The sequence below is a fragment of the Synechococcus sp. N26 genome, from assembly GCF_900473975.1.
In the GTDB taxonomy this organism is placed as follows: domain Bacteria; phylum Cyanobacteriota; class Cyanobacteriia; order PCC-6307; family Cyanobiaceae; genus Parasynechococcus.
On record NZ_UCNM01000010.1, the window covers coordinates 319,247 to 374,204 of the forward strand.

General features: G+C 62.1%; 60 protein-coding genes and 1 tRNA gene (2 of these 61 cut by a window edge). 34 read left to right on the forward strand and 27 right to left on the reverse strand.

Annotated features, from left to right (window positions below; genetic code table 11):
- Positions 1–69, forward strand: the 3' end of a protein-coding gene (coaD, locus tag DXY33_RS09415; protein WP_115132645.1) for a pantetheine-phosphate adenylyltransferase. The gene continues 423 nt to the left of window position 1, outside the view; the window shows 69 of its 492 coding nt (coding positions 424–492); the start codon falls outside the window, past its left edge; it ends in the stop codon at positions 67–69.
- A gap of 1 nt (position 70) precedes the next feature.
- Positions 71–1,090, forward strand: coding sequence for a hypothetical protein (locus tag DXY33_RS09420; RefSeq protein WP_115132646.1), 1,020 nt, complete (start codon positions 71–73; stop codon positions 1,088–1,090).
- Here the strand turns inward: DXY33_RS09420 and dacB are convergent.
- The 5 genes from dacB to dapF form a co-directional block, all read right to left on the reverse strand.
- Positions 1,035–2,342 (reverse strand): D-alanyl-D-alanine carboxypeptidase/D-alanyl-D-alanine-endopeptidase, encoded by a 1,308-nt coding sequence (gene dacB, locus DXY33_RS09425; protein ID WP_115132647.1) that lies wholly within the window; start codon positions 2,340–2,342, stop codon positions 1,035–1,037. The genes DXY33_RS09420 and dacB overlap by 56 nt on opposite strands.
- Positions 2,339–2,845, reverse strand: a complete 507-nt coding sequence (locus DXY33_RS09430; protein ID WP_115132648.1) for a DUF4330 domain-containing protein — start codon at positions 2,843–2,845, stop codon at positions 2,339–2,341. The genes dacB and DXY33_RS09430 overlap by 4 nt, the downstream gene beginning before the upstream one ends.
- A 62-nt stretch (positions 2,846–2,907) precedes the next feature.
- Positions 2,908–3,624 carry a DUF1995 family protein gene (locus DXY33_RS09435; RefSeq protein ID WP_115132649.1) on the reverse strand — a complete coding sequence of 239 codons (717 nt, stop codon included), beginning with the start codon at positions 3,622–3,624 and terminating at the stop codon, positions 2,908–2,910.
- Between the two features lie 12 nt (positions 3,625–3,636).
- Positions 3,637–4,809: a cysteine desulfurase family protein gene (locus DXY33_RS09440; protein ID WP_115132650.1), complete on the reverse strand. Its 1,173-nt coding sequence runs from the start codon at positions 4,807–4,809 to the stop codon at positions 3,637–3,639.
- Entirely contained in the window at positions 4,796–5,902 is a 1,107-nt protein-coding gene (dapF, locus tag DXY33_RS09445) for a diaminopimelate epimerase (protein WP_115132651.1), read from the reverse strand. The genes DXY33_RS09440 and dapF overlap by 14 nt, the downstream gene beginning before the upstream one ends.
- Before the next feature lie 27 nt (positions 5,903–5,929).
- Here dapF and DXY33_RS09450 point away from each other — a divergent pair, with 27 nt between their 5' ends.
- Both DXY33_RS09450 and leuS read left to right on the forward strand, forming a co-directional pair.
- A complete protein-coding gene (locus DXY33_RS09450) occupies positions 5,930–6,109 on the forward strand; it encodes a hypothetical protein (RefSeq protein ID WP_371634762.1) in 180 nt (59 codons plus the stop codon).
- 87 nt (positions 6,110–6,196) lie between these two features.
- A complete protein-coding gene (gene leuS, locus DXY33_RS09455) occupies positions 6,197–8,806 on the forward strand; it encodes a leucine--tRNA ligase (protein ID WP_115132824.1) in 2,610 nt (869 codons plus the stop codon).
- Between the two features lie 11 nt (positions 8,807–8,817).
- Here leuS and DXY33_RS09460 read toward each other — a convergent pair whose 3' ends face one another.
- Positions 8,818–10,416 carry a glucose-6-phosphate isomerase gene (locus DXY33_RS09460; RefSeq protein ID WP_115132652.1) on the reverse strand — a complete coding sequence of 533 codons (1,599 nt, stop codon included), beginning with the start codon at positions 10,414–10,416 and terminating at the stop codon, positions 8,818–8,820.
- A gap of 115 nt (positions 10,417–10,531) precedes the next feature.
- Here DXY33_RS09460 and DXY33_RS09465 point away from each other — a divergent pair, with 115 nt between their 5' ends.
- Positions 10,532–11,302, forward strand: coding sequence for a helicase DnaB (locus DXY33_RS09465; protein ID WP_115132653.1), 771 nt, complete (start codon positions 10,532–10,534; stop codon positions 11,300–11,302).
- 475 nt (positions 11,303–11,777) lie between these two features.
- Here the strand turns inward: DXY33_RS09465 and DXY33_RS09475 are convergent, their stop codons facing one another.
- The 4 genes from DXY33_RS09475 to DXY33_RS09490 are packed head-to-tail and all read right to left on the reverse strand — an operon-like array spanning position 11,778 to position 14,973.
- Positions 11,778–12,017, reverse strand: coding sequence for a TIGR03643 family protein (locus DXY33_RS09475; RefSeq protein WP_115132654.1), 240 nt, complete (start codon positions 12,015–12,017; stop codon positions 11,778–11,780).
- A gap of 37 nt (positions 12,018–12,054) precedes the next feature.
- Entirely contained in the window at positions 12,055–12,942 is an 888-nt protein-coding gene (locus DXY33_RS09480; protein ID WP_115132655.1) for an N-acetylmuramoyl-L-alanine amidase, read from the reverse strand.
- The gene (locus DXY33_RS09485; protein WP_115132656.1) at positions 12,924–14,621 is read right to left on the reverse strand and encodes a M61 family metallopeptidase; all 1,698 of its coding nucleotides are present in this window, start codon (positions 14,619–14,621) and stop codon (positions 12,924–12,926) included. The genes DXY33_RS09480 and DXY33_RS09485 overlap by 19 nt, the downstream gene beginning before the upstream one ends.
- 1 nt (position 14,622) lies before the next feature.
- Positions 14,623–14,973, reverse strand: a complete 351-nt coding sequence (locus DXY33_RS09490; protein WP_115132657.1) for a DUF1257 domain-containing protein — start codon at positions 14,971–14,973, stop codon at positions 14,623–14,625.
- Between the two features lie 72 nt (positions 14,974–15,045).
- On the opposite strand from DXY33_RS09490, the gene purN reads away from it, so the two are divergent.
- Positions 15,046–15,606, forward strand: a complete 561-nt coding sequence (purN, locus tag DXY33_RS09495; RefSeq protein ID WP_244275991.1) for a phosphoribosylglycinamide formyltransferase — start codon at positions 15,046–15,048, stop codon at positions 15,604–15,606.
- Here the strand turns inward: purN and argC are convergent.
- On the reverse strand, positions 15,597–16,670 hold the full coding sequence (gene argC / locus DXY33_RS09500; protein WP_115132659.1) for an N-acetyl-gamma-glutamyl-phosphate reductase: 1,074 nt from the start codon (positions 16,668–16,670) through the stop codon (positions 15,597–15,599). The genes purN and argC overlap by 10 nt on opposite strands.
- 137 nt (positions 16,671–16,807) lie before the next feature.
- On the opposite strand from argC, the gene ribBA reads away from it, so the two are divergent.
- Positions 16,808–18,403 (forward strand): bifunctional 3,4-dihydroxy-2-butanone-4-phosphate synthase/GTP cyclohydrolase II, encoded by a 1,596-nt coding sequence (gene ribBA / locus DXY33_RS09505; protein WP_115132660.1) that lies wholly within the window; start codon positions 16,808–16,810, stop codon positions 18,401–18,403.
- Here the strand turns inward: ribBA and DXY33_RS09510 are convergent, their stop codons facing one another.
- A complete protein-coding gene (locus DXY33_RS09510; RefSeq protein ID WP_114989232.1) occupies positions 18,404–18,847 on the reverse strand; it encodes a peptidylprolyl isomerase in 444 nt (147 codons plus the stop codon).
- Here DXY33_RS09510 and mtnP point away from each other — a divergent pair.
- On the forward strand, positions 18,846–19,796 hold the full coding sequence (mtnP, locus tag DXY33_RS09515) for an S-methyl-5'-thioadenosine phosphorylase (protein ID WP_371634764.1): 951 nt from the start codon (positions 18,846–18,848) through the stop codon (positions 19,794–19,796). The genes DXY33_RS09510 and mtnP overlap by 2 nt on opposite strands.
- Here mtnP and murQ read toward each other — a convergent pair.
- The 4 genes from murQ to dnaK are packed head-to-tail and all read right to left on the reverse strand — an operon-like array spanning position 19,778 to position 24,171.
- Entirely contained in the window at positions 19,778–20,728 is a 951-nt protein-coding gene (gene murQ, locus DXY33_RS09520) for an N-acetylmuramic acid 6-phosphate etherase (RefSeq protein ID WP_115132662.1), read from the reverse strand. The genes mtnP and murQ overlap by 19 nt on opposite strands.
- 3 nt (positions 20,729–20,731) lie before the next feature.
- The gene (locus tag DXY33_RS09525) at positions 20,732–21,205 is read right to left on the reverse strand and encodes a DUF3110 domain-containing protein (protein WP_115132663.1); all 474 of its coding nucleotides are present in this window, start codon (positions 21,203–21,205) and stop codon (positions 20,732–20,734) included.
- Positions 21,206–21,248: 43 nt separating this feature from the next.
- The gene (locus tag DXY33_RS09530) at positions 21,249–22,196 is read right to left on the reverse strand and encodes a DnaJ domain-containing protein (protein ID WP_115132664.1); all 948 of its coding nucleotides are present in this window, start codon (positions 22,194–22,196) and stop codon (positions 21,249–21,251) included.
- Positions 22,180–24,171 carry a molecular chaperone DnaK gene (gene dnaK / locus DXY33_RS09535; RefSeq protein ID WP_115132665.1) on the reverse strand — a complete coding sequence of 664 codons (1,992 nt, stop codon included), beginning with the start codon at positions 24,169–24,171 and terminating at the stop codon, positions 22,180–22,182. Before dnaK ends, DXY33_RS09530 begins: the two co-directional genes overlap by 17 nt.
- A 124-nt stretch (positions 24,172–24,295) precedes the next feature.
- Between dnaK and pstC the strand changes: the two genes are divergently transcribed.
- Genes pstC through pstB form a run of 3 tightly spaced genes read left to right on the forward strand, consistent with a single transcriptional unit; the run spans position 24,296 to position 27,004 of the window.
- Positions 24,296–25,243 (forward strand): phosphate ABC transporter permease subunit PstC, encoded by a 948-nt coding sequence (pstC, locus tag DXY33_RS09540; protein WP_115132666.1) that lies wholly within the window; start codon positions 24,296–24,298, stop codon positions 25,241–25,243.
- A 1-nt stretch (position 25,244) separates the two neighbouring features.
- Positions 25,245–26,162 (forward strand): phosphate ABC transporter permease PstA, encoded by a 918-nt coding sequence (gene pstA, locus DXY33_RS09545; RefSeq protein ID WP_115132667.1) that lies wholly within the window; start codon positions 25,245–25,247, stop codon positions 26,160–26,162.
- Between the two features lie 20 nt (positions 26,163–26,182).
- Positions 26,183–27,004, forward strand: coding sequence for a phosphate ABC transporter ATP-binding protein PstB (gene pstB, locus DXY33_RS09550; RefSeq protein WP_115132668.1), 822 nt, complete (start codon positions 26,183–26,185; stop codon positions 27,002–27,004).
- Positions 27,005–27,090: 86 nt separating this feature from the next.
- Here pstB and DXY33_RS09555 read toward each other — a convergent pair.
- Positions 27,091–27,177: transfer RNA gene (locus DXY33_RS09555), tRNA-Ser, on the reverse strand.
- 53 nt (positions 27,178–27,230) lie between these two features.
- On the opposite strand from DXY33_RS09555, the gene DXY33_RS09560 reads away from it, so the two are divergent.
- The 12 genes from DXY33_RS09560 (at position 27,231) to DXY33_RS09615 (ending at position 38,352) form a co-directional block, all read left to right on the forward strand.
- Positions 27,231–27,599, forward strand: coding sequence for a 2Fe-2S iron-sulfur cluster-binding protein (locus DXY33_RS09560; RefSeq protein WP_115132669.1), 369 nt, complete (start codon positions 27,231–27,233; stop codon positions 27,597–27,599).
- A gap of 2 nt (positions 27,600–27,601) precedes the next feature.
- Positions 27,602–28,489 carry an inositol monophosphatase family protein gene (locus DXY33_RS09565; protein ID WP_115132670.1) on the forward strand — a complete coding sequence of 296 codons (888 nt, stop codon included), beginning with the start codon at positions 27,602–27,604 and terminating at the stop codon, positions 28,487–28,489.
- 22 nt (positions 28,490–28,511) lie between these two features.
- Positions 28,512–29,690 carry an ATP phosphoribosyltransferase regulatory subunit gene (locus DXY33_RS09570; RefSeq protein WP_115132671.1) on the forward strand — a complete coding sequence of 393 codons (1,179 nt, stop codon included), beginning with the start codon at positions 28,512–28,514 and terminating at the stop codon, positions 29,688–29,690.
- A 25-nt stretch (positions 29,691–29,715) separates the two neighbouring features.
- Positions 29,716–29,940, forward strand: a complete 225-nt coding sequence (locus DXY33_RS09575; RefSeq protein ID WP_006851587.1) for a ferredoxin family protein — start codon at positions 29,716–29,718, stop codon at positions 29,938–29,940.
- 104 nt (positions 29,941–30,044) lie between these two features.
- Positions 30,045–31,949: a molecular chaperone HtpG gene (gene htpG / locus DXY33_RS09580; RefSeq protein ID WP_115132672.1), complete on the forward strand. Its 1,905-nt coding sequence runs from the start codon at positions 30,045–30,047 to the stop codon at positions 31,947–31,949.
- Positions 31,950–32,028: 79 nt separating this feature from the next.
- Positions 32,029–32,265 carry a 50S ribosomal protein L28 gene (rpmB, locus tag DXY33_RS09585; RefSeq protein WP_006850205.1) on the forward strand — a complete coding sequence of 79 codons (237 nt, stop codon included), beginning with the start codon at positions 32,029–32,031 and terminating at the stop codon, positions 32,263–32,265.
- A gap of 12 nt (positions 32,266–32,277) precedes the next feature.
- On the forward strand, positions 32,278–32,838 hold the full coding sequence (locus tag DXY33_RS09590; RefSeq protein ID WP_114989244.1) for a peroxiredoxin: 561 nt from the start codon (positions 32,278–32,280) through the stop codon (positions 32,836–32,838).
- Between the two features lie 52 nt (positions 32,839–32,890).
- The gene (gene ggpS, locus DXY33_RS09595) at positions 32,891–34,381 is read left to right on the forward strand and encodes a glucosylglycerol-phosphate synthase (protein WP_115132673.1); all 1,491 of its coding nucleotides are present in this window, start codon (positions 32,891–32,893) and stop codon (positions 34,379–34,381) included.
- Positions 34,378–35,643, forward strand: coding sequence for an ABC transporter substrate-binding protein (locus DXY33_RS09600; RefSeq protein WP_115132674.1), 1,266 nt, complete (start codon positions 34,378–34,380; stop codon positions 35,641–35,643). Before ggpS ends, DXY33_RS09600 begins: the two co-directional genes overlap by 4 nt.
- A complete protein-coding gene (locus DXY33_RS09605) occupies positions 35,640–36,506 on the forward strand; it encodes a carbohydrate ABC transporter permease (protein WP_115132675.1) in 867 nt (288 codons plus the stop codon). Before DXY33_RS09600 ends, DXY33_RS09605 begins: the two co-directional genes overlap by 4 nt.
- A 41-nt stretch (positions 36,507–36,547) precedes the next feature.
- Complete coding sequence (locus DXY33_RS09610) at positions 36,548–37,363, forward strand: carbohydrate ABC transporter permease (protein WP_115132676.1); 816 nt, start codon at positions 36,548–36,550, stop codon at positions 37,361–37,363.
- Entirely contained in the window at positions 37,360–38,352 is a 993-nt protein-coding gene (locus DXY33_RS09615) for an ABC transporter ATP-binding protein (protein ID WP_115132677.1), read from the forward strand. The genes DXY33_RS09610 and DXY33_RS09615 overlap by 4 nt, the downstream gene beginning before the upstream one ends.
- On the opposite strand, the gene csaB is transcribed toward DXY33_RS09615, so the two are convergent.
- A complete protein-coding gene (gene csaB, locus DXY33_RS09620; RefSeq protein ID WP_115132825.1) occupies positions 38,309–39,391 on the reverse strand; it encodes a polysaccharide pyruvyl transferase CsaB in 1,083 nt (360 codons plus the stop codon). The two genes, DXY33_RS09615 and csaB, sit on opposite strands and share 44 nt — an antisense overlap.
- A gap of 54 nt (positions 39,392–39,445) precedes the next feature.
- Between csaB and DXY33_RS09625 the strand changes: the two genes are divergently transcribed.
- The 3 genes from DXY33_RS09625 (at position 39,446) to psaK (ending at position 40,349) form a co-directional block, all read left to right on the forward strand.
- Positions 39,446–39,739: a DUF2499 domain-containing protein gene (locus DXY33_RS09625; protein WP_115082328.1), complete on the forward strand. Its 294-nt coding sequence runs from the start codon at positions 39,446–39,448 to the stop codon at positions 39,737–39,739.
- Positions 39,736–40,023, forward strand: coding sequence for a DUF3593 domain-containing protein (locus DXY33_RS09630; RefSeq protein ID WP_115082329.1), 288 nt, complete (start codon positions 39,736–39,738; stop codon positions 40,021–40,023). The genes DXY33_RS09625 and DXY33_RS09630 overlap by 4 nt, the downstream gene beginning before the upstream one ends.
- A gap of 68 nt (positions 40,024–40,091) precedes the next feature.
- On the forward strand, positions 40,092–40,349 hold the full coding sequence (psaK, locus tag DXY33_RS09635) for a photosystem I reaction center subunit PsaK (protein ID WP_041434789.1): 258 nt from the start codon (positions 40,092–40,094) through the stop codon (positions 40,347–40,349).
- Positions 40,350–40,400: 51 nt separating this feature from the next.
- Here the strand turns inward: psaK and DXY33_RS09640 are convergent, their stop codons facing one another.
- Both DXY33_RS09640 and dxs read right to left on the reverse strand, forming a co-directional pair.
- A complete protein-coding gene (locus DXY33_RS09640) occupies positions 40,401–41,588 on the reverse strand; it encodes an NAD(P)/FAD-dependent oxidoreductase (RefSeq protein WP_115132826.1) in 1,188 nt (395 codons plus the stop codon).
- Between the two features lie 13 nt (positions 41,589–41,601).
- Positions 41,602–43,533 carry a 1-deoxy-D-xylulose-5-phosphate synthase gene (dxs, locus tag DXY33_RS09645; RefSeq protein ID WP_115132678.1) on the reverse strand — a complete coding sequence of 644 codons (1,932 nt, stop codon included), beginning with the start codon at positions 43,531–43,533 and terminating at the stop codon, positions 41,602–41,604.
- A gap of 80 nt (positions 43,534–43,613) precedes the next feature.
- Between dxs and ilvA the strand changes: the two genes are divergently transcribed.
- From ilvA to DXY33_RS09660, 3 genes are read left to right on the forward strand one after another with little or no spacing between them, the layout of a single operon-like run.
- Entirely contained in the window at positions 43,614–45,143 is a 1,530-nt protein-coding gene (gene ilvA, locus DXY33_RS09650; RefSeq protein ID WP_115132679.1) for a threonine ammonia-lyase, biosynthetic, read from the forward strand.
- Between the two features lie 39 nt (positions 45,144–45,182).
- On the forward strand, positions 45,183–45,680 hold the full coding sequence (gene scpB / locus DXY33_RS09655) for an SMC-Scp complex subunit ScpB (RefSeq protein WP_115132680.1): 498 nt from the start codon (positions 45,183–45,185) through the stop codon (positions 45,678–45,680).
- Between the two features lie 24 nt (positions 45,681–45,704).
- Positions 45,705–46,001, forward strand: a complete 297-nt coding sequence (locus DXY33_RS09660; protein WP_115132681.1) for a YggT family protein — start codon at positions 45,705–45,707, stop codon at positions 45,999–46,001.
- A gap of 14 nt (positions 46,002–46,015) precedes the next feature.
- On the opposite strand, the gene DXY33_RS09665 is transcribed toward DXY33_RS09660, so the two are convergent.
- Together DXY33_RS09665 and DXY33_RS09670 are read right to left on the reverse strand one after the other, a co-directional pair.
- Positions 46,016–46,489: a hypothetical protein gene (locus DXY33_RS09665; RefSeq protein WP_115132827.1), complete on the reverse strand. Its 474-nt coding sequence runs from the start codon at positions 46,487–46,489 to the stop codon at positions 46,016–46,018.
- Positions 46,490–46,496: 7 nt separating this feature from the next.
- Positions 46,497–46,826: a nucleoside triphosphate pyrophosphohydrolase family protein gene (locus tag DXY33_RS09670; protein ID WP_115132682.1), complete on the reverse strand. Its 330-nt coding sequence runs from the start codon at positions 46,824–46,826 to the stop codon at positions 46,497–46,499.
- 56 nt (positions 46,827–46,882) lie between these two features.
- Here DXY33_RS09670 and pyk point away from each other — a divergent pair, with 56 nt between their 5' ends.
- Genes pyk through ftsH form a run of 3 tightly spaced genes read left to right on the forward strand, consistent with a single transcriptional unit; the run spans position 46,883 to position 51,555 of the window.
- Positions 46,883–48,334 carry a pyruvate kinase gene (gene pyk / locus DXY33_RS09675; protein ID WP_115132683.1) on the forward strand — a complete coding sequence of 484 codons (1,452 nt, stop codon included), beginning with the start codon at positions 46,883–46,885 and terminating at the stop codon, positions 48,332–48,334.
- A 14-nt stretch (positions 48,335–48,348) separates the two neighbouring features.
- On the forward strand, positions 48,349–49,578 hold the full coding sequence (locus DXY33_RS09680; RefSeq protein WP_115132684.1) for an ABC transporter permease: 1,230 nt from the start codon (positions 48,349–48,351) through the stop codon (positions 49,576–49,578).
- Positions 49,579–49,635: 57 nt separating this feature from the next.
- The gene (gene ftsH / locus DXY33_RS09685) at positions 49,636–51,555 is read left to right on the forward strand and encodes an ATP-dependent zinc metalloprotease FtsH (RefSeq protein ID WP_115132685.1); all 1,920 of its coding nucleotides are present in this window, start codon (positions 49,636–49,638) and stop codon (positions 51,553–51,555) included.
- 50 nt (positions 51,556–51,605) lie between these two features.
- On the opposite strand, the gene DXY33_RS09690 is transcribed toward ftsH, so the two are convergent.
- Both DXY33_RS09690 and clpP read right to left on the reverse strand, forming a co-directional pair.
- Positions 51,606–51,761, reverse strand: coding sequence for a DUF2256 domain-containing protein (locus tag DXY33_RS09690; protein WP_114989259.1), 156 nt, complete (start codon positions 51,759–51,761; stop codon positions 51,606–51,608).
- Positions 51,758–52,351: an ATP-dependent Clp endopeptidase proteolytic subunit ClpP gene (gene clpP, locus DXY33_RS09695; protein ID WP_114989260.1), complete on the reverse strand. Its 594-nt coding sequence runs from the start codon at positions 52,349–52,351 to the stop codon at positions 51,758–51,760. The genes DXY33_RS09690 and clpP overlap by 4 nt, the downstream gene beginning before the upstream one ends.
- Before the next feature lie 81 nt (positions 52,352–52,432).
- Here clpP and psb29 point away from each other — a divergent pair, with 81 nt between their 5' ends.
- Positions 52,433–53,080 (forward strand): photosystem II biogenesis protein Psp29, encoded by a 648-nt coding sequence (psb29, locus tag DXY33_RS09700; RefSeq protein ID WP_115132686.1) that lies wholly within the window; start codon positions 52,433–52,435, stop codon positions 53,078–53,080.
- Here psb29 and DXY33_RS09705 read toward each other — a convergent pair.
- From DXY33_RS09705 to petN, 3 genes are all read right to left on the reverse strand, one after another.
- A complete protein-coding gene (locus DXY33_RS09705; protein WP_170951011.1) occupies positions 53,062–53,796 on the reverse strand; it encodes a hypothetical protein in 735 nt (244 codons plus the stop codon). The genes psb29 and DXY33_RS09705 overlap by 19 nt on opposite strands.
- A 132-nt stretch (positions 53,797–53,928) precedes the next feature.
- Entirely contained in the window at positions 53,929–54,315 is a 387-nt protein-coding gene (locus DXY33_RS09710) for a hypothetical protein (protein ID WP_115132688.1), read from the reverse strand.
- Between the two features lie 214 nt (positions 54,316–54,529).
- Positions 54,530–54,631, reverse strand: a complete 102-nt coding sequence (petN, locus tag DXY33_RS09715) for a cytochrome b6-f complex subunit PetN (RefSeq protein WP_011364412.1) — start codon at positions 54,629–54,631, stop codon at positions 54,530–54,532.
- Positions 54,632–54,703: 72 nt separating this feature from the next.
- On the opposite strand from petN, the gene clpS reads away from it, so the two are divergent.
- A protein-coding gene (gene clpS, locus DXY33_RS09720; protein ID WP_115132689.1) for an ATP-dependent Clp protease adapter ClpS crosses the window boundary here: on the forward strand, positions 54,704–54,958 show its 5' portion. Its footprint extends 42 nt past the window's final position; only the first 255 of its 297 coding nucleotides appear in the window; its start codon is at positions 54,704–54,706; its stop codon lies beyond the right edge, outside the window.

Genomic DNA, 54,958 nt, shown 5'->3' on the forward strand with positions numbered 1-54,958 from the left:
CACATGGTTCCACCAGAGGTGGCGAAGGACCTCAACAGGCTCTTTAATTCAACTTTCCATGCCAGCTGATATGAACGACGTCCAGTTCTCCGTTCTCGATCAACTCGATCAGCTGGAGGAAGTTGTGCTGGAGGGCAGTCGACTGCCCTTCACCGGCGGACGTCTGGTCAACGAAACGGATGCAGTCGAGCTGCTGGATGCCGTCCGCGATGAATTGCCGAAGGAGCTGGAGCGGGCCGCCAAACTGCTGGATCGCCGGGACGAGTTCATCAACACTGCCCGCAGGAACGCCGAGGAGATCGTTGAACAGGCCCAGCGTCAGCGCGAGCAGCTGGTGAACAACGCCGCGATCCGCCAGGAAGCGGAACGGCAGGTGAATGAGATGCGTGAGCAAGCCCGCCAGCAGTGTGAGCAGTTGCTCCAGAAAACGCGCGAGCAGGGGGCGAAGTTGGAGCAGGAGATGCAAAGCAAGCTGGCCCAGCTGGAACAGCAGTTCGCCTCACGCCGGCAGCAGCTGGAGCAGGAGGGACTGGAGCGTCGCCAGCAACTGGATCAAGAAGCAATTGAGCTGAAGCGTCAACACGCTGAGCGACTCGACGCCAGCCGCCAACAGGCCCAGCAGCAAATCCAACAGATCGAGGCCAACGCAGCGGAACTCAAGCGCCATCACGCTGAGCAGCATGAAGCCAACCGACAGCAGGCGCTGCAGGATCTGGAGACGATTCGCCGTGAAGCCCTGCGCCTGCAGAAGGAAGGCCGCGATGAGGCCGAGCGAATTCACAACGACGCGCTGCAGTTCCGCCAGCAGACCCAACAGCAGTGCGAGTCGCTGATCCAACGCAGCCGCCAGGAAGCAGCCGGCGTTCAGGACGGGGCCAACCGTTACGCCGAGCAGACCCTGGGAGAGCTGGAGGTTCGCCTCAAGGAAATGGCCCAGGTGGTGATGGCCGGCCGTCAGGAGCTCTCCAAGATTCAGACGATCCGCTCCGCGGCCCCTGGCCCCAACGCTGGTGACGACAGCAAAACCGTTCCGTTCAGTCGGGCTCAGCGGGCAGCGTCACGGCTGCGGTCCATGCAGGGCAACGGCTGATCCGCTGGCTGGCCAGCAGGATCTGGCTCATCACGGAGTTGGGTGCATAGGACCCGTTGGAAATCATGCTCACGTAACGCGGTCCATCGGTGGTTTCAAGAATGCCGGAGATCGAACGAACTCCGCTGAGGGTGCCGGTCTTTCCCCAGAAGCGACCCACAAGCGGTGTGCCCCAGAAGTAGTTGCGCAGCGTTCCCCTCTGGCCTGCAATCGCCATCGAGGCCTGGTAGTAAGCCGCCAGGGGGTGTTGCGCCATGCGCCACAGCAGCACAGACAGGGAACGGCTGGTGAGACGGTTGCCCCGTGAGAGTCCGCTGCCATCCCGCAGCCGAAGTCCCGTCATCGGGATTCCCTGGGCTTGCAACCAGCGGGTGGTGGCGATGGACGCACGGTTCACATCCCAGACGTCCGCCGCCTCACGCATCAGCACCTCAGCGGTGAAATTGTGGCTCTCCGTGTTGGCCAGGCTGAGCAGGGCGTGCATCGGCGCGGAATCCTCGCTGTGCAGGACGAAACTCGCCCGCCAGTTCCGCGCAAGGGCCGCCTCTCGGGTCCGCTGATCAACCATCTGCAGGCGGATCTGTCCCCCTTGCTGTTGCACGGTGGAGTTGAGGATCCGCTGCAGCCGTGCCGCTGGATCCATCACCGCCATGTGCAGGGCGTTGCTGGTCAGAGCAAGGCGGGTGATCGGTGCGCCGTAGGCGTAGGAGCGATCCGCAGGATCCCAATCGGCAGGCCACCAGAGTTGACGGGGCTCCTCCCGAACCATCAGCTGAACCGGCGCAGAGGCGGAGCTGGAGGTGCTGCTGGAGCCGCCCTGGCCGAGGGCCACCATGGCGAACTTCTGGATCTCGGCAATGCTGAGGTCGGGATCGCCCTCTCCCACGATCTCCAGTGATCCATCGGGATGACGCAAAAGCTGCGTCTTCAGACGGAAGTCGGGGCCGAGGCGATCCAGGGCAAAGGCCGTGCTGACCAGTTTCTGATTCGATGCAGGAATCCGGGGGATCCCCCCGTTGAGATCAGCCAGCAGCTGACCCCGTTGATCTACAACGCTGACGCTCCAAAGCCGCTCTTCCGTGCCCACCGCTGATTCCAGGGCAGTCTGAAGGGCCGGGCATAGTGCCCCTCCGCTGAGCATGGCCTGGCCCTGACGCTGCACCACCGGAGGTGGTGCCAAAAGTGGTGGCGCTGCCCTGACGGGCAACTGAGGCGCCAGCACCAGCAGGGAGACCAGGGCGGAGCGAATCACAGAGGCATCACTCCGCTCACGACACCGTTCAAGCGGTAGAGGCGTCCCTCCAGCTCAACGGGCACACCCACCTTGAGCTTGGTGCCACCGATGACAACACCAGAGGGTTTGATCTCGGCCTGGGCCTCCATCACAAACCGGGCATGGCGGGGTAGAGCCGTGGCGGGGGCATTGGCGAGCACCACCGAACCATCGGGCTGCACCGCCGTCAGGGAATTGGTGACGTCATCCACCGACACCAGGCTCACCCTTCCGGCGGGTTGATTGCGAATCACGATGTTGAGGGCTGCTTCCTCCCGCACTGAATTCAGCAGCTGCTCGGGATCAGCGCTGTACAGCCCCACCACATCAACGCTCACCTGCACAGGCTTCACGGCACCGGTGGCCTTGGCGACCGCATTCGAGAGCTTGGGGGACCAGACAACCCCCGCCAGAGCGGCCAAGGCGACGACTCCAGCCACGGCATCGATGGGTGAAAGGGATCGAAGCCTGTCGAGCACCATCGAAGGGGAGCCTGGGCTTGAACCTTAAGGAGGGTGTGAGTCTGGATCAAGCCAGAGGCGGCTCAATTGCGCAGACCATCAAGGAAGCGGTCGACCCCGGACAGCTGTTGCTTGATGCTATCGGGATCTTCACCGGCCAGAAGCGCTGCTGTGGTGTCGGGATCCGGACGTTCGGGAAGCACCTCCAGTTGCCGGTAACCATCGGGATCCTGGCGATAGAGACGCCAGTCATCGGGGAAGCAGCGCATCAACGCTCCTCCCTCCAGGGGCTGGAGCCAGTAGGCCTGCTGCCAGCTGGCCACGAAACCCTTTCGGCGCTCCCGCGCCACGCTGCCGATGCCGACGGCGGCGTCTTCGAGACGTCCATTCAGCATCAGAACCACTCCTGCGTGGTTCTCACACAAGGCCTGGAACTCCTCGTAATCCGCAGGGGAGGGGTTCACCGCAAGCAGAAGGCGGGTGTCGGGAACATCGCTCTCCGCCCGTTTGAGCTGATTGAAATCAAGGATCACCTCCTTGAGATCCTCCGCATCGCGCCGGGCCAGGGCGGCAGCACCGGCATCGGGCCAAACCATCAACAGGTCCTGACCGGCGGCAATCAGTGCTCGGGCCAGCCGCACCGCCACCGGAAGCAGGCGAAGACCTTCAAAACGGAGGCTTGCAGCCCAGCGTTGACCGTCGCCGGATCCAACGGCCGCCAGGGCGGCTTGCAGCATGGCGTCCTCGGCGGCGAGCAGATCCGCGGGGAGAGCGAGACAGGAAGCGTCGGATTGAGTCATCGCCAAAGCATGTCAGGAAAATGCCTCGAGCACGGATGCAAAACGGCTGGGAACGGCGTTGAGATCCTGATCCGACAACCAGGGGCCAAGGGTCAGCCGCAGGCCCGACTGACGTTCAGGCCCGGGAATGCCCATGGCCGTGAGCACAGCACTGTCGGCACTGCTGCCACTGCTGCAGGCACTGCCGCTGCTGCAGGCCACCCCCGCCGCCGCCAGCCGTCGCACCAGATCGCGTCCGGGCAGCGGCTGTCCACCAACGGTTTTGGCCAACAGCGCGATGTGATGGGGCAGACGCTGATCGGGAGAAGGGCCGCAGAGCTGAAGCTGGGGTAGCTCCAGCAGGCGTTCGAGCAGTTGATCCCGTTGGCGACGGATCTGGGTTGAGCTGCCCGGTGGAACGTGCTGGCTGACAGGGTCAAAGCTGGGGAGGGCCATCAGGGCTTCGGCCATGCCACCCACCAACGCAACAGGTTCGGTACCGGAGCGCAGGCCGTGCTCCTGGCCACCGCCGCCCTGGAGCGGTGAAAGGTCCACACCCGGGGCCCGAATCAACAGCCCCACGCCCCGGGGGCCGCGGAACTTGTGGGCGGAGAGGGTCAGCAGATCAACCCCGAGCCGCTCGAAGGCGAAGCAACCCTGGGGCACAAGCTGGGTAACATCGCTGTGGATGACGATGCCGCGCTCGCGGCAGGCCCGAGCGATCGTGCTGATCGGTTGTAGTGCACCCACCTCGCCCTGGGCTGCAATCAGGGAAACCAATCGGGTTGGAGCGGACAACAACCGATCGAGCTGATCGAGCCGCAGTACGCCCTGCCCATCAACGGGCCATTCGGCAATGCTCCAGCCCAGGGCGTCCAGTTGGTGCGCCGCAGCGACCACCGCCGGATGTTCCACCGCAGAGATCACCAACCGGCCCGGGACAAGACCGGCGGCACTGCCGAGCAAGGCAAGGTGCACGGATTCCGTCGCCCCTGAGGTGACGATCAACTGGTCAGGATTGACAGCGAAACGCTCGGCGATGCGCCAGCGCGCTCGCTCCAGAGCTTCCGCTGCAACCAACCCAGCCCCATGGAGGCTGCTGGGGTTGGCCCAGGCCGTCTGCTGGAGCTGCTGCATTACCGCGATCACCGCCGGCAGGGGCGGTGTCGTGGCAGCAGCATCAAGGTAGAGCTCAGGGGGTTCCACGCTCAAACCGTGCCTTGGTGCGCTGCTCCAGGGACTCACTGGCGAGATTGAGCATCGAGTCGAGGGACGTACTGCTGAGGAACGCCTGCACCTTCTGCTGCGCCTCATCGCGGAGGCAGCGGTCGGGGCGCTGACACTGCTCAGCGCAATCCTTGGAGCAATCGAAGTCGGTTGCGACCGTCGGCGCAGGTGAAGCGGCAGGGGCTTCGTTGGTCGACACCAGCGGGGAGCCTGCCGGCACCAGATCGGGCGTCAGCACGCCGTCAAACACCGCTTCGGCGGGTCCCGTCATCAGCACGGAACCGGTGCGATCACGCCACTCAATCATCAGCGGACCGCCGGGCAGCACCACCTCGGCGCAGTCATCGGCGAGGCCCAGCAGCACCGCCGCCACCAGGGTGGCGCAGGCACCGGTGCCGCAGGCCAATGTCGGGCCTGCACCCCGTTCCCAGACCCGGATCTCCAGCCGCTCACGGCTGTGCACCTGGAGGAAATGAACGTTGGTCTTGGCCGGGAAGGCCGGATGGACCTCCAGGGCAGCACCCCAGGCATCAAAGGGAATGCTGGCCAGGTCGTCGACGGGCACCACCACATGGGGATTGCCCATGCCAACGGCCGCCACCTTCAGTTGTTCTCCCTCCAGCAGCAGCACCCCCTGCGGCAGGCCGTCTTCGGGCATCAGGGTTGTGGGGATGCCCTCGGAGGTGAGGAAAGGAGGACCCATGTCCACCCGCAACTGGCCATTGGCCATCAGTTCGGGGCGAATCATTCCCGCCAGGGTTTCGATTTCCCATCGACGGCCTGGGGCATCACCGTCGGTGTCAGCCAGGTAGCGGGCCAGGCAGCGAATGCCGTTGCCACACATTTCGGCCTCACTGCCATCGGCATTGAGAATCCGCATCCGCAGTTCTCCCTCCGCCTGAGGAGGCAGCGCCAGAATCAGGCCATCGCCACCAACGCCGAAGCGCCGATCACAGATGCGCCGCACCCAGGCGGGATCGGGATTGCTGATGGCATCAGGCAGTTGTCCCTGCCGGCCTTCAACGATCAGGAAGTCGTTGCCAAGTCCCTGATATTTGCTGAACTGCAGCATGCGTGGCCGGTATTGCCCCCGAATCCTATGGAGACATCTCCACTCGATCCAAGCCTTCAGGGGGGTCGGTTGCTGCAGAGCTGGATTCGTGAACAGCTCCCCCTCAGCATTGCTGTGGTGGGACAGGAGCCTATCGAGGGGCGTCTGATCTGGCAGGACCCTGAATTTCTGGCCATCGAACGGGAGGTGCGAGCCGGCCCGTGTTGATCAACCGTCGGCAGATCAGCGTGATCCGCTCCCTCGGCTGAACACCAGGCATGTGGCACGATCGCAACCTTGCCGAGCGCTGGTTCCGTGAACGCTGCCAACCCTGCCGTCGACGCCAGTGCCCAGACCGGTCGTTATGACCCCACTGCGCTGGAGCAGCGCTGGCAGGAGAGTTGGAAGGAGGATGGGGTGGACACCACAGAAGAAGGTGGTGAGAAGCCTGGATTCTTTGCCCTGTCGATGTTCCCGTACCCCTCGGGAAGCCTGCACATGGGCCATGTGCGCAACTACGTGATCACCGATGTGATCGCCCGGGTGCAACGCATGCGGGGCCATGCCGTGCTGCATCCGATGGGCTGGGATGCCTTCGGACTTCCCGCTGAAAACGCGGCAATCGAACGCAATGTGGACCCCGGCGAGTGGACCGACCGCAACATCGATCAGATGCGGGCGCAGCTGGATCGCCTTGGCCTTTCGATCGATTGGAGCCGCGAACAGGCGACCTGCCACAGCGACTACTACCGCTGGACCCAGTGGCTGTTCCTTGAACTGCTCGAAGGGGGTCTGGCCTATCGCAAAAACGCCACCGTCAACTGGGATCCCGTCGACCAGACCGTGCTGGCCAATGAGCAGGTGGATGGTGATGGCCGCTCCTGGCGCTCCGGAGCTCTGGTGGAACAACGCCAGCTGAACCAGTGGTTCTTGCGCATCACTGATTACGCAGAGCCGCTGCTCAACGACCTGGACGCCCTCAAGGGCTGGCCGGAACGGGTGCGCACCATGCAGGCCAACTGGATCGGTCGCTCGGAAGGGGCGGAGATCAGCTTCAGCGTTGAGGGAGCACAGGATCAGACGATCACGGTGTTCACAACTCGGCCCGACACCCTCGCGGGGGCGAGCTACGTGGTGCTGGCACCGGAAAACGAGCTTGTGGACAGCCTCACCAGCGCTGATCAGAAGGACACGGTGGAGACCTTCCGTAAGGAGGTTGCTCGTCTGAGCACGATCGAACGCACCAGTGATGACAGGCCCAAACGGGGGGTGCCCATCGGCAGTCATGTGATCAACCCCCTGACGGGGGCGGTGCTGCCGGTGTGGATCGCCGACTACGTGCTGGCCGAGTACGGCACGGGCGCCGTGATGGGCGTACCGGCCCACGACCAACGCGACATCGCGTTTGCCCAATCGAACGGTCTACCGATCCAGCAGGTGATCGACGCCGAGGGAGCTGCTGAAGCCATCGCGGCCGGTCAGGCCTGGACGGATGCAGGAACACTGGTCAACTCCGGCAGCTTCGATTGCACGGCCTCCAGCGAAGCCAAAGGCGCCATCACCGGCCACGGCGCCGATAAGGGCTGGGCACGGAGCAAGGTCACCTATCGCCTTCGCGACTGGCTGATCTCACGCCAGCGCTACTGGGGCTGCCCCATTCCCGTCATCCACTGCGATGACTGCGGTGTTGTTCCGGTGCCCCGCGAGGACCTTCCGGTGGAGCTGCCCCGGGGCATTGATCTCTCTGGAAAGGGCGGTTCGCCCCTGAGCCAGCAGAGCGACTGGGTGAATGTGGCCTGCCCCTGCTGCGGCAAGCCGGCCAAGCGGGAAACAGACACCATGGACACCTTCATGTGTTCCTCCTGGTATTTCCTGCGCTTCGCCGATCCCCACAACACCGAGAAACCTTTCAGCAAGGAGGCGGTGAACCGTTGGTTGCCGGTGAAGCAATACGTGGGCGGCATCGAACACGCGATCCTGCACCTGCTCTACGCCCGTTTCTTCACCAAGGCGCTGAAGGATCGCGGCCTAGTCGAAATAAACGAACCGTTTGAACGGCTCCTCACCCAGGGCATGGTGCAGGGAATCACCTACCGCAATGCGACAACCGGCAAGTACATCGCTCCAGCGGACGTGGCAGATCCCGAAAATCCCCGGGACCCCAACACCGGCGACAAGCTTGAGGTGTTGTTCGAGAAGATGTCGAAGTCGAAGTACAACGGCGTTGACCCCGCGGAGGTGATCGACCGCTACGGCGCAGACACAGCCCGCATGTTCATCCTGTTCAAGGCTCCGCCGGAGAAGGATTTGGAGTGGGATGACGCCGACGTGGAGGGCCAGTTCCGCTTCCTGCAACGGCTTTGGCGCCTTGTTGAGGCGGGTGCTGCCCGCATCGACTCACTCGAGCCGATGCAACGGCCAGCCGATCTGAGCGATGCAGACAGCAACGTACGTCGGGCGCTGCACCTGGCCATCGAAGCCGTCAGCGAGGACCTCAGCGACGAGATCCAACTGAACACGGCCATCTCCGAGCTGATGAAGCTCTCCAATGCGATCAGCTCCACGGGCATCGAGGCCTTGAGTGCACCTGTGTTGCAGGAAGCTCTTTCCGGACTGGTTCGCCTGCTGGCTCCGTTCGCGCCTCATTTGGCGGAGGAGTTCTGGAGCCGTCTGGGGGGAGGCGGCAGCGTGCACCGTCAAAGCTGGCCGGTTCTGGATCCAACGGCACTGGTGCAGGACAGCGTTGAAGTGGTGATCCAGGTGAAGGGCAAGGTGCGGGGCAAGCTGCAGGTTCCGGCCTCCGCAGACAAGGAAGAGCTGGAACGGCTCGCCCTGGCCAGTGATGTGGCCGAAAAATGGTTGGAGGGCACAGCCCCCCGTCGGGTGATTGTGGTCCCCGGAAAACTGGTGAACCTGGTGCCCTGAACCCAGGCGGATCAGCCTTTGCTGAAACGCATCGAAGCGGGCTGGCTCCAGTCGCCCTGGGCACTGAAGCCGCGCAGGTTGCCGGTGAGGTGACGCAGAATCCAAAAGATGGATTCATCGGTGCCATCCCCGAGGGCCAGGCGAATTTCATCAGCGGAGCGGGCCACACCGTCGGCCAAGATCGCTTCTACACGACCTTGAAGGTCGAGAATCGCAGCCGCCGCCTTCTTGCCGGCTTCCACGCCGGGCTGGTGGTAGGCGTTGATGTTCACCAGTTCGCCGTAGAGACCGACGGCACGCTCGAACAGAGCGATCAAGGCGCCAAGACGGCGGGCATCAAAGCGGCGCATGCTGATCGTCATGCTCTGGCGGCCACCCTCGGTAAGGGCTGAGCGGGTGCCCTGCAGGAAACCATCGAGGAAGTCGCCGGGGCATTCCCCGCCAAGCGTGGGGATGTCGCTCACGTCTTCGAGCACCTCGATGAAGGTGGCGAAGAAATTGTCGACACCGTCGCGCAGTTGTTGCACGTAGGCGTGCTGGTCGGTGGAGCCTTTGTTGCCGTAAACAGCGATGCCCTGATGCACCACGTCACCGTTGCGATCCAGGCGCTTGCCCAGGGATTCCATCACTAGCTGCTGGAGGTAACGGCTGAACACCTCCAGACGATCGCGGTAGGGCAGAACAACCATGTCGCGCTGACCGCGACCACCACCGGCCACGAACCAGGAAGCGGCCATCAGGGCGGCTGGATTGCGGCGCAGATCCGCGGCGCGAGTGGCGGCATCCATCTGAGAGGCGCCGGTGAGGAAATCGCGGATGTCACAGCCAATCAAGGCACCGGGCAGCAGGCCGACGGCACTGGTGATGCTAGTGCGCCCCCCCACCCAATCGAACATGTCGAAGCGCTTGAGCCAAGCTTCCTTCTGGGCCTGCTGATCCAGCTTGCTGTCGAGCATTGTCACGGCAACGGCCTGGCCGGCCCACTGGCCCCCAGCGGCCTCGAGGCGGTGGCGAGCCTGCTCCATGCCGAGGTGGGGTTCGGGCGTTCCCCCCGACTTGCTCACCGTCACCACCAGGGTGCGGTCGAGACGACCCTCCAACCCCGCCAGGACGTTGCTCATCCCATTGGGATCGACGTTGTCGAAGAAATGAAACGGAAGCCCCTCGCCCGGGTTCTGCAGCGCCTTGATCATCAAGGCGGGGCCCAGGCCACTGCCGCCGATGCCGATCCAGAGCACATCGGTGAAGGCTTCGCCGTTGGGGGCCTTGATCGTGCCGTTGATCACATCGCGCCCAAAGCCTGCGATCAGATCGATTTCCCTGGAGATGTGCTGTTGAAGCTCTGATGAGGGAGCGAGTTCAGGGGTGCGCAGCCAGTAATGCCCCACCTGGCGCTGCTCATCGGGATTGGCGATGGCGCCGGCTTCTAACTCCTGCATCGCTGCGAACGCCTTGTCCATTCGCGGCTGCAGCTGCTGCAGATCGGTCGCGTTCACATGCATCCGGCTGATGTCGAGCCAGACGCCGAGATCATCGTGATACCAGCTGAGATCGCAGAACCTCTGCCACTGAATATGAGCGTCGGAAGCGTTGAAATCCGGAAAGCTCATGCCGGGCGGACGGTGCATTCCTGCCGAACGTATCCAGAATCTGACGGGATGCCCGCATAAAAGGACACCACAGCTAGTTTCATGTCATCTTCCGCAGACCCCATTTCCATCCCTCATGGCTAAGCCATTGCGATGGACAACAGCTCTCTTTGCGACGGCAGCGAGCCTGTGCCTGGTAGGTCAGTGGTCACACCCGGTTGCTGAGGTTGGGGATCAGGCGCCTGTTGTGGTGCAGGACAGACTCGAGCCCACAGATTTCTCGCCCGAAGAACTGAAGCTGCTGCAACGGCGCTTCGGGGTGCACGGCCCCCAGGTGCAGCTGGCCCAGCTGTTCACCAGCGGGATGGATCAGCTCCAAACATTGCGCGCATCCACCCTGGATCGTCTTCGCGAGCTGAAGCCGGTGATCCTTCGCCAAGCAGCGGCGCATCAGGTGAATCCAATGCTGATCACCGCCGTTCTTTTCGACGAAATTCAGCACTCCAAGCCGGGGGAGAGCCTCCCTTTCATCGCCCATTCCGGTCTTGTGAAGACCCACGGACCGGCCCAGATCAGCGTCTCGGAACTGATCCATCAGAACCGGCTGCCGGCGAACCCAACACAGGAGGAGATCACCTGGGCCCGCAATCAATTGCTGAACCCCGAGATGAACATCACCCTGCTGGCGGCCAAGTTTCAACGGCTGAAGCTGGCCCTTGGTCTGCCGGAGAGCTTGATGCTGCAGGCGAGTCGCTCCTACCTGGATGCCAAGGCGATCGCCACCCTCACCTATCTCCACAACGGAAAATTGGATTACCCAGCACGGGTGTTGGGCTACATGCAGGACCCTGAACTGCACGGGTTGATTTACGGCGGTCGCCAACCGAATCCAGAGATCACGGTTTAGGGATCTACGACGAGCACTTGGCTGCATGAGCAGCCCAACCCAAACCCTCGTCTCCTTATCCCTCAGTTTAGGGAGTTCGTCAGCTCTGCCTCTCCCCCATATGGGGGATGTGGACGCCCCACTTTCTGCTGAAGCATCGATCCAGCAGGGCAGACCGATGAAACAGCTCCTTCCATAGCTGGCATTTGGCCTGCTTGTCCCATCAACCGCACTCGCTCAGGTGGACGCCGAAGTGGCGGCACAGTGCAGAGACGCCAGGGATTTCTATGGCTGCGTCAGGTCCTTCACCACTCCGGTCCGGCGTTCCGATGACATTGACCCTTATGCCGGCGTGATGGGGCAGGTGGCTGCAGGCCTGATCTCAGGCCAGGGCTACCGCAACGCACCCCCAAAATTTCCCCCGGGGCATTATTACGGCTGGTCTTGTTGAAGGGATCCTGCGGGGCGTCCTGCGCTGAACCCAATCGGGCTCCATTCACTTGTGGCAGCTCGCCCGGAATCGATCGGAGCGGCTGGTGGCGGCGTGTTTGGTTTTGCGACCGCTGACCCGCTTGCGCCAAAGCTTGAACGATGACGCTTTCATCTCTTGCCGCATCACTGCGATCACCTGCGGCTCGGAGAGTCCGAATTGAAACTCGATCGCCTCGAAGGGCGTTCGGTCTTCCCAGGCCATTTCGATAATGCGATCAAGATCCTCGCTGGGGAGCGTTTTCACCGACGCAGTACACAGGAATGCGAACGCTAACGACGCATCAGCTGACGCAGAGGTCGCCGAGGGCCGCCAGCCGCGTCTGAAGTTTCGACCAGTCAAAACTGCGGGGATCATCCCGTTCTCGGCCCAGATCCACATGGCGATGGGTGGTGATCGCCGCTGGCGGCAGATTAAAGGAGCGGATCCAACCCGACAACACCAGGGCCAGAGCGTCGTATTGCTGGGAGGTGTAACCAACGTGGGAACGGTTGGCATTCGCGCCTGATGGTGGTGTCTCCAAGCTCAGATGCAGAGCAAAGTTGTTGATGGAGCCCTTGAGCTTCTTGTTGGTGATCGCCCACTCCCCCAGAAACGCTGAAAAACCTGCGCCATAGGCCCGGCTCAAGGGATCCACCAGATCCAGAACGCGTCCGTCCTGGCCCACCAGGGTGTGATAACTCACCTGATCCTCATCGCGGGGGTGGGGCGTCATGAAGGTGTTCAGAGCGGAGCTCAAGGAGTAGACGGTTTCGTGAAGCACCACCACCCTCGGCGTAGCGTCGATCACACGGCCGTAGGCGTCCTTGTCGTAGCGATCGCCAAAATTGGTGGGATCGATCTTCACGAAGGTCCGCCAGGAAGCCGAACGGGCATCGAGCTTGTTCAAACGCGACCGCAACGCCCTGTCCACACCCGAACACTGCCGGGCCAGGGGCGATCGCCAGGAGCGAGACTGCGGCGGTAACGGCGCTGAAGCGGAGGGGTTGTCTTCCCGTTGGCGACCACGCTCCATCCCCACAGGAGAGAGCTTCCCTTGCTCCATCAACGACCAGCTGGTTAGCCCCAAAGCCAACGTTCCTGCTGCAGCAAGGCTGATGGCGAGCGGCCGGTGCTGCTCAACGCGGTTCCACACACCGGTGAAGAAACGGCTTAGACGATCTCGAACCATCGATCCCGCAACTGCCGTTGTTCCGTTGTGCACCCAGGATCCCAATCCAACGTCCAATGGTCCACACCCGCAGCAGGGAAGAGCTGGGTCTCCTTGAGCAAGCTGCGTCGTGAATAGGTGACGCGCACACACTCCTGCTTCTCAAGAAGAACTGCGATGTCACTGCTGCGACGCACCCGGTAGCCATTGATCGCCAACAGCTCATCACCCACCACAAGCCCGGCCCGCTGCCCGGGGCTGTCGCGCCTCACCCGCTGAATCGAAGCGGCGCCCTCAGCATCCTTGAGGGTGAGTCCATGATCGGAATGCTTGAGCGGCACAGGGTCCATGCGCAGCCCCAGAGCTTCTACGCAATCAAGCAAGGGCAGGGCTTCGGGCTGGTCCAGCCATTGATCCAGATCCGAGGCAAGATCGCCATCCCGTCGAGCCACTGCCGCCTTGATGTGATCACGGCTGTAGCCACGGGCCTGACGGCCAGGGCCATGCCACAACTCACGCAGGATCGCGGCCATGGAGTGGCCGCGCTGCCGCAGGCGCACATCGAGGCAGAAGGCCACCGCTGCACCGAGGCGGTAGTAGCTGATCTGGCTGTCCCGTGAGGCTGGCGTGGCTTTGTAGAGCTTGATCCACGCCTCACGGGCACTGGCCGCCAACGACTGGATCGAGCAACCGGGTGACATCAGCACGCTGGACAGCTCCTCCCCCAGATCCTTCAGCAGAGTCGGTCGATCCGAACAGCCCGCCAAAAGGGGGAGGCTGAGGTCGAAGTAGCTGGTGATTCCCTCGGCAAACCAGAGGCCTTCGGTGATCACCGCCTGCCCGTAGTCGTAGGGGCGAAGCTCAACGGGCCGCAGCCGCCGCACATTCCACTGGTGCAGGTATTCATGGCCGATCAGCTGCAACAGCTGCCGGTACCCCTTGGGCTTGGCCAGAGCCGACCAGCTGAACTGCAGCACAGCACTGTGGTCGTGTTCGAGGCCGCCGTAACCCTGATCAACCAGTTGCAACACAAGCTGGTAGCGGTCCCCCGACGGGGGAGGGGTTCCCAGCAAGCGACAGGTGGCACTGCACACCTTTTCGATGTCGCTGATGAAGTTCGGCGGCCAACCCATCGGTGGCGTTCCGATCAGCAACAGCTCATGGGTCTTGCCCTCCACCATGAAGGGTTCTGCCTGAAACGGCCCCGCATGCAGCGGGCTGTCCACGAGGGCATCGAAATCGGCAGCAACCCAGCCCTCAGCGCTGGGCTCCAGCGGCAGATGCACACTCCAGTGCTCCGGAGCCGTGACGGCAACGTGGTGTGGTGACCAGCGGCAGCCGTCGATGTCCATCGCCACAGCAGCGAGGCAGAGCGATGCGAAATCAGGATCCAGCAACCCGGTGCGGACGGTGAGATCCCGGGCTTCAAGCTGATAGTTGAGCGTGAGCGGGCTCAAATCCGGCAGATCACTGAGCCACTGGTGCGGCGCCATGCGACGCACCGGAAGCTCCTCACCATTGGCCAACAGCTGCAGGCTGTGCAGGTGCTGGGCGTGATCACGAACCGTGTACGACCCCGGTGTCCACACCGGCAGTTGGAACGTCTGGCGTAGTGTCTGCGGTGTCCACTCGATGGACACCGCGATGGTCTGTGTTTCGGGATGGCTCAGATCGAGCCGGATCTGAACCGGTTCGAACACGTCAGTTGGTCTGCAGGATCAGCTCAGCAGAACCCATGCCACCAAGGCGCACCTCGTCCATGGCGTGGAGCAGGGCGTAGCGGCGCGTCACCCGTTGCAAGAGCTGTTCAAGCCCGGGCTGGCGGCTGATGCGTTGGATGTCGCCATGCATCACGATTGTTCCGTTCTCCCGCTTGGTCCAGCCCAGGGGCATGGCTGAGCCCTGAAACGCGAGCACATCCACGGCATGGGAGTCGTCCGCGAATCCCTGCAATTTTGTCGATCGTTCCACCGTGAAGCCCTCATCACAAAGGGCCTGAACCAGACGCTCGAGGTCGGTGAAGACAGTCGGCAGGATGGAGAGATGTGACATGGACCGAACCCCGCTTTGACAGACCCTAGCCACAACAATCGAGCTGACCAGGCCCCGCTGCAGCTGGGGGTGATGGCATCCGGAAGCGGCAGCAACTTCGAGGCCCTGGCCCAGGCCATTCAGACGGGGAATCTCAACGCGCGGATCCAGCGGCTGGTGGTGAACAATCCGGGCTGTGGTGCCCAGCAGCGGGCGGAGCGTCTCGGCATTCCGGTGTCGGTGCTTGACCATCGCCTGATCAAGAATCGGCGCGAGCTGGACGGCGAACTGGTGCGCCTGTTCCGCGCCGACCAGGTGGAACTGGTGGTGATGGCGGGGTGGATGCGGATCGTTACCGAAGTGCTGGTCAGCGGCTATTCCGATCGCCTGATCAACATCCACCCCTCACTGCTGCCCAGCTTCCGTGGCCTGGATGCCATCGGGAAGGCCCTGGAGGCCGGGGTGAAGGTCACCGGCTGCACGGTGCACATCGTCACCGAAGAACTGGATGCCGGTCCGATCCTGGCCCAGGCCGCTGTTCCTGTTCTCGATGGGGATGACCACGCCAGGCTCGCCAAACGGATTCAGGAGCAGGAACACCTGCTCCTGCCCAGGGCACTGGCTGAGCTCAAGCCAACCTGGCGTCAGGGATAGAAGGACTGCAAGGGCAGCCCCGTCTCCGGAGCGAGGCCCGCCATCAGGTTGAGGCACTGCACGCCCTGCCCGGCCTGACCCTTGATCAGGTTGTCGATGGCACTCATCAACACCAGCTGGCCGGTGCGGGTGTCCACCTGAACCGACAGCAGGGCGCGGTTGGTGTGGCGCGCCCACTTGGTGGCGGGATAGGTGCCCACCGGCAGAACCTGAACGCAGGGGTGGTGGCGGTAGATCGCCTCCAGCACCGTGGTGCAATCCTCGGCGGTGAGACCGGGGTCGCGCAGGCGGGCATACACCGTGGACAGCAGACCACGCACCATCGGCACCAAATGCGGCGTGAACTGAAGCCGCACCTCCTGGCCAGCCACCTCCATCGCCATCTGCTCGATCTCAGAGGTGTGGCGATGGCCGATCACGCCGTAGGGCGCGATGGATTCCGAGGCCTCCGCCAGCAGCATCGCCTCCTTCGGCACGCGCCCTCCGCCGGAGGTGCCCGTCTTGGCATCAATGATGATGCCGCTGGTCTCGATCAGGCCCTGCTTGAGGAACGGCAGCAGGGGCAGCAGGCTGGCGGTGGGGAAGCAACCCGGAGCGGCAACAAGCTTCGCGTCAGCGATGGCAGGGCCGTTCCATTCCGGCAGGCCGTAAACGGCACTGCTGCAGAGCTCCGCGTCCTGACGGTTGAGGGAGCCGGCCTCCTTGGCGTACACATGCAGCCACTGCTCTAGGGAGCGGTAGCGGAAGTCGGCAGAGAGGTCCACCACCCGCACACCCCGCTCCAGCAGTTGAGGTGCCAACTGACAGGCCAGGCCGTTGGGGAGGCTCAGAACAGCGAAATCGGAACAGGCCGCAATCCGATCCGGATCCGCTGATTCCACCGTTGGGTCATCCGGCAGGGGCAGGAAGGAGCAGACGGAGCTCCAGCGTTGGCCAGCACTGCGTTCACCGCCAAGAAAACTCACAGACAGGCCGGGGTGGCCCTGGAGCAGACGAATGGTCTGCAGGCCCCCGTAGCCGGAGGCGCCGATCACAGCAACCCGTCCGCCCTTCACCGTTGCCATCGCTTCAACCGCCGACGTTGTCCTGCCTGCCATTGAACCAACCAGCCAACGGTCGATCGTACAGAGATCAATAATGAAGTCATCTCCCGGCGACCAGGCTCCTGAACCCCAGTTCCCTTGACCCCGCGAATGAACCGATCGCGTTTGATGCCATCAGCGACGCCCTGGCGGCGATCCGCAATGGGGAATGCGTTGTCGTGGTGGACGACGAACAACGGGAGAACGAAGGCGATCTGATCTGCGCGGCCCAGTTCGCCACCCCGGAAGCGATCAACTTCATGGCCACCGAGGCACGGGGCCTGATCTGTCTGGCCATGGAGGGACAGCGGCTGGACGAACTGGATCTGCCGCTGATGGTGGACCGCAACACCGATGCCAACGAGACGGCCTTCACCGTGAGCATCGATGCCGGCATCGAGCATGGGGTGACCACCGGCATCTCCGCCGAAGACCGGGCCGCCACGATTCAGGTGGCGCTCAACCCAGCCACACGGCCAGCGGAACTGCGCCGCCCTGGGCACATCTTTCCCCTTCGCGCCCGTCCCGGCGGCGTGCTCAAACGGGCCGGTCACACCGAAGCCGCTGTGGATCTGTCTCAGCTGGCGGGCCTCAGCCCCTCCGGAGTGATCTGTGAAATCCAGAACAGCGATGGCTCCATGGCCCGCTTGCCGGAGCTGCGCAGTTACGCCGATCGCTGGGGGCTGAAGCTGATCAGCATTGCTGACCTGATCCGCTACCGGCTGGAGAACGAGCGCTTCGTTCGCCGCATGGCCCAGGCCCAGATGCCCAGCCGCTTCGGCAGCTTTCAGGCGGTGGGCTACCGCAACGAACTGGATGGCTCTGAACACGTTGCCCTGATCAAGGGTGAGCCCAATGCCCTGAGCGAACCCGTGCTGGTGCGCATGCATTCCGAATGCCTCACCGGCGATGCCTTCGGCTCACTGCGCTGCGACTGCCGGCCCCAGCTGGAGGCGGCCCTGCGCCAGATCGAAGCGGAAGGCGAGGGAGTGGTTGTTTATCTGCGCCAGGAAGGGCGGGGCATCGGCCTGATCAACAAATTGAAGGCCTACAGCCTCCAGGAAGCCGGGCTCGACACCGTTGAAGCCAACGAGCGGCTTGGCTTCCCGGCGGATCTGCGCAACTACGGCGTCGGCGCACAGATCCTCTCCGACCTCGGCATCCATCGGCTGCGGTTGCTCACCAACAACCCCCGCAAAATCGCCGGCCTCGGCGGCTATGGCCTGCAGGTGGAGGAGCGGGTGCCGCTGGTGATGGACCCCGGTGCCCACAACGCCGACTACCTGGCGGCCAAGCGGGAGAAGCTCGGGCATTTGTTCGAATCTGAGAGTCCATGTGTGGTGCTGGCCCTAGCGGTGAACGTGGGCCCCGAAAGCTGGCCCACAATTCGCCAGGAAGTGGAAGCCATCGCTCAGCGCCATGGCTTCAGCCTTGAGGCCCTGCATGAACCCCGCTTGTTAGCGCTGTGGGATCGACCGCAATTCGTCTGGAAACTGATTCCCGACGGCGCCGATTCAACCCCCCTGCTCAAGAGCCTGGCGGCCCTGGCGGCCACCGAGCGCGTGGGTCTGATGCGGGTTCCCACGGAGCGGATGGCATTGCACCCGCCACAGACCCTGGAACGGGTGGAGCATCAACTCAACGAGTTGATCAACCTGGGCAGTGACGGACTGCTCGAAAACGGCCCGTCACTGCTGCATTGGACCCGGAGCTGATCAGCCTTCCTGGATCGTCACTTTGTTGATCTTGGAGCCGTTGGCCAGCTTCAGCACCACGTCCATGTTGCCGGTGTGGCCGAACACGGTGTGCACGCCATCGAGGTGAGGCTGGGCCTCATGGCAGATGTAGAACTGCGAGCCGCCGGTGTTGCGACCGGCATGGGCCATGGCCAGGGTGCCGGCCTGGTGCTTCTGCTGGTTGATCTCGCAATCGATCTGGTAGCCGGGACCGCCGGTACCGGCCATGCCGCGGGCGCCTTCACGGCTGTTGGGGCATCCCCCCTGGGCCATGAAGCCGGGGATGACGCGGTGAAAGGCCAGACCGTCGTAGAAGCCATCCTTGGCCAGCTTTACGAAGTTGGCCACGGTGTTCGGGGCATCGGCTTCGAACAGCTCGAGCTCGATCAGGCCTGCTTCAGTGTCCATCAAGGCCTTGGTCATGGTGGCGCGAGCAAAATTGGAGTGTAAAGAGACGCCGACCATGCCCGACCTCTCCCAAGCCCGCGTCGGTGTGATCGGCGGCAGCGGCCTCTATTCGATCCCCGGCTTGCGCCAGGTGGAGGAACGCACGGTCGACACACCCTTCGGGGCACCATCCGATCAACTGCGCCTGGGAGAGCTCGAGGGCGTCAAAACCGTCTTCCTGGCCCGCCACGGCCGCCATCACCATCTGCTTCCCAGTGAAGTGCCCTACCGGGCCAACATCTGGGCCATGCGTTCACTGGGAGTGCGCTGGCTGATCTCGCTCTCGGCGGTGGGGTCACTGCAGGAGGATCTGCAGCCGCGCGACATGGTCGTGCCCGATCAGTTCATCGACCGCACCCGTGACCGGCCCGCCAGTTTCTTCGGCAACGGCTGCGTGGCCCACGTCAGCCTTGCGGACCCCTTCTGCCCCAATTTGAGTGCCCTGTTGGCCGATGCCGCTGAACAGGGGTTGCCGGAGGGTCGACGGCTGCACCGCGGTGGCACCTATCTCTGCATGGAGGGCCCCGTCTTCTCCACCCGCGCCGAAAGCAAGCTCTACCGCTCCTGGGATTGTTCGGTGATCGGTATGACCAATCACACCGAAGCCCGTCTGGCCCGGGAAGCCGAACTGGCCTATGCCTCCCTGAGCATGGTCACCGACTTCGACTGCTGGCATGAGGATCACGACGCCGTCTCAGTGGAGATGGTGATCGGCAACCTTCAGGCCAATGCCTCAGCCACCGAACCGATCCTGAGTGGATTGATGCAGCGGCTCAAACAGGACCCTCCCGCCTCGCCAGCCCACACAGCCCTCGCCAATGCCCTGATCACCCCCAAAGATCAAGTCCCGGAACAGACCCGGTCCAACCTTGATCTGTTCACCGCCCCCTACTGGGGACCGTTCGATCAGGCTTCCGCCAGCTGAGCGCCGCAGGCGGCCAAGGCAGGCCGCAGCTGTTGGTTGTGCTGCTGCAGAAGAGCCTTGGCCTGGTCCACCGACAAGGCTGCAGCGGCCATCAACAGGGCGAGTTTCACCGATCCGCCGGCCTCCTCCAGCAGCGTCAGCCCCCGCTCCCGCTCCACACCGGCAAGATCCCGCAGGATCCGCAATGACCGGTCCACCAGCTTGCTGTTGCTGGCGGCCACATCCACCATGCGGTTGCCGTAGACCTTGCCCAGCTTCACCATCACGGCGGTGGAGAGGGTGTTTAAGGCCAGTTTTGTGGCGGTTCCAGCCTTCATCCGGGTGGATCCCGTCAGCAGCTCAGGGCCCGTGAGCAGGCGGATGTCGATGTCGCAGGGCAGGGGAGCCTGCCCCTTCGGAACACAGGCCATGGCGATGGCGAGGGCTCCGATGCTTTTGGCGAACGCCAGCCCACCGCGCACGTAGGGGGTGGTGCCGCCTGCGGCGATGCCCACCAGGCAATCCTTGGCGCAGAAGCCCCTCTCCTCGAGATCCGCACGTCCGGCGGCCTCAATGTCCTCAAGCCCTTCCGAGCTGCGCAGCAACGCTGCGGAGCCACCAGCGAGAACCCCCTGAACCTGTTTGGGATCACTGCAGAAGGTGGGCGGACATTCCGCGGCATCCAACACCCCCAGCCGTCCGGAGGTGCCAGCACCCAGATAAAAGAGCCGGCCTCCGGCACGGAGGCGCTCGGCAACGGCATCAACCGCCTGGGCTAGCGCCGGGGCCACCGCGGCGACAGCTTCCTGGGGGCGACGATCCTCGTCTGCAAACAACTCCACCAGCGCCAGGGTGTCGAGCTGATCCAGGCATGAACTGCGCCGGTTGCTCTGCTCGGTGAGCAGGTGGCCGCGGTCGCTGGAGGGCTGCAGATCGGGGTGGAACACGGCCACGGCTCAGAGCAGACCTTCCAGGCGCCGACGCAGCTCATCCAGTTCAGGATTCGATTCCGGTTCGGTCTCCAATCCCTGGCGCGCGGGCTCAACGCCTTGCTGCTCTGCCACACCGCCGTCAGAAACAGCCTCGTTCGAAACCGGGTCGTTCGAAAGCGTGTCGTCCTTCCAGTTGCTCACATCGCGGTTGCTCTGGGGCGGCGCCATGAAAAGACGCTCCTCGTCATTGCTGGGCACAAAACCCGACTCGATCAGCCGAGCCTCGTAGCCAGCCTCACGGCAGAACAGATCCACATCTTCCCGATCGAGGGCCTCCACCGTCGGAACCGGAAAGTCCTGGGCCTCCAGAAGACCGGCATAACGCTCGGCATCGTCGGGGTTCTCAAACAGCAGAACAACGGTTCGTCCGGCGATTTCAAGCGAGTGGATGCCTTCGCTATCCGTACCGGCATCAAAGAGCAGGACGTGGACGCGCATCGGGAAAACCGTCAGATCAACCGGACCGGAGTCTCACCCATCGTCAACCACCCTGCTTGGATTCGCTCGCCAGTTCCTGAAGACGTCGGTAGAGGGCCCGTTCCGCATCACCCAGATCCGACGGAATCACCACAACGATCTCCACCAACTGGTCACCCCGCTCGTCATCCAGCTGCAGCCCGCGCCCCCGCAGCCGCAGCAAACGTCCACTGGATGAGCCTGGAGGAACTTGCAGCGTCACAGGGCCATCCAAGGTCGGCACATCCACAGCGCAACCGAGGGCTGCATCCGGTGGGAACAGCATCAGCTTGTAGAGCACCCGCAGACCATCAATCCGCAGGCCGTCATCGGTCACGACCCGGAGCTGCAGGAAATGATCACGGCCGCCAGGGGCAACGCCCTCAAGCCGCAGACGCCAGCCATCCCCAGCAAAGGGGGGCGTGTTCAGCTCGATGACCGTGCCGTCGTCGAGCGTCAGTTCCACAACGGTTCCTTGGAGAGCCTGATCCGGAGTGAGATGAACCACCGACTCGAGATCTTCCACGGCACGCACCGGCGGCGGCGGCGGCGGTGCCGACACCGGAGGTTCATGGCCTCTGGCTTCCCGGCTGGCGTTATCACCACTGGCGACATCACCGCGGAAGGGGGGATCGGGCTCGTCTTCAACCTCAACGGAGGAACGTCCTGTTCCACCGCCGAAGATCACGTCGAGATAATCCTCAAAATCAGGGAAGCCCTGGGCAAAGGGGTCGGCAACATCCGCACGGGAGCCACCCCCTCTCTGCCAGGCCTCACGGCGGCGGGGATCGCTGAGGACCGCATAGGCCTCATTGACCAACTTGAAGCGCTCCTCAGCAACGGGATCGTTGCTGTTGAGATCGGGGTGCCAGCGGCGCGCCTCCCGGCGAAAGGCCCGTTTTAGTTGCTGATCCGTGCAGTCGGAATCAACCCCCAGCAGAGACCAGTAATCAGGCTCAGCGGTAGATGTCATCGTCCCAAGGTGCAGGGTCACGCCGGCTCAGACCACGGCCACGGTCACCCGGACGGCTGGGGGGACCCCAGGGGTCGTCATCCCAGTCATCGGCAAACAGCTCATCCTTGAGGGAGCCCAGGGTGTTGCGGATCCCCTGAAGCGGGCTGCCATCGGCCTGACGTTCCGCCGACAGCCGGCGGTTCAGCCCGAACAACGCCTCCTCGAGACCACTCACGCAGAGATCAAGCTCCTGGAGGTCGTCATTGGCGAGGCAGTCCTGCACGTCCCGCATGGCCATTTCAACGGCCCGTTGCTGCCGTTCAGCGCCATAGGGCCCCAGCTCAAGCGAGGCATCCCGCAGCCGCCGTTCCGCCTGGGCAAGCAGTGTCTGAGCCCGGTTACGGCGCTCGATCTGGTTGCGTTTGCGCCTGTCCTCATCAGCCCTCGCCTCCGCTTCCGCCAGCAGAGCGGTCACATCCTCCTCATTGAGGTTCGAGCCGCCCTGAATCGACACCGACTGCTTGCGGCCGGTGGTGCGGTCGGTGGCACTGACCTGCAGCAGGCCATTGGCATCGATGTCGAAGGCCACCTGCACCTGGGGCACCCCCCGCGGGGCGGGTGGAATGCCGGAGAGACGGAAACGACCGAGGGATTTGTTATCCGTCGCCATCTGGCGCTCCCCTTGCCAGACATGAATTTCCACGGACGACTGATTGGCTTCCGAGGTGCTGAACACATCGGACTGACGCACGGGGATCGGTGTGTTGCGGGGAATCAGCACCTTCATCAATCCGCCGATGGTCTCCAATCCCAACGACAGGGGGGTGACGTCGTTCAGCAGCAGATCCCTGAGTTCACCGGTGAGGATTCCGGCTTGAACCGCAGCACCGATGGCCACCACCTCATCGGGATTCACCGATTGGCAGGGATCGATCGGCACGAGGGTGCGCACCAATTGCTGAACCATCGGCATCCGCGTGGCACCACCCACCAGAACGACGTCATCGATGTCGTCAGCTGACCAGCCTGAGTCGCGCAGCGCTGCCTGGACAGGACTCAGCAGACGATCCAGCAGATCGGGGCAGAGCCCTTCGAAGGTGGCGCGGTCCAGGCGGGTTTCGATGTGCAGCGGACCATCGCTGCCGGTGGCAATGAAGGGAAGCGAAATCGGGGTGCTCAGCACGCCGGAGAGTTCCTGCTTCGCCTTCTCAGCCGCTTCCGTCAACCGCTGCAGGGCCTGGCGATCGCGGCGCAGATCAACCTTGTGCTCCTCTTCAAAGGCATCGGCAAGCCAGTTGACGATGCGTTGATCAAAATCGTTGCCGCCGAGTTGCGTGTCGCCGTTCGTCGCCTTGACATCAAAAACGCCGTTGGCGATGCGCAGCAGCGACACGTCAAAGGTGCCGCCACCAAGGTCGAAGACCAGGACCCGTTTGACGGCGCTGCGGTCAAAGCCATAGGCCAGAGCAGCTGCGGTGGGCTCATTGAGGATGCGCTCCACCGAGATTCCCGCCAGCCGTCCGGCGTCACGGGTGGCCTGGCGCTGTGCGTCGTTGAAGTAAGCGGGCACGGTCACCACCGCCGCTTCCACCGGTTCACCCAAATAGGTGGACGCGTCATCGACAAGCTTGCGAATGATGCTGGCCACCAGTTCTTCGGGCGCGTATTCCCGCTCGGTCACCGGACAGGGCACCCGAACCTGCCCCTGGTCGTTGGCACGCACCGTGTAGGGAACCGACAGGCTGCTGTCCTCCAGCTCGTCCCAGTCCCGGCCGACGAACCGCTTCAGGTTCGAGAAGGTGTTGCGGGGGCTGAGAACCAGCTGGCGCCGGGCCAGCTGACCCACCAACAGTTCCTGATCCTTGGTGTATCCGACAACGGATGGGGTGGTTCGGCCGCCCTCGGCATTGGCGATCACGTGGGGACGACCTGCCTCCAGCACAGCGACAACCGAATTGGTGGTCCCCAGATCGATTCCGACGATCCGCCCCATATCCCTGAAAACTTGATCCCCACGCTAACGGCAGGTTCAAACCGGCTCCAGTCCCTCCCTTAAGCGGTTGTTAATGCCCCCAAACGGTTCGGGTCATACGTTGTAAGGGCGCGCCATTGGATGCATGTCCGACCCGGACAGTCGTTACTTGCTCCGAAGCCGTCCACCAGCGGAAAAGCTGGTGGACATCAGTTTCAGAAATCTCGCCATCGCCATGGCCTCCGTTGTGGCGATCATTCTGTTCTCAATCCTTGTGGTGGTTTTCCAGGGGAGCCTGGATTCCATGGCCCGCTACGGATGGCAATTTCTGGTCACCTCAGACTGGAATCCCGTGGACGATCAGTACGGGGCCGGAGCCGCGATCTACGGCACCTTGATCACGTCACTGCTCGCGTTGATGATCGCGGTGCCCCTCGGTGTTGGCACAGCCATTTTCATCACCGAAAACATCATTCCCAAGCGGATCAGGGAAGTGATCGGCCTGATGGTGGAACTGCTCGCGGCGATTCCATCGGTGGTGCTTGGCCTCTGGGCCATTTTTGTGATGGAACCGTTCATCAGGCCTGGGCTGGAACTTCTTTATCAGCTGTTCAATTGGTTCCCCCTGTTCAGCACCCCACCGATGGGTCCTGGCACCATTCCCGCAGTATTGATCCTGGTGGTGATGATCCTGCCGATCATCACGGCGATCTCCCGTGATTGCCTAAATCAGGTTCCGCCGCAACTGCGACAGGCGGCCTATGGGGTGGGCACAACCCGCTGGGGAGCCATCATCAATGTGATTCTCCCGGCAGCGATTTCCGGAATCATTGGTGGTGTGATGTTGGCCTTGGGCCGAGCCATGGGCGAAACCATGGCCGTGACCATGATCATCGGAAATTCCAACAACTTCAGCGTTTCGCTGCTGGCCCCTGGCAACACCATCGCAGCGATGCTGGCCAATCAATTTGGTGAGGCGGATGGCTCCCAGGTGTCATCACTGATGTACGCAGCGTTCGTGCTGATTGTTCTCACCCTGTGCGTGAATATTTTTGCCCAGTGGATCGTGAAGCGTTTGAGCCTGAAGTACTGACATGACACAGACGCTCACCAACAACAAGGTTGAGTCAGCTTCTGACCTCAGCTACAAACCCTTTCAACGCAGAAACATCAGCAGCAGGGCGCTCTCGTTTCTGGCAGCCCTGTTTGCCGCGATTGCTGTTCTGCCCCTGATCCTTGTGCTGGGCTACGTGCTCGTGCAGGGGGGCAGCAAGATCAGCCTGGCCCTGCTGACGCAACTCCCACCACCGCCAGGCCTCGAAGACGGCGGCATCGCCAATGCAATCGTTGGAACGCTGGTGGTGACGGCCATCGCTGCACTGATCGCCGTTCCGGTGGGCGTCGGCGGCGGAGTTTTTCTGGCTGAATACTCCCGTTCGGGATGGTTCGCTCAGTTCATCCGCTTCGGCACCAATGTGCTGGCCGGGGTGCCATCGATCATCGCCGGCGTTTTCATCTACGGCACGATCGTTACCAGTCGAATCCTTTTCGGAAACGCCTACAGCGCCGTGGCCGGTGGCATGGCACTGGCGGTGCTGATGCTTCCAACAGTGATCAAAACCACTGATGAAGGTCTGAAGCTGGTGCCCGACGATCTCCGGCGTGGCGCCCTCGGCGTGGGGGCATCCCGGTTCGTCACCGTTGTTCGAATCACTCTGCCTGCCGCATTAACCCCGATAGCCACAGGAGTTGTGCTGGGCATCGCCCGAGCAGCAGGGGAAACAGCTCCCTTGATTTTCACCGCTCTGTTCTCACCGTTCTGGTCAGATCTGCTCACGCCGGAAGGGATCTTCGCTCCAATCGCGACCCTCTCGGTGATGATCTACAACTTCGCGATCATGCCCTACGAATTTCACAACGAGCTGGCGTGGGCCGCATCGTTTGTGCTCGTGGTGATGATCCTGGCCCTGAATCTCTTCTCTCGCTGGCTGGCGCAATTTGCTGCCAAATAAACCTTTTTCTACATAAAACAATGACGACTCTTCAACAGCCTCAAGCCACCGAGTCCCACAACTCAGACGTCGCCCTGTCCCTGCAGAACGTCACGATCAGCTACGGCAATTTCGAAGCCGTCAAAAACGTGTACTGCGAGATTCCCCGCGGCAAGGTGACAGCCTTCATTGGCCCATCCGGCTGTGGAAAGTCCACGGTGCTTCGTTCATTGAATCGGATGAACGATCTGATCGAAGGCTGCTCACTGAAGGGAAGCATCCTGTTTGGAGGAGTAGACCTCTACGGGCCCAGGATTGATCCCGTGGAGGTGCGCCGCCGGATCGGAATGGTGTTCCAACAACCCAACCCATTCCCGAAAAGCATCTACGAAAACATCGCCTTTGGCGCTCGCATCAATGGCTACACCGGAGACATGGATGAGCTTGTTGAGCGTTCCCTCCGCCAGGCGGCGGTTTGGGATGAGTGCAAAGACAAGCTGAATGAAAGCGGGTATTCGCTCTCCGGCGGACAGCAGCAGCGCCTCTGCATCGCGCGCACGATCGCGATTCAGCCAGAGGTCATCCTCATGGATGAGCCCTGCTCAGCTCTTGATCCCATCTCAACGCTGAAGATCGAGGAGACGATGCATGAGCTCAAGAAGAGCTTCACCATCGTGATCGTCACCCACAACATGCAGCAGGCCGTTCGCGTCAGCGACATGACCGCCTTCTACAACGCAGAGGCCGTTGAAGGCGGAACCGGAAAGGTGGGTTACCTCGTGGAATTCAACGAGACCGACAAGATCTTCAACGCCCCCCAACAGCAGGCCACCCAGGACTACGTCTCCGGTCGTTTCGGCTGATCGCCGAGCCGGCCCGAGCAGGGCCGTGATTGGGCCTTAAGCCCCGAGATGGGCAAAAAAAATCCGGTCCTGACGGACCGGAGAAGCGGAGAGCGAGGGATTCGAACCCTCGATAGAGTTGCCCCTATACAGCATTTCCAGTGCTGCGCCTTCGACCACTCGGCCAGCTCTCCACCGGCTAAATGGGGCAGGTGAGAATGTAGCAGGGCACTGCCAGCAGACCTTGATGCGTCCCAGCCACAGGATCACGATTCACTGGCGCCAGGAGGGTCGCACCATCACCCACGACGTGCCTGAAGGGGACTACATCCTTCACAGCTTCGAAGAGCAGGGTGACCCACTTCCTTTCTCCTGCAGAAACGGATGCTGCACAGAGTGCGCCGTTCGCGTGCAGAGCGGCAGCCTCGACCAGCGCGAAGCCATGGGTCTGTCGCGAGAGCTGAGGGACAAAGGCTATGGCCTGCTCTGCGTGGCCCGCGCCATTGGGCCCCTGGAGGCTGAAACCCAGGATGAGGATGAGGTGTACGAGCTCCAGTTCGGTCGCCACTTCGGCAAAGGGCGCGTTACTGCTCGCATCCCCCTCGAGGAGGAGTGAACATGCCGGAATCGATCTGCACCCGTGCCTTCCACGAAGCCGGTCTCAGCCCAAGCGATCTGGAGCGTCTTGTCGGCGTGGCCCGCTCAGCGGCCGATGCCGGTGGTCAGGAACTGATGCGCCACTACGGGCGCCTGTCGTCCATCGAAAGCAAAGGCCGCATCGGCGACCTGGTCACCAATGCCGACCTTGCTGCCGAACGCATCGTCTTGGAGCTGCTGGCGGAGCAAACCCCTGAGATTGCTGTGCTGGCGGAGGAAAGCGGGGCAACCGGTCAGCAGGACGGCCTGAGGTGGTGTGTTGACCCCCTCGATGGGACCACAAACTTCGCCCACGGCTACCCCTTTTTTGCCACCTCGATCGGACTCACCCTGGGCCAGCAGCCCATCCTCGGGGCCATCGCTGTGCCCTTTCTGAAAGAGATGTATTGGGGGGCACCGGGGGTCGGAGCGTTCTGCAACGACAGCCCACTACAAGTCAGCAGTTGCGATCGGCTCGAAGACTCCCTGCTGGTCACCGGGTTTGCCTACGACCGGCACACCCGACTCGACAACAACTACGCCGAGTTCTGCTGGTTCACCCATCGCACCCACGGCGTGCGCCGGGGCGGTGCTGCAGCGGTGGACCTGGCCTTTGTGGCCGCTGGCCGCCAGGACGGCTATTGGGAACGGGGCCTGTCTCCCTGGGATCTGGCCGCTGGCGTGGCGTTGGTGGATCTGGCCGGTGGAACCGTCACCGGCTACGGCAACCGACCCTTCGACCTCTCCAAAGGCCGGGTCGTTGCCGCTGGCGCCAGCCTGCATGCGGCAATCACCGAGGGGCTGTCTCAGGTGCAACCACTGCCTGGAGCCGCCTTCGGAGCGCCCGAGGTCACGGCCATGGGATCCTGAGGCGTGGCCGAGAGGACGTGAGATGGCGCTGCAACCTGCAGCTGGCGCAAAGGATCTGAATCCACGTCAGGTGGAGACCAACCGACAGCTGACGGAACGTCTGGCGTCGGTCTACCGCCTCTGGGGCTACGACGAGGTCTCACCACCACGGGTGGAACGCCTGGCCACACTGATGGCCGGCGGTGCCATCGACAGCTCAGACATTGTTCGTCTGGTGGCTGATGACCCCCTCGGGCTGCGCCCGGAGATGACGGCATCCATCGCCAGAGCCGCCTGCACCCGATTTGCGGATCGCCAGAGACCGCTGCGGCTCTGGGCCTCTGGCACGGTGTTCCGCACCCGTTCCGCCGATGAGGGTGGTCAGTGCATTGAGGAAAACCTTCAGAGCGGCGTTGAACTGTTCGGTGTCAGTGGCAGCGAAGCGGAGATGGAGCTGCTCAGCCTGCTGATGGCCTCAGTTCAGACCCTGGGGCTGCAGGCCAGCCAGAAACCAAGGCTGTTGCTGGGGCACACCGCTCTGATGGATCTGGTGCTCCGTCCGTTCAGCGGTGCGTTGCGTGATCAGATCCGCACGGCATTGATCGATTTCGACCGGTTGGCCATCGAGGGCTTCGATCTGGCCGACGATGAGAAGACCAGGCTGCTCTCCTTGTTGGACTGCCGTGGCACCCCCGACAAGGTGCTGACGCAGCTCGGCAGTCTCCGCGGGGAACAGCCGGTCTTCGATGAGCTGCGGCGCCTCTGTGCCCATCTCGCCTCGGCAGCTCAGGCCCAGGCGGTGACGATCCAGCTGGATCCAACCTTTCAACCCCATTTCGAGCTCTACACCGGCCTGGTGTTCCAGCTGGTCTGTGATGGCCGCAGTTCACCGGTGGTGATTGCCCGTGGCGGCCGCTACGACGATCTGGTGCGCCGTTGCGGCGCAACGGATGACCGGGCCTTTGGCGCTGGATTCAGCCTCGCGATCGATCCGATCCGCGAACTGATTTCAGACCTGGATGCTGCCAAACAGGAGCAGTCCGATGTTCTCGTTGCTTTTTCGACGGCTTCGAATCTGGAATCCGCGATGGAGCGTCAGCGCGGCTGGCACGAGCAGGGACGCACCGCTGTGATGGCCCTGGAACCCCTGGTGTCCAAGCAGGAGGCTGAGCAGCAGGCAAAGGCCCAGGGTGGTCTGCAGCTGGATTGGGTCGATCCTTAGGATCCCGCTGTGCAGCAGGACCTCAATGGCTCATTCCATCGTCACTGACGTTTGCGAGGGAATCGCTGATTGCGTTGATGCCTGCCCTGTGGCCTGTATCGACCAAGGCAAAGGAAAGAACAAGAAGGGCACTGACTTCTACTGGATCAATTTCGACACCTGCATCGATTGTGGTATCTGCCTGCAGGTGTGTCCCGTTGAGGGGGCCATCGTCGCTGAAGAGCGCCCCGACCTGCAGAAGACGCCCTGAGCTGGACCAAAGGACATAGGCAAGAAGGTTCGGGGAACCCCCTGAAACAGCCGTTGAGCCCGGGTAAAACCTGTCTCTAATGTCTGGTTTTTCGCAGCAAAGGAATGACGGTGCTGGAGGAACAGGGTCAGATTCAGATCCACACCGAAAACATTTTCCCGATCATCAAGAAGGCCGTTTATTCCGGCCATGAGGTGTTTCTGCGGGAGCTCGTGAGCAATGGCGTTGACGCCATCAGCAAGCGCCGCATGGCGGCGATGGCCGGCGATTGCAGTGAAGGGGATGACGGGGCGATTCGGATCAGTGTGGATCGCGAAGCCAAAACGCTCACCATCAGCGACAACGGCATCGGCATGACCGCCGATGAGGTGAAGCGCTACATCAACCAGGTGGCCTTCTCCAGCGCCGAGGATTTCCTGGAGAAGTACAAGCAGGAAAACGACGCCATCATTGGCCACTTCGGCCTGGGCTTCTATTCCAGCTTCATGGTGGCCGATCGGGTTGAGCTGCTGACCCGTTCAGCCCGGCCCGAGGCTGAGGCCGTGCGCTGGAGCTGTGATGGCTCCCCGAACTTCAGCCTCACTGCCGCCGAGAAAGACCAGCCCGGCACGGATGTGATCCTTCATCTGATGGAGGACGAGCTCGAATATCTCGAACCGGCTCGGATCCGCACCCTGATCAACACCTACTGCGACTTCATGGCAGTGCCGGTGCAGCTGGAAGGGGAAACCATCAACAAGATGGATGCCCCCTGGCGCAAAAGCGCCAGAGATCTGAATGATCAGGACTACATCGACCTGTACCACTACCTCTATCCCTTCCAGGGCGATCCCCTGCTCTGGGTTCACCTCAACACTGACTATCCCTACAACCTCCAGGGCATTCTTTTCTTCCCCAAGCAGACCGGACGTGCCGACTGGGAGAAGGGGGAAATCAAGCTGTACTGCAACCAGGTGTTCGTCAGCGATTCGATCAAGGAGGTCGTTCCGCGCTACCTGTTGCCCCTGCGGGGGGTGATCGATTCACCCGATATCCCCCTGAACGTGAGCCGCAGTGCTCTGCAAACCGACCGACGCGTTCGCTCCATCGGCAACTTCGTCGCCAAGAAAGTGTCCGACCGGCTGCGGAACCTGAAAAAGGAGGATCCCAAGGGTTACGCCGAAGCCTGGGATGCCCTGGCACCCTTCGTGAAGATCGGCGCCATGGAGGACGAGAAGTTCGCCGAACAGGTGTCTGAACTGATCCTGTTCGCCACCACTGCTGCAGCAGGGGAAGGAGACGATGCTGACCCGATCGCCTGCGATGGCCGTGCCTTCACCACCCTGGAGGGGTACCGCAGCCGACTGGCCGCGGATCAAAACAAGCGTGTGCTCTACAGCACCGATGACGTTGCCCAGGCCGGTGCGCTCAACCTCTGGACCTCCCAGGGCGCGGAAGTGCTGAAGCTGGAGACAGTGATCGACACCCAGTTCATTCCCTGGCTGGAACATCGCCATGAGGAACTCACATTCCAGCGCGTCGACTCGGAACTGGACGAAAGCCTGAAGGACAACGATGCCGAACTCACCGATCAGGACGGCACCACCGAGTCAGACCGACTGCGTGATCTGATCAAAGCGGCCCTCGCCAACGACAAGGTGACCGTTCAGGTGCAGGCCCTGAAAGCCGAGGGGGCACCGCCGGCCATGATTCTTCTGCCGGAACAGATGCGCCGGCTGAACGACATGGGCGCCTTGATGGAACAACGCCTGCCGGGCCTTCCCGAGCATCACGTGCTGCTGGTGAACAGGCGCCACCCCCTTGTGGAGGGGATGCTGAAGTTGCGTGCCGGTGGCGTGCTGGTGGGAGCGGCGGACATATCGCCGACCGCAAGCCTGGCCGAGGATGTGGCCCGCCATTTGTATGACATGGCGCGCCTGGGCGTCGGGGGTCTGGAGCCCAATGAGCTGGCCGGTTTCCAGACCCGCAGCGCTGAATTGATGGGTGCCTTGATGCAGAGAGGACTTTGACCTGAAGACCTTTTGCTAAATTGATTGTTTGGAACTGGCTTTTCAGCTCCAAACAACCTCTCAGTAGAAGGACATCGTCATGTCACGGGTGTGTCAGCTCACCGGTACTCGCGCCAACAACGGCATGGCCGTGAGCCATTCCCACATCCGCACCAAGAAGCTGCAGCAGGCCAACCTGCAGCAGCGTCGTCTCTGGTGGGCGGAAGGCAACCGCTGGGTGAAGCTGCGTGTCACCACCCGCGCCCTCAAAACCATCCAGAAGAAAGGTCTGGGAGCCTACGCCAAGTCTCTGGGCATTAACCTGGCCAAGATCTGAGATCTTGAACGGGTGAATCGGCGGGAATTACTAGTCAAGTCCGGCCTTTTCCTTGCAGCTCTGACGCTCACACCCTCGCGGGCTTCGGCCCTCGGGGGTGTTGTTTTGGAAACGGGTACAACCGTGCCTGATTTCGATCTGCCTGGATCCAGCCAGTCCGAACCCGATCGGAAGCAATGGAGCAGCCGTGATCTGCGCGGCCGCTGGCTCGCGGTTTACTTCTATCCAAGGGATTTCACCGGCGGATGCACGATCGAAGCCCGGGGCTTCGAAAGCCTTCACAACGACTTCCTTCAGGCCGGTGCGGAAGTGATCGGCATCAGCGCCGACAGCGTTGACGACCATGAATCCTTCTGTGAGAGCGAAGGATTGAGCTTCCCCCTTTTGTCTGATCCCGACGGGACCGTGAGCAAGGCCTACGGGTCGTGGATGGCGCCGTACTCGCTGCGCCACACCTTTCTGATCGATCCGGACGGGGTCTTGCGTGAACGCTGGGTGGCGGTTCGACCCAACGGTCACGCCCGCGAGGTGCTGGATTCGTTGGTGTCTTTTCAGACCAAAGCCGCCGTTTGACAAAAGAGGGCTTTTGCTGAATGGTGGACCGAACGAAGCGTTGTTCGAATAAATGGGTGCGGGTCAGAGTTCATTTGTAATCCTCTATCACCGCACGCCGTTCGACGAATCAAAAGACAAGAACGGGAAAAGAATATGGGTCGATCAGAAAAGCCCTAACGGAATTATTCCAACCCTTCGCAACCTCTTCCGTAGCTGCGAAAAGGGCACTTGGATTGCCTGGAGACGGGTCGACGATCAGTCGAATGAAGGTACAGAACGGTTTGAGATGGAACACCCTTCGCCGTTCACTCTGTGCCGAATCCCCCTGGAAGATGAACAGATCTCCAGTTTTTATCACATCACATCCAAAGAATGCTTCTGGCCAATTCTTCATACGTTTCCAACGTATTTCAATGTCAACAACGCGAACTGGAAGATCTTTGAAGAGGTCAACAAACGTTTTGCCATGGCGGCATGCGCTGAAGCCGCCGAGGGGGCAACGGTGTGGGTGCATGACTACAACCTTTGGCTGGCTCCCGGATACATCCGAGCCGAGCGTCCAGACCTGAAGATTGCCTTTTTCCATCACACGCCTTTCCCGGGGAATGATGTTTTCGCCATCCTTCCCTGGCGTGAGCAGATTCTGGAAAGTTTGCTCTGTTGTGATGTCGTCGGCTTCCATATTCCCCGCTACACCGAAAACTTTGCTCGTGCCGCCACAACCCTGGTGGGGGCCAAACGTGGGCCCAAAGTGCCGGTGGACAAGAAATTCATTGAGGTGGGAACCGCCCTTTCGGAAGGCACGGTCACCAGTCACCTCGAGCACAACGGTCGCACCATTCAGCTGCTCAGCTCTCCGGTGGGCACCTCACCGGATCTGATTCAGGAATTGTGCTGGAGCCCGTCGGTTGAAAGCCATGGCGAATTGATCGTTCAAGACACCAAAAAAGGCCGAAAACTAATCCTCTCTGCCAGTCGGGTGGATTACACCAAGGGCAACGAAGAGTTGCTGCTGGCGTTTGAACGGCTGTTGGAACGACGCAAGGATCTGCACGGCCAGGTTGTGCTGATGCTGGCCTGTGTGGCCGCTGCCAGCGGAATGAAGATCTACGAAGACACCCAACGCTCAATCGAGGAGATGGCCGGACGCATCAACGGCCGCTTCAGCCAAATCGATTGGGTGCCCATCCGCTTTTCCACCCGCCGGATCCCCTACGACGAAATGATCGCCTGGTTCTGCCATGCCGATGTCTGCTGGATCACACCGCTGCGGGATGGCCTGAATCTGGTGGCCAAGGAGTACGCCGCTGCTCGACGCAACCGTGGCGGCGTTCTTGTGCTCTCGGAATTCACCGGAGCCTCGGTTGTGCTGGATGGCGCCGTGCTCACCAATCCCTATTCCAATCGCCGCATGGATGAGGCCATCGAATCGGCACTGGAAATGGATGAAGACGAGCAGCGCGACCGCATGAGCCGCATGACCGATGCCGTGGAGAACTACACGGTGAGCGACTGGGCCGAGGAGCAGATGTCTGGCCTGTCGCCCTCCACCCCGCAATGAAACTGCGCCGTTGGCTCGTGGGCGGTGCCTTGGCGCTGGTGATGGCCCTGGGTGTTCTGGTTGGGTCAGCCTCCTCGCGCGCGGAGGAGGTGAGCATCCTCATGCCCTCCTCCTTCACCGATGCCAGTTCCGATCTGGTGAAAGCCTTCAACCGCGTGCATCGCGGCCGGATTCATCTCAAGTTGATTCGCGGTCCGTTGAACACGGAATCGATTTCAGACCTGGCGATCAGCAGTCTTCTGCTCGGTGATGCGCCGTTCGACGCGCTGTTGATGGATGTCACCTGGTTGCCGAAATATGCCGCCGCCGGCTGGCTGGAAGCCCTGGATCCTTGGTTTGGTCAGAGCGACCAGGAGCAGCTGGTGCAAGGTGCTCGGCTCGGCAATGACTACGACGGCCATCTCTACCGCTGGCCGCTGGTGGCCGATGTGGGACTGCTCTACTGGCGCACGGATCTGATGGAGCAGCCACCAACAACGCCTGATGCGCTGGTGGAGGTTGCCGGAAACCTCGTTGAAAGCCAGGCCGTTGCCAACGGTTTTGTCTGGCAGGGGCGTCAGTACGAAGGATTGAGCTGCGACTTCCTTGAAGTGCTGCAGGGCTTCGGCGGTGACTGGATGGACACCACCACCAACGCCATGGAGCTCGATACGCCTGAGGCAACGGCGGCAGCAGCCTGGTTGAACGGTCTGATCAGCGAAGGCGTCAGCCCCTACGCCGTGACCAATTACGCCGAGGCGGAGTCGCTTCAGGCCTTCAAGGCCGGTGATGCCGCTCTGATGCGCAACTGGCCCTACGCCTGGGCTGAACTCCAGAAGGACGACAGCGCGGTGAAGGGCAACGTCGGCATCAGCCTGATGGTGGCCCAACCGGGTGAACGCCCCGGAGCCACCCTCGGCAGCTGGGGGCTGAGCCTGATGCACCAATCGCAGCACAAGGAAGCAGCGGTGGAAGCGATTCGCTACCTCACCAGCGAAGACGCCCAGCGGCAGCGTTTTCTCAACAACGGCTACACCCCGATCCAGGCGGATCTGTTCAACGACCCCGAGATGCTGAAGGCCTCTCCCGTGCTGCCGGATCTGCTGGTGGCCTTGAACCATGCGGTGGTTCGTCCGCCTACCCCGCTGTATGCCCAGCTGAGCGATGTGGTGCAGCGGGAACTCAACGGCTTGTTCACCGCGGCCGGGTCCGCCGATGAGGCCATGGCCACCAGTCAGCAGCGGAGCCAGACTCTGTTGCGCGCTGCGGGAGCCACGCCATGACGATGCTCCTGGCTGCACCTGCTCTGCTGTTGATCGCGGTGGTGTTCGGCTGGCCGATGCTTCGCTACGCCTGGCTGAGCTTCCATGCTGATTCCGTTCTCACTGGCCTCGAACCGGTGGCCAACGGCGGAGCCAACTGGTGGCGACTGGCGGCCGATCAGCGCTTCTGGCTGGATGCCGGACAAACCGCGCGATTCGCCCTGATCTCAGTGGGTTTGGAGTTGCTGTTGGCCCTGGCCATTGCGCTGCTGCTGCATCAACGCTGGCGCGGCAGGGGAGCTGTTCGCGCCCTGACCCTGCTGCCCTGGGCCCTGCCCACAACAATGATGGCCCTGGGCTGGCGCTGGATCTTCAACACCCCCTACGGCCCGATTGAGGTGCTGGCACGAAGCCTTGGCCTCAACTCCCTGGATCTGCTGTCCACCCCATCGATCACCTGGCTGGTGACCGTGTTTGCGGATGTCTGGAAAACAACCCCCTTCATCACGCTGATTCTTCTGGCGGGACTACAGAGCATTCCCGACGACCTATACAGCGCCTTTCGCCTGGAAGGGGGAACGCCCCTTCAGGCGCTTCGCAGGGTCACCCTGCCGCTGCTGCTCCCCTACATCCTGCTGAGCCTTCTGTTCCGTCTGGCCCAGGCTTTCGGGGTGTTTGATCTGGTGCAGGTGCTCACCGGTGGCGGTCCCGCCGGCAGCACAGAAAGCATCGCCCTCTATGCCTACCTCAACGGCATGCGTTTCCTCGATTTCGGCTACAGCGCCACGGTGATGCTCGCGGGATTTCTGTTGCTGACCGCGCTGATTCTTGGGGGCACGTTGCTGCTGAGGAGCTTCGGTCTGTTGAGGTCCCTCGACCGATGACACGTGAATCGATGACACGTGGATCGATGACAAGTGGACTGATGACACGACGTTCCCTCTGGATTGCTCTGCTGCTGGTCTGGTCTCTCGCTCCGATGCTGTGGCAGCTGCTGAGTTCCTTCACCACCGCAGATGCTCTGGTCAATGACCATTTGAGCTTCTGGAGCCGTTGGACGCTGAACAACTACCGGGATCTGCTCAGCACCGATCCGCCCTTCTGGCGTTACCTGCTCAACAGCAGCTTGGTGGCTTCCCTCACCACACTGCTCACCTTGATGCTGACCATCCCCGCCGCGTACGGACTGGCAAAGCTGCCTCAGCGGTTGAAAGGAATCCTCCGCACTGCCGTGGTGGGCGCCGCTCTGTTCCCTTACGTGCTGCTGTTTCTGGCGCTGCTCGAACTGGCCCGCACCTTTGCCCTCGGCAACAACCTGATCGCCATCGCCATTCCCTACAGCGCTCTGTCGATGCCTCTGGCCCTGCTGCTGCTCACCGCGGCCTTTGAAGCACTGCCCAACGACCTCGAAGACGCAGCCAAGCTGGAGGGGCTGTCGTTGTGGCAGCGGCTGCGCTGGGTGCTGCTCCCCTTGATTGCCCCGGCCTCCGCCAGCACGGCAATCCTGGTGTTCCTGTTCGCCTGGAACGAATATCCCGTGGCGCTCACCTGGCTGAGCCGCAGCGATCTGCTCACATTGCCGGTGGCGATGGCCCGCATTGCGGGATCATCCACCTATTCCGTCCCCTACGGCACCTACGCGGCAGCCACCGTGCTCGGTGCCATTCCTCTTCTGGTGCTGGTGCTGGTGTTTCAGCGCCAGATCGTCAGTGGACTCACCAACGGAGCCATCAAGGGATGACACTGCAACTTCAGGCCATCAACAAGCGCTTCGGCGAGCGACAGGTTCTCCACCAGCTCGACCTCGATGTGGCCAACGGCGAATGCGTCGCTCTGCTTGGGGCCAGCGGCTGTGGGAAAAGCACGGCCCTGCGTCTGATCGCCGGGCTCGATCACCCTGATCAAGGGTCGATTCGCATCAATGGTGCGGAGATGGTCGACGTGCCCGCTGAACGACGCAGGGTGGGGATGGTGTTTCAAAGCTATGCCCTGTTCCCGCATCTGAATGTGTGGGACAACCTCGAACTGGGGCTGCGCATGCGGGGCGGCAGCGCCGCCAACCGCGATGAACGGATCCGCGGCGTGCTGGAGGTGTTGCAGCTCAGCGGGCAAGCCCGGCAACGGCCGTCACAACTGTCCGGCGGCCAGCGCCAGCGCGTCGCCCTGGCCCGAGCGCTGTTGCGGGACCCCCTCGTTTATCTGCTCGATGAGCCGATGAGCAATCTGGATGCCCAGTTGCGTGAAGACCTGCGGCCTCAATTGCGCCGCCTGATGATCGGCGGTGAGCAGCCTGTGGTTTACGTCACCCATGACCAGCAGGAGGCGATGGCGCTGGCGGATCGCATCGCTGTGATGCGCGAGGGAAGGATTGAACAGATCGGAACACCCCGCGAGCTGTACCTGCAACCGGCCAGCACCTACGTCGCTCAGTTCATCGGCCGCCCGCAGATGAATCTGCTGCCAGCCAGAGATGGAGTGATCACCGGCATCCGACCGGACGATCTAAGGCTCGATCCCGCAGGCTCACCCTGCACGATCCTCAGCCGTGAATGGTTTGGAGCCAACCAGATGCTGCTGGTGCGCTGCGATCGCGGCGACCTGCGGCTGGTCTGCCCCGGAGAAACAGCGATCGGGGCTGAGCCACGCATCAGTTGGCCCAGCACTTGTGAGCATTGCTTCGATGCCGTCAGCGGCCGTCGTCTGCCGTCAAATCGGCTGCCATCCGATTGAGAAGCTCGCTGTGCGCTGACGCCTGGCGGCGTAGGGCTTCAGTCTGATCAGGATTGGCTGGACGGTCCACTTCGGCCCGCCAAAGCGTCAGCAGATCATCCACAGAGGGAAGCGACCGCAAAGGGATGCAGGGCACCGTGGCCATGGCCGCTGCAGCCTCCACCTTCGGGTCGTAGCTGAGGGCAGCCATGGGGCTGTTGGCCAGTCGAGCCAGGATCAGGGCATGCAACCGCATCGGCAGCACCAGGCGCGCCCGCTGCACCAGATCGGACACAGCCTCCAGGGTCTGGGGCACCAGGGTTGAGCTGCGCACCTTCAATCGCGCCGGCAGCAGACCTTGATCACTCAGGTGCTGCAACAGGGGTGCATCTTGATGGTGGTGGAAGGCCAGCCAGATCACCGGCGCATCCAAGTCGGCACTGAGCCGATCCAAAGCCTCCGTCAAGCAACGCCAGCCCGCGGAATCCAGCAAAGGTGTGGGACGCCAGCTGAGCACGATGGCGTCGCCACCAAGCCAAGGGCGCGCCGGCATCTGCCAGACCGGATCGGCGGCCAGCACCATCGGAAGCTTGGGGGCCCAACGCTGGGCCCAATCAAAGGAGCGCTGATCCCTCCAACTTGCTGCCTTGCAGAGGGGCAACACCGTGCGAACCAGCAGACGACTGATCCGACGCTTCAGGGGTCCAAGGCCCTGCCCCCAGAGAACCACCTCGGCGCCACCGAGGCGGGCAACCGTCATCAGCAGCAGGTAATAAACGAGGCTACTGAAGCTGGTGCTGTCCTGCAGCAGGCTCCCGCCACCAAGCACCAGAACATCAGCTCTCAGGGCCGCACGAAGACAGAGCCGCAGGGAACGGCGGTTCACCGTCTGCGCCGACGGAGCCAAGGCCAGAACGGGAGCTGGATCGCGGGCTGTGATCAACAGCTGCTGCGGCTGAGGAAGAGACGACACCAGCACCTGAAGCAGGGCATCGTCGCCGAGGTTGTGCTCTCCGTAGTAGCCGCAAAGCAGCAATACAGGCGCAGTGGGGCGGACCACGGGCAGCAGCCTGTTCACTCCGGGCATTATCAACCGATTCCTAGGATTCAGGGCATGCACGCGTTGTCGCTCGGAACCTGGTGGATCCATGTCGCCTCCGTGGTGGAGTGGTGCGTGGCGATCGTGTTGATGCATCGGCGTGGGCTGCAGGGCCTGGCCTGGGCCATGCTTCCGGCCCTCGTCAGTGCCATGGCTGCCTGCACCTGGCATCTGTTTGACAACAGCGAAGCGCTGCGGGGGCTGGTCACCCTTCAGGCCCTGTTCACCGTGATCGGCAACTGCACCCTGGCCTTGGCGGCCTGGCAGCTCCAACGTCGCCGGCAGGTGGACGGAGTCAGTGCTCCATGAACTTCGATCCCGCACCGCTGTTCGCCGCCTCGCTGATCCCCTATCTCCTGTTTCTGCACTGGCTGCGGAAAAGTGAGGCGCTTCCGCTGATGGCGGAGCGGGGCTTTCAGCTCACCCTGCTGTTTGTGGCCGTCACGATTGGTGCTGCCATTGCCGCCCTGCGCTGCTGCTCAGCGGAACTGGTGGAGATTGACTGGTTGCACGGTGGGGCAGAAGCCTTTCTCACCCTCAGCAATACGGTTTTGGTGATCGGTTTGTTGTACCCAACCCCCAAAAAAGGGTGAACAACTCTTAAGAGAGGCAGGCAAGGCGTCGCTAGCGCCGGAAGATGAGGTGTCGCTCATTGGCTCGAATGCTGACCCACCTTTTCGCGATCGCTCCCGCCTCCGTGTCCTGGTCTCCCAAGGTCGCCCTGGTGATGATCCTCTGCAATGTGGTTGCCATCATGGTCGGCAAGGCCACGATCAAGCACCCCAACGTTGGCGCGGCACTCCCCAACGCTTCCTTCTTCGGCGGCATGGGTCATGCAGCCCTGCTCGGCACCACCAGCCTTGGCCACATCATCGGCATTGGCGCCATCCAGGGCCTGGCCGCCCGCGGCGTGCTCTGAAGCACATCTCTTGAGGGAGGAGCCAGTCTCCTCCCTGAAACAACCCTGGGCTCAGAGCAGATACGGCAGCAGACGCAGGCCGTAACGCTCGAAGTTGTAGTTGAACAACAGCTCTGAGAGAGCGGGGGCTTCTGCGGTCGCAGACAGCCCATGGATCAAACGTTCCAAACGGCGGTCCGCCCTTGGATTGTCGAGGCCCCACCAGGTGCGCCGCGCCAGCCGGCCCGACACCAACCAACGCCAACTCCGTTGGGCCTTGATTTGCTCTTGGTAGCGAAGGGCAATAGCCGTGGAGTCCCCAGACATCCCTTCAGCGAGTAGCAGTTCGGCCAGTTGATCCGCGCTGTCCATCGCATAGCGGATCCCTTCTCCCCCAAGCAGATTGGCGGAACTGGCCGCATCCCCCACCGCCAGCAGGGCACCGGCCACCAAAGGTTCGGAGCGGGCGATGCTGCTGGAGACCGGCCCGCCATGGCGATCCAGCACCGGGCAGGCGCTCAAGCCACAGCGTTGAATCAAGCGCTGAAGGGGTCCAGCCAGGCTGCCGGGACTCGGACGATCCTCCGGTGGAAGGTGACAGACCCCCACCTTCAGCCGTTGCCCCTGCATGGGAAAGATCCAGCCGTATCCATGGGGGATCCAGGCGGTGCCCAGAAAGAAACTGATCCGATCCCGCCAGGCAGCCGCCTGACGGTCATCGGTCTGCAGCAACCACTCAACGCCGATGCCCTGCAGCAGAGGATCCTCAGGATTAGGGCTGAGGCCGGCCTGCTGCAGCAGATCTCGGCGTGCACCGGTGGCATCAATCAGCCAGCGCGCTGAGCGCAATGACAAACGCCCATCACGTGTCTGCAACCGCACGCTGGCTTGATCGGCCGTGAGCGTGCTCAGCGCGGCCCGGCAGCCCTGGATCAACTCGACCCCATGGCGGCGCGCTTCCTCCCAGAGCCAGGACCGAAGCCGGCCGAAGTCGAGCACCACCCCCAGATCGCCGGACGACCACCACTGATGAACCAGACCCGAGGGATCGTGCAGCTGCCAGCCCTGCCAGGTGGCGGCAATGGCGTCATCCGGCAGACCCAAGCGACGAACAGCCTCCAGAGGCAGGGCGCCACTGGAATAGGCATGGCGATGGGGATCAGCCAGGCGATCCACCAGGGTCACCTCAGCACCCGCCCGCGCCAGTTGAATCGCCAGACGGGCACCGGACGGTCCCGCGCCAACGATCAGAACGGACACCGAGCCCTCAGCTTCAGGCCTGGAGGGCCTTGATCGAAGCAGTGGCTGGCAGATCACCAGAGGTGTTGCTGAAGCGCTCAAGGATGCGTTCAGCCATCTGCGCAGGAGTAAGGCCAAGAGCTTCCTTGCTCTGCTGCGGCGTGGCGTGATCAACCAGCTGGTCGGGGATGCCGATGCGCAACATCGACACGGTGATGTCCTGATCGATCAACGACTCCAGAACCGCTGCGCCAAAACCACCGGGCAGGGCTCCCTCTTCCATGGTGACCACGCGGGGGATGCGACGTGCCAGGGGATGGATCAGAGCCTGATCCAGGGGCCTCAGGAAGCGGGCGTTGATCACGGTGGTGGAGAGACCGGCTTCCTCCAGAAGCGTTGCTGTGGCGAGGGCCGGAGCCACCATCGAGCCGTAGGCCACGATCATCAGATCGTCGCCTTCCCGCAGCAGTTCACCGCGGCCGATAGGCAGAGACTCCCAACCCTCTTCCATCAAGGGCACGCCTTCCCCGGAGCCCCGCGGAATCCGCAGCGCCGTGGGCCCGTCGTGCTGCAGGCAGGTCACCAGCATGCGCTGCAGCTCAGCCTCATCCTTCGGTGCCATCACCGTGAAGTTGGGAATGGCCCGCATGTAGCTGATGTCGTACTGACCCTGGTGGGTCGGCCCGTCGGCACCAACGATGCCGGCACGATCGAGCACGAAGGTGACCGGCAGCTTCTGGATGCCCACGTCGTGGATCAACTGGTCGTAGGCGCGCTGAAGGAAGGTGCTGTAAATGGCAACGACAGGACGCAAACCCTCGCAGGCCATGCCTGCCGCCAGGGTGACGGCATGTTGCTCAGCGATGCCCACGTCCACGTACTGGTCCGGAACGGCCTTCTGAAGCAGATCGAGACCGGTACCAGTGGCCATGGCCGCAGTGATGCCGATCACCCGACTGTTCTGCTCACAGAGCTTGACCAGGGTCTGCCCAAACACCTTGCTGTAGCTGGGGGGCTTGGGTTTGGAAGACGGAATCGCCTTGCCGGTGCCGAGATCAAAAGCTGATTGGGCGTGGTAGCCCACCTGATCGGCCTCGGCGTAGGGATAGCCCTTGCCCTTTTTAGTGACCACATGCACCAGCACAGGGCCACCCTCACGGTGAGCCGCCTGGAAGGTGCGCACCATTTCACCGATGTCGTGGCCGTCGATCGGCCCCATGTAGGTGAAGCCAAGTTCCTCGAACACGGCACCCACCTTGGGAACCGCGAGGCGACGCATGCTGCCCTTGAGGCGGTTGAGTTCCGCAGGAATCTCACCACCCATGAAGGGCAGATGCCGAACGCTTTCCTCAACACTCCCTGAGAGGAACTGCATCGGTGGGCTGAGCCGCGCACGGTTCAGCACGTTTGAGAGCGCACCAACCGGCGGAGAGATCGACATGTCGTTGTCGTTCAGCACCACCAGGAGCGGGGTGTTGGGAAGGTGTCCGGCGTGGTTGATGGCCTCCAGAGCCATGCCGCCTGTCAGGGCTCCATCACCGATGACGGCAACGCATTTGAACGACTCGCCCCGGTTGTCCCGCGCCATGGCCATGCCCAGCGCCGCTGAGATGGAGGTGCTGGCATGACCCGCTCCGAAGTGGTCGAAATCGCTCTCTGTGCGCTTGAGGTAACCCGCCACCCCGTGCTGCTGGCGCAGGGAGTCGAAATCGTTGAACCGGCCGGTGATCAATTTGTGGGGGTAGGCCTGATGGCCCACATCCCAGATCACACGGTCATGGTCGAGATCCAGCGTCTGGTACAGCGCCAGGGTCAGCTCCACAACCCCCAGGCCAGGTCCCAGGTGACCACCGCTGGTGGACACCACCTGCAGATGCCGCTCGCGAATCTGCCGAGCCACGTCCTCAAGCTGGGCCGGGCTGAGTCCGTGCAGTTCATTCGGATGCTTCAGATCTCCGAGATGCATGCACTGCCAACTCCAATCCGTGCAATCTACGGGAACCAACCCGGATCCTGTCTGGATCGAACCCTTGGAAGAATGGTGAGATGACCGACTACCTGCAGCGGATCCTGCGTGCCCGCGTCTACGACGTGGCGCGGGAAACCCCTTTGGATCCCGCACCCAATCTGAGCCGCCGGCTGAATAACACGGTTTGGCTGAAGCGTGAGGATCTCCAACCGGTGTTCTCGTTCAAGCTGCGCGGCGCCTACAACCGCATGGCGCAGCTCAGCAGAGACGAGCTCAAGCGCGGTGTGATTGCCTCCAGTGCCGGGAACCATGCCCAGGGCGTCGCCCTGAGTGCCCAGCGGCTTGGCTGTCGGGCCGTGATCGTGATGCCAAGCACCACACCCGAGGTGAAAGTGCGGGCCGTGCGTGCCCTGGGTGGTGACGTGGTTCTCCATGGCGAGACCTACGACGAGTGCTCCGCGGAGGCACAGCGACGCTGCAAGGCCGAGGGGCTCACCTTCATTCACCCCTTCGACGATCCGGAAGTGATCGCAGGCCAGGGAACGATCGGCATGGAGATCATGCGCCAGGCCGAGCAGGCCCCCAACGCGATCTATGTGGCCGTGGGTGGTGGTGGCCTGATCGCGGGCATCGCCGCCTACGTCAAACGGCTGTGGCCGGAAACGGAGGTGATCGGTGTGGAGCCGGTGGATGCCGATGCCCTGAGCCGCTCCCTCGAGCGAGGGCAGCGGGTGGAACTGGAACAGGTGGGGCTGTTTGCCGATGGCGTCGCCGTGAGAAAGGTGGGGGAACACACCTTTGCGCTGGCCCAGCAGTTCGTCGATCGCATGGTGCGGGTCGACACCGATGCCATCTGTGCCGCGATCAAGGACGTCTTTGAAGACACCCGATCAATCCTGGAGCCCGCCGGTGCCCTGGCGGTGGCAGGACTCAAACAGGACGTGGCCGAGCGCCAGCTGGCGGGGCGCAATCTGGTGGCGGTGGCCTGCGGGGCCAACATGAATTTCGACCGGCTGCGTTTCATCGCCGAACGGGCTGAGCTCGGGGAAGAGCGCGAAGCAATGCTGGCCGTGGAGATTCCCGAATCACCCGGCAGCCTGAGGCGGCTTTGCGAACTGCTGCGGGAGCGCAGCCTCACGGAGTTCAGTTACCGCATGACTGATGGCGCCTCGGCGCAGATCTTCATCGGTGTGCAGGTGAGCGACGACAACGACCGTGCATCACTGCTGGGCCAGCTGGAGCGTGGGAGCTTCCCCTGCCTCGATCTCAGCGACAACGAATTTGCCAAGGTCCACCTGCGCCACATGGTGGGCGGCCGTCTGCCGGCTTCAGCCCGAACGGCCTGTGCCGGCGAATGCAAAGAACTGCTGTATCGCTTCGAATTTCCCGAACGCCCGGGTGCCTTGATGAGCTTCGTGGATGCTCTCCACCCCGGCTGGAGCATCAGCATCTTCCACTACAGAAACCACGGCGCTGATGTGGGGCGCATCGTTGTTGGCGTGCTGGTGCCGGAACAGGACATGCAGGGCTGGACCGAATTCCTCAATGCCCTGGGCTATCGCCACTGGGATGAAACCAACAACCCGGCCTATGGCCTGTTCCTCTGAGTTTCAGAGCGGTAACTTGAGTGCTCTCGAGGGGTTGTGATGACGTCTCCATCCCTGCCCACCCGGCTCGAGGCGATTCTTTATCTCAAGGGTCGGCCCGTCAGCATCGGCGAACTGGCCGAGCTGGCCGACGCCGACCGACGAAGCGTTGAAGAAGCCCTCGTCGCCCTGACGGCCTCCTACGCCCAGCGGGACAGTGCCCTGGAGGTCGTTGAACAGAGCGGTCGCTACGGGCTGCAGCTGCGGGCCGGCATGGGCGATCTGGTCAAAGACCTGCTGCCGGTGAACCTCTCCACAGCAACCCTGCGAACCCTCGCCACCATTGCCCTGAAGAAACGCATTCTTCAATCGGATCTTGTGGATCTGCGGGGCTCGGGGGCCTACGACCACATCAAGGAACTTCTGGCGCAGGACTTCATCGAACGGCGTCGTCAGAGCGAGGGGCGGTCCTACTGGCTCACCCTCACCGAAAAATTTCACCGCACCTTCTCCGTGCTTCCTGATCTTGGGGCAACCGATCTGACGGAAGCTGCATAAAGTCGGAGCAGATCAGCTCCCGTCATGGAATCTCTACCCGTCACCTTGCTGCAGGTGCTGTCCCAGACCCTGCAGATCTATTCCTTGGTGCTGATCGTGCGGGTTGTACTGAGCTGGTTCCCGAATCTGGACTGGGGCAATCCGGTGCTCAGCAGCGTGAGTGCGATCACCGACCCTTACCTGAACGCCTTCAGGGGTTTGATCCCACCGCTGGGGGGCATTGACCTCTCCGCCATCCTGGCCTTCCTGGCCCTGAACCTGTTGCAGAGCCTTGTGGGGCAGTCGATCAGCGCCTTCTACATGTCGGGTTCCAGCTGGTGATCACGTCTGGGTAATCACTGCAGGTTGATTCCCCGTTCCAACGGCAGTAGGTCATCCTCGTCAACATCAACGCGGCTGCGGACCGGAGCATTAAATCCACGGGCACGGGGATTTTTGATCACAAGCGGGCCTGGGGTTCCGGCCGGAACTGAGATTCGCAGGGCGAACGGGGAGTGACCAGGGTTCACATCCCCAATGGATCCCACCCGGGTTCTGTTGGGAAGAACCGGTTCACCGCTGGCATCCAGGATCCGTGCATACACATCGGTGTCGATGACGCTGTTCTTGCTGCGGTTCTCAACGTCTCCCGTCAGCACATAACAACTGGCACCAACCGGGCGGCTTAATTCAGGTTGATTGCCGGCATCCAGCTCTCCGCAGGGATCCAGGCGAACCTCACTGAGCTGCAGTTCAGCGGCGTCACAGGGAAGTGCCAGCCCCAGCAGCAGGGGCAGGCTGCACAAGACGGAAACAAATCGACGGAGCATCAGGAGATCAACGTTGGTCACCACTGCCTCCGATGCGCCCACGGGCAGCCCGGCTCGACAGTTTCTGCAGGTTGGCGTCAGCCACCTGATTCAGGTCATAACCCAGTTCGCTGGCCAGCTGAGCCACGTACCAGAGCACATCTCCCAGCTCCAACTTGATCGCTTCGCGGGTGTCGGCGTCAAACACACCGCCACGGTCGCGAATCACCTTTTTCACCTTGTCGGCCACCTCGCCGGCTTCACCGGTCAAACCGAGGGTCGGATAGATGGGATTACGGCCCACATCCGGGTAGGCAGCCGTCTTTCGGGCGGCGTCCTGATAGGAATTCATCTCCATGGGGCCGGTTGGGAAACGCCCGGATGGTAGTTTCCGCAGGGATTTTCAGCCGCGATATGGGCCAGTTCGACCTGAACCGACGGACCAAGATCGTGGCCACCATCGGCCCTGCCACCGAGAGCCCGGAGCGGATCAAGGAGCTGGTGAAGGCTGGTGCCACCACCTTCAGGCTGAACTTTTCCCACGGGGACCACAGCGAACACGCCGCTCGCATCGCCACGATTCGTCAGGTGTCTGAGGAATTGGGGCAGACCATCGGCATCCTCCAGGACCTTCAGGGCCCGAAGATCCGGCTAGGGCGGTTCGCTGAGGGTCCGATCACCCTGGCCAACGGTGATCCGTTCACACTCACCTCACGGCCGGTGAGCTGCGACAAGACGATCGCAACGGTCACCTACGACAAGCTGGCAGACGAAGTCACCGCAGGAAGCCGGATCCTGCTCGACGACGGCCGCGTTGAGATGAAGGTCGACACCGTCGACAAAGCGCAGCAGACCTTGCATTGCACCGTCACCGTGGGCGGTGTTCTTTCCAACAACAAGGGCGTCAACTTCCCGGACGTTCAGTTGTCCGTTCGCGCCCTCACGGACAAGGACAAGACCGACTTGGCCTTTGGCCTCAGCCAGGGGGTGGACTGGGTGGCCCTCAGCTTCGTGCGCAATCCCTCCGACATGGAGGAGATTCGCGGACTGATCCGCGAACAGGGCCACGAGACCCCTGTGGTGGCGAAGATCGAAAAGTTCGAGGCCATCGATCAGATCGATTCGATCCTGCCGCTCTGTGACGGCGTGATGGTGGCCCGCGGTGACCTTGGTGTGGAGATGCCGGCCGAGGAAGTGCCGTTGCTGCAGAAGGAACTGATCCGCAAGGCCAACAGCCTGGGCATCCCGATCATCACGGCCACCCAGATGCTGGATTCCATGGCCTCCAGCCCCCGGCCCACACGAGCCGAAGTCAGCGACGTGGCCAACGCCATCCTTGATGGAACAGACGCTGTGATGCTCTCCAACGAGACCGCGGTGGGGGATTTCCCAGTGGAGGCCGTTCAAACCATGGCCACCATTGCCCGACGGATCGAGAAGGACTACCCCCAACGCTCGATCGACAGCCACCTGCCCAGCACCATTCCCAACGCCTTGAGCGGTGCGGTCAGCACCATCGCCAGCCAGCTCAATGCTTCCGCGATTCTTCCCCTCACCCGAAGTGGGGCCACAGCTCGCAACGTGAGCAAGTTCCGGCCTGCGGCACCGATCCTTGCCATCACTCCTGATCGCACGGTTGCCTGTCGTCTGCAACTGGTGTGGGGCGTGACACCGCTGGTGATTCCCCAGGGCGAACGCACCACGCAGACCTTCCAGGCGGCGATGGTCAAAGCCAAGGAGCTCGATCTTCTGAAGGAGGGTGATCTCGTGGTGCAATCCGCAGGCACGCATACCGGCGTTTCCGGATCCACAGATCTGGTCAAGGTGAGCATCGTCGGCAACGATGCTGAAGCGACACTGATCTGAGCGACGCCCACACCATGAACCGGCGCATGCCCGCAACGGAAACGGTGCGGATGGCCCTGTCCACCCTGCGCAGCAACCGCCTGCGCAGCCTGCTCACGATGGTGGGCATCGTAATCGGCAACGCCTCGGTGATCACCCTTGTTGGGGTTGGACGGGGAGCGCAATTGCTGGCTGAAGGCCAGTTGAACAACCTCGGAGCCAATGTGCTGTTTGTGGTTCCGGGCAACACAAACGCCAGACGCCAAGGGGTTACGCGACCGAAAACGCTCGTGCTGGACGATGCCGAAGCCATCGCCACCCAGGTTCCCAGCGTCAAGCGCGTGGCGCCCGTGATCAACACCAATCAGGTGGTGCAGGCCGGAGCCCGCAGCTCCACGGGTGCGGTCTTCGGCGCGACATCGGAGTTCCCCCCTGTGCGCGGATTCGATGTGGCCAAGGGCCGTTTCATCAACGCCAAGGACGTGGCCGGTGCGAAAGCCATCGCCGTGCTCGGCTCGGATCTACGCACCAAGTTGTTTCCCACTGGCTCAGCGATTGGCCAGCAGGTGCGCATCGGCAATCAAAGCTTTGAGGTGGTCGGTGTGATGGCCCCCAAAGGGGCCGTGTTCGGCAGCAACCAGGACGAAAACACATATATCCCCATCACCACGATGGTGAACCGGATCACCGGTCGGGATCCGATTTATGGCGTCAGCCTCAACTCCATCAGTGTTGAAGCCAGGGATGAAAACAGCATCAACGCAGCCAGCTTTCAGATCAACAACCTGCTGAGGCAGCGGCACCGGATTCTCCGAGACGACGATTTCGTGGTGCGATCCCAGAAGGACGCTCTCACCATCGTGGGCACCATCACCGGAGGACTCACCCTGATGCTCGGGGCCATTGGTGGGATCTCCCTGCTGGTGGGAGGCATCGGCATCATGAACATCATGTTGGTGTCCGTCAGCGAACGCACCGAGGAAATCGGTCTGCGCAAAGCCCTGGGGGCCCGCAGCGGTGATGTTCTGCAGCAGTTTCTGGTGGAATCCCTGGTACTTGCCAGCCTTGGCGGCGCCATCGGCACGCTGGCGGGTCTTGGAACAGTGAGCCTCGTGGCGGCGGTCACGCCCCTGCCAGCAACGATCGGCGCAACGATGGTGGTGGTCACCGTTGGACTCTCAGGATCCATCGGGCTGTTCTTCGGAGTTGTTCCAGCCCGACGCGCCGCAAAGCTCGACCCGATTGTTGCACTGAGAAGCCTTTGATCAGGCCTCAGAAATCAGTCCAACTCCTTTACACTAGTTAACGAATTTCTTCAGCTCATGAATCAGCGCTGGCGCCTTCTTGCCCTCTGGCTGTTGCCAATCGGCGTCGTGTTGCTGATCGGCTGGCAGGTGGTGAGCAACGGAGGCATCAACGGCCTTAGCCAGGACAGCAATGGCACCACCGTCGCTCCCCGCAATGCTGCGGTGGCAAGGATGAGCTACGGCCGCTTCCTCGATTACGTCGAGGCCGGTCGCGTGACAGCCGTTGATATTTACGACGGTGGCCGCAACGCTGTGATCGAAGCCGTCGATCCCGACCTCGACAACCGCGTTCAACGCCTGCGCGTTGACCTTCCTGGTCTGGCCCCTGAGCTGATCAACACACTGAAGACCGAAGGCATCAGCTTTGATATTCATCCGCCCCGCACAGCACCTCCGGCCCTCGGCGTGCTGGGCAATCTGGCCTTTCCGCTGCTGCTGATCGGTGCCCTGATCTTCCTGGCCCGCCGCAACAGCAACATGCCTGGCGGCCCTGGCCAGGCCATGCAATTCGGCAAGAGTAAAGCCCGCTTCATGATGGAAGCGGAGACCGGTGTCATGTTCGATGACGTGGCCGGCGTCACCGAGGCCAAGCAGGAACTCCAGGAAGTGGTCACCTTCCTGAAACAGCCCGAGCGATTCACCTCAGTGGGTGCTCAGATTCCCCGCGGCCTTCTGCTGGTCGGCCCTCCCGGCACCGGCAAAACCCTTCTGGCCAAGGCCATTGCCGGTGAAGCGGGCGTTCCCTTCTTCTCCCTTTCTGGGTCTGAGTTCGTTGAGATGTTCGTTGGCGTGGGTGCCAGCCGCGTCCGCGATCTGTTCAAGAAGGCCAAGGAAAACAGCCCTTGCTTGATCTTCATCGACGAAATTGATGCCGTCGGCCGCCAGCGCGGTGCCGGCATCGGTGGAGGCAACGACGAACGCGAACAGACGCTTAACCAGCTCCTGACGGAGATGGATGGCTTCGAAGGCAACAGCGGCATCATCATCATTGCCGCCACCAACCGCCCCGACGTTCTGGACTCAGCTCTGATGCGTCCCGGCCGTTTTGACCGTCAGGTCACCGTGGACGCCCCCGACATCAAGGGTCGCCTGGCCATCCTCGATGTGCACTGCCGCAACAAGAAGCTCGAAGAGGAGCTGTCCCTCGAAAGTATCGCCCGCCGCACCCCTGGCTTCACTGGTGCAGACCTGGCCAACCTGATGAACGAGGCGGCCATCCTCACCGCCCGCCGCCGCAAGGAAGCCATCGGCTTGAGCGAGATCGACGACGCTGTGGATCGGATCATCGCCGGTATGGAGGGTCGTCCCCTCACAGACGGTCGCAGCAAGCGTCTGATCGCTTATCACGAAGTCGGTCATGCCCTGATCGGCACATTGGTCAAAGACCACGACCCTGTTCAGAAGGTCACCTTGATTCCCCGTGGCCAGGCCCAGGGCCTGACCTGGTTCTCCCCGGATGAGGAGCAAACCCTGGTCACCCGTGCCCAGCTCAAGGCACGCATCATGGGAGCCCTTGGTGGTCGTGCCGCAGAGGACGTGGTGTTCGGACACCAGGAAGTTACCACCGGAGCCGGTGGCGACATTCAGCAGGTGGCGTCGATGGCCCGCAACATGGTGACCCGACTCGGCATGAGTGATCTCGGCCCTGTTGCCCTCGAGGGCGGCAGTCAGGAAGTGTTCCTGGGGCGCGACCTGATGTCACGCAGTGACGTGTCGGAATCGATCTCCCAACAGATCGATGTTCAAGTGCGCAACATGGTGAAGCGCTGTTATGACGAGACTGTGGAGATCGTGGCTGCCAACCGCGAAGCCATGGATCGCCTGGTGGAACTGCTGATCGACAAGGAAACCATGGATGGTGATGAGTTCAAGGCTGTTCTGGCTGAATTCACCGCTGTTCCAGAGAAAGACCGCACCGTCGTCACCCTCGACTGATTCTGGGTCCAGCAATAAAAAGCCCCCGCCTTATTCAGACGGGGGCTTTTTTATGGATTGGATTTGTTCTTGCGTCGTCGACAACGTTCGGAGCAGTACACAACTTCATCCCAGCAATTTCTCCAGGCTTTGCGCCACTCAAAGGGGCGCTCGCAGACCGGACAGATCTTGCTGGGACGGTTGTTTTTAGAACTTCCCTTCTTCAAGCAACAGCCTGAACGGGACGCTTGTCGATCACCGAATCAATCAAGCCGTAGTTCACCGCTTCGGTGGGTGACATGAAAAAGTCACGGTCGGTGTCCTGCTGGATCCGATCAAGGGGTTGGCCGGTGCGATCGGACAGTTCCTTGTTGAGGCGATCCTTGAGGAAAAGGATTTCGTCCGCCTGAATGCGGATGTCGCTGGCTTGGCCCTGGGCACCACCCAACGGCTGGTGAATCATGATCCGGGAGTGCTGCAGGCTGCTCCGCTTGCCCTTGGTGCCGGCACAGAGCAGGAAAGCTCCCATGCTTGCAGCGAGGCCGACACACACAGTGTGCACATCCGGTTTGATGTGCTGCATCGTGTCGAAGATGCCGAGGCCGTCGTAAACCGAACCGCCGGGAGAGTTGATGTAGAGGTAGATATCTTTCTCGGGATCCTCAGCTTCGAGGAACAACATCTGGGCCACGATCCGGTTGGCGGAGTCACTGGTGACAGCCTCACCAAGGAAGATGATTCGCTCGCGCAGAAGCCGGGAATAAATGTCAAAGGCCCTTTCTCCCCGGCCGGACTCCTCAATCACAATGGGGATCATCTGAGCATCAGCAGGGTCGAGCAATCCTAACGGCGATGTCTGCGGCGCTAAGGTTCCGGCCATTCATTCCTGGACTGCACGTTGGCCGCAAGTCAGACCATCGCCGACAGCAAACGCGCGTTTCATCAGGCCTTTCCCCACGTCATTGCGCCGCTGTACCGCCGCCTTGCTGATGAGCTGCTGGTGGAGCTGCATCTGCTGAGCCATCAAAGTCGTTTTGAAGCCAACGGGCTGTTCAGCGTTGGGCTCTGCACAGTGTTCGACACCTTCACCAAGGGCTATCGGCCTGAAGCGCAAACCGAGGCACTGTTCAGTGCCCTGTGCAGCAGCAATGGCTTCGACGCAGCGAAGCTGCGCAAAACCAACGCCTCTCTGGTGGACCAGGCCAAAGGGAAGGATCTCGAAAGCCTCAAAAGCTTGCTGTCATCCCACAGCCTCAACGAGGGCAGCCACTACTCCCGTTTGATGGCCGTTGGACTGATGAGCCTGCTCAAGGCGGCGACAGCGGATGCCACCGGTACGGACACCGAGGCCATCGTCAAACAGAGCAAGGAACTTGCTGAGGGACTCGGTTTGCCCACCGATCGCGTTGAGAAGGATCTAACGCTGTTTGGCTCCAACAGTGAACGGATGGATCAGGCCGTTGAACTGGTGGAAGAGACCATCGCTGCCGAGAAGCGCAAGAAGGAACGTCGCTTGGAAGAGCAGGCTCAACGCAAGTCCAGCTGAAGCCGAAGCCATCCGGGCTGTTGCTGCTTCGGCAGTGCCGTCATCTCAAGCTCCAGTTGAGGTGCCTTGCCAACCACCCGCGGCCAGCCCGGTCCGTGCCACCCCAACCGAGCCAATTGATCCGGTCGTGCACGAAGGCGAAGCTGCTGTTGGCCCATCCGTTTCAGCGGATTGCTGCGGAGGTTCGGGGCATCCCCCAGGGCCAGCAGCAACTCCACCTGACCTCGGAGTGCAGGACCCAGTGACCAACCACCTTGCGGATGACCCTGGGGATTCAACCAAACAACGTCCCCATGGTTTGAGGGCAGACCATCGGGAGACAACAGGGGACGTTCAACCCGTTGAAACCCGCGCTTCAACAAGGCGGTGGCAACGGCATCAAGACTTCGCTTGGTCATGTCGATTTCACCAGCAGCCAGCATCAACCTGGCTTGATTCGCAGCCTGGAAACGAACACCCTCCAGCGCATCCAACCGCACAAGGACAGGTGCCTTGAGCAGAACGTCGCGCAACTGCTTCGGCAATCCGTAGCGGCTGTCGAGTTGTTGGGCGAACAGTGAATTGTTTAACAAGGATCCCAGCAGCGGCTGCAGGGAAACGCTGTTGAGCTCCAGGTAAGCCGACGGCGGATCGAAGCGAACGAAATTGGCTTGGCGTTCCGGGTGGTGAACCTGCAGGGCCGCGAAAGGGCTGGAGGCCACAGGCCCTTCAGCCATCAGACGTTCGCCGCGGAGCGCAACACGCAGACAGCCATGCGACACGCTCGCCAAGGCGGGAAAAAGGGAACCGCTGATCGAAGCCAAGCCTGAGGGTTGCCACTGAACGGCCGATCCGCTGGTCAGCAGCCGTCAGCAGCGCTGTTCCAGAGCCGAGGGCTCCCGTCGCTTCAGCGACGGAAGTTGATCAAAACTACTGCGGTGCAGTTCATCAGCGAACAGCAGATCCAGAGCAGACGAATGCGGTGCGGACGGAAGAGCCAGAAGGGGTTCACCGTCGTCCAGCCAGATCAGCCACCAGGTGCCGCGACCATGACGGGCCCAGCGATCAGGAGCTTTCGAAGCACCAAGCCGCTGCTGCCAGAGCTTCGGCACCGGTGCTGCGGGGTCCACCTCAAAACTCTGAACCAACCGTGCCCGCCGACTGATCTCAAACAGCTCTGCTGTTCCACGGCGATTCAGGGAAGGCGTCTTCAGGCTGGAGGTGCCCAGCAGCAGGGCGGGTAAAAAAAAGCACAACCCCAGGAGAAGGGCTGTGCAGGGGTGAAGTCCAAGTTGACGTCGGACGGACGGAATCAGGAGGATGACTTGGTTGAACCTTGACGGCGTCGACGGTCTCTCCATTCGATCGTTGAGAGATAGATCACAGCAACGCTGACGAAGACAAGAAGCACAGCTGCCGTGACCGCCAGGGTCTGGCTGAGAAGGGGTGCGTCTTGAAGCACAGATTCGATCAGAAGTTCAGGGTGCCGTCACCATTGCGTCCCCAGACGACCATGGCGATGGAGAAACTGAACATGGCGGCCAAGGACGCCCAACCCAGAGTGAACAACATGCGCTTGACCACTTGACTGTCGGGATCCTACCTAGGGTTCGACACCTTTTCGTCCGCCCGAAGGCATCTGTCATGACCAGCTCCAGCCCAGGTTCATCAGCAGTGCTGGAGCGTCAGGGAACAACACAGCGCTACCCCCAGGCTCGCGTGATCGTTCTGGACGACGATGTGAACACGTTCCAGCACGTGGTGGATTGCCTGCGCAAGATCATTCCCGGCATGAGTGAGGACAAGGCCTGGAACCTCGCCAACAGGATTGATGGGCAGGGTGCGGCTGAAGTTTGGTGCGGCCCCCTGGAGCAGGCCGAGCTGTACCACCAGCAGCTT

Bases quoted from the DNA above. Each gene is read 5' to 3' on its own strand.
- petN (WP_011364412.1), bottom strand. From the start codon at position 54,631: ATGTTGTTCACTCTGGGTTGGGCGTCCTTGGCCGCCATGTTCAGTTTC.
- ilvA (WP_115132679.1), top strand. From the start codon at position 43,614: ATGACCGACTACCTGCAGCGGATCCTGCGTGCCCGCGTCTACGACGTG.
- DXY33_RS09525 (WP_115132663.1), bottom strand. From the start codon at position 21,205: ATGCGCGTCCACGTCCTGCTCTTTGATGCCGGTACGGATAGCGAAGGC.
- dapF (WP_115132651.1), bottom strand. From the start codon at position 5,902: ATGCTGCAGTTCAGCAAATATCAGGGACTTGGCAACGACTTCCTGATC.
- DXY33_RS09570 (WP_115132671.1), top strand. From the start codon at position 28,512: ATGGCGCTGCAACCTGCAGCTGGCGCAAAGGATCTGAATCCACGTCAG.
- DXY33_RS09660 (WP_115132681.1), top strand. From the start codon at position 45,705: ATGGAATCTCTACCCGTCACCTTGCTGCAGGTGCTGTCCCAGACCCTG.
- DXY33_RS09600 (WP_115132674.1), top strand. From the start codon at position 34,378: ATGAAACTGCGCCGTTGGCTCGTGGGCGGTGCCTTGGCGCTGGTGATG.
- DXY33_RS09460 (WP_115132652.1), bottom strand. From the start codon at position 10,416: ATGAGCTTTCCGGATTTCAACGCTTCCGACGCTCATATTCAGTGGCAG.
- dxs (WP_115132678.1), bottom strand. From the start codon at position 43,533: ATGCATCTCGGAGATCTGAAGCATCCGAATGAACTGCACGGACTCAGC.
- DXY33_RS09630 (WP_115082329.1), top strand. From the start codon at position 39,736: ATGAACTTCGATCCCGCACCGCTGTTCGCCGCCTCGCTGATCCCCTAT.
- pstB (WP_115132668.1), top strand. From the start codon at position 26,183: ATGACGACTCTTCAACAGCCTCAAGCCACCGAGTCCCACAACTCAGAC.
- DXY33_RS09530 (WP_115132664.1), bottom strand. From the start codon at position 22,196: ATGACATCTACCGCTGAGCCTGATTACTGGTCTCTGCTGGGGGTTGAT.
- pyk (WP_115132683.1), top strand. From the start codon at position 46,883: ATGGGCCAGTTCGACCTGAACCGACGGACCAAGATCGTGGCCACCATC.
- DXY33_RS09625 (WP_115082328.1), top strand. From the start codon at position 39,446: ATGCACGCGTTGTCGCTCGGAACCTGGTGGATCCATGTCGCCTCCGTG.
- argC (WP_115132659.1), bottom strand. From the start codon at position 16,670: ATGGCAACGGTGAAGGGCGGACGGGTTGCTGTGATCGGCGCCTCCGGC.
- rpmB (WP_006850205.1), top strand. From the start codon at position 32,029: ATGTCACGGGTGTGTCAGCTCACCGGTACTCGCGCCAACAACGGCATG.
- DXY33_RS09430 (WP_115132648.1), bottom strand. From the start codon at position 2,845: ATGGTGCTCGACAGGCTTCGATCCCTTTCACCCATCGATGCCGTGGCT.
- DXY33_RS09435 (WP_115132649.1), bottom strand. From the start codon at position 3,624: ATGACTCAATCCGACGCTTCCTGTCTCGCTCTCCCCGCGGATCTGCTC.
- DXY33_RS09490 (WP_115132657.1), bottom strand. From the start codon at position 14,973: ATGTCACATCTCTCCATCCTGCCGACTGTCTTCACCGACCTCGAGCGT.
- DXY33_RS09680 (WP_115132684.1), top strand. From the start codon at position 48,349: ATGAACCGGCGCATGCCCGCAACGGAAACGGTGCGGATGGCCCTGTCC.
- DXY33_RS09575 (WP_006851587.1), top strand. From the start codon at position 29,716: ATGGCTCATTCCATCGTCACTGACGTTTGCGAGGGAATCGCTGATTGC.
- DXY33_RS09450 (WP_371634762.1), top strand. From the start codon at position 5,930: ATGGAGACATCTCCACTCGATCCAAGCCTTCAGGGGGGTCGGTTGCTG.
- pstC (WP_115132666.1), top strand. From the start codon at position 24,296: ATGTCCGACCCGGACAGTCGTTACTTGCTCCGAAGCCGTCCACCAGCG.
- DXY33_RS09665 (WP_115132827.1), bottom strand. From the start codon at position 46,489: ATGCTCCGTCGATTTGTTTCCGTCTTGTGCAGCCTGCCCCTGCTGCTG.
- DXY33_RS09510 (WP_114989232.1), bottom strand. From the start codon at position 18,847: ATGACCAAGGCCTTGATGGACACTGAAGCAGGCCTGATCGAGCTCGAG.
- DXY33_RS09480 (WP_115132655.1), bottom strand. From the start codon at position 12,942: ATGGTTCGAGATCGTCTAAGCCGTTTCTTCACCGGTGTGTGGAACCGC.
- DXY33_RS09610 (WP_115132676.1), top strand. From the start codon at position 36,548: ATGACACGACGTTCCCTCTGGATTGCTCTGCTGCTGGTCTGGTCTCTC.
- scpB (WP_115132680.1), top strand. From the start codon at position 45,183: ATGACGTCTCCATCCCTGCCCACCCGGCTCGAGGCGATTCTTTATCTC.
- pstA (WP_115132667.1), top strand. From the start codon at position 25,245: ATGACACAGACGCTCACCAACAACAAGGTTGAGTCAGCTTCTGACCTC.
- dnaK (WP_115132665.1), bottom strand. From the start codon at position 24,171: ATGGGGCGGATCGTCGGAATCGATCTGGGGACCACCAATTCGGTTGTC.
- ggpS (WP_115132673.1), top strand. From the start codon at position 32,891: ATGGGTGCGGGTCAGAGTTCATTTGTAATCCTCTATCACCGCACGCCG.
- DXY33_RS09465 (WP_115132653.1), top strand. From the start codon at position 10,532: ATGGCTAAGCCATTGCGATGGACAACAGCTCTCTTTGCGACGGCAGCG.
- htpG (WP_115132672.1), top strand. From the start codon at position 30,045: ATGACGGTGCTGGAGGAACAGGGTCAGATTCAGATCCACACCGAAAAC.
- purN (WP_244275991.1), top strand. From the start codon at position 15,046: ATGGCATCCGGAAGCGGCAGCAACTTCGAGGCCCTGGCCCAGGCCATT.
- DXY33_RS09565 (WP_115132670.1), top strand. From the start codon at position 27,602: ATGCCGGAATCGATCTGCACCCGTGCCTTCCACGAAGCCGGTCTCAGC.
- DXY33_RS09705 (WP_170951011.1), bottom strand. From the start codon at position 53,796: ATGGCTGAAGGGCCTGTGGCCTCCAGCCCTTTCGCGGCCCTGCAGGTT.
- DXY33_RS09670 (WP_115132682.1), bottom strand. From the start codon at position 46,826: ATGGAGATGAATTCCTATCAGGACGCCGCCCGAAAGACGGCTGCCTAC.
- clpP (WP_114989260.1), bottom strand. From the start codon at position 52,351: ATGATCCCCATTGTGATTGAGGAGTCCGGCCGGGGAGAAAGGGCCTTT.
- DXY33_RS09420 (WP_115132646.1), top strand. From the start codon at position 71: ATGAACGACGTCCAGTTCTCCGTTCTCGATCAACTCGATCAGCTGGAG.
- DXY33_RS09605 (WP_115132675.1), top strand. From the start codon at position 35,640: ATGACGATGCTCCTGGCTGCACCTGCTCTGCTGTTGATCGCGGTGGTG.
- ftsH (WP_115132685.1), top strand. From the start codon at position 49,636: ATGAATCAGCGCTGGCGCCTTCTTGCCCTCTGGCTGTTGCCAATCGGC.
- DXY33_RS09560 (WP_115132669.1), top strand. From the start codon at position 27,231: ATGCGTCCCAGCCACAGGATCACGATTCACTGGCGCCAGGAGGGTCGC.
- mtnP (WP_371634764.1), top strand. From the start codon at position 18,846: ATGGTGGCGCGAGCAAAATTGGAGTGTAAAGAGACGCCGACCATGCCC.
- psaK (WP_041434789.1), top strand. From the start codon at position 40,092: ATGCTGACCCACCTTTTCGCGATCGCTCCCGCCTCCGTGTCCTGGTCT.
- DXY33_RS09615 (WP_115132677.1), top strand. From the start codon at position 37,360: ATGACACTGCAACTTCAGGCCATCAACAAGCGCTTCGGCGAGCGACAG.